The organism is Streptomyces sp. NPDC101151 (genome assembly GCF_044768335.1).
Classification (GTDB): Bacteria; Actinomycetota; Actinomycetes; order Streptomycetales; family Streptomycetaceae; genus Streptomyces.
The window spans coordinates 158753-202484 of the sequence record NZ_JBIWPP010000016.1 but is presented as its reverse complement, the minus strand read 5'-3'; the positions used below and the strand labels follow the sequence as shown (position 1 = coordinate 202484).

42 protein-coding genes are annotated in these 43732 nt (G+C 71.1%); 14 read left to right on the top strand and 28 right to left on the bottom strand.

What is annotated here, in order from left to right; translation table 11 throughout:
• Nucleotides 1–569: 569 nt before the first annotated feature.
• Nucleotides 570–1595, top strand: coding sequence for a tryptophan--tRNA ligase (trpS, locus tag ACIRU3_RS27375; RefSeq protein ID WP_404061256.1), 1026 nt, complete (start codon nt 570–572; stop codon nt 1593–1595).
• Between the two features lie 46 nt (nt 1596–1641).
• Here trpS and proC read toward each other — a convergent pair whose 3' ends face one another.
• The 6 genes from proC to ACIRU3_RS27345 form a co-directional block, all read right to left on the bottom strand.
• The gene (proC, locus tag ACIRU3_RS27370; RefSeq protein WP_404061253.1) at nt 1642–2454 is read right to left on the bottom strand and encodes a pyrroline-5-carboxylate reductase; all 813 of its coding nucleotides are present in this window, start codon (nt 2452–2454) and stop codon (nt 1642–1644) included.
• Between the two features lie 84 nt (nt 2455–2538).
• A complete protein-coding gene (locus ACIRU3_RS27365) occupies nt 2539–3321 on the bottom strand; it encodes an ABC transporter permease (protein ID WP_404061250.1) in 783 nt (260 codons plus the stop codon).
• Nucleotides 3318–4112, bottom strand: coding sequence for an ABC transporter ATP-binding protein (locus ACIRU3_RS27360; RefSeq protein ID WP_404061248.1), 795 nt, complete (start codon nt 4110–4112; stop codon nt 3318–3320). The genes ACIRU3_RS27365 and ACIRU3_RS27360 overlap by 4 nt, the downstream gene beginning before the upstream one ends.
• A 127-nt stretch (nt 4113–4239) precedes the next feature.
• Complete coding sequence (locus ACIRU3_RS27355) at nt 4240–5037, bottom strand: class I SAM-dependent methyltransferase (protein ID WP_404061245.1); 798 nt, start codon at nt 5035–5037, stop codon at nt 4240–4242.
• A 343-nt stretch (nt 5038–5380) separates the two neighbouring features.
• Nucleotides 5381–5902 carry an EamA/RhaT family transporter gene (locus ACIRU3_RS27350; protein ID WP_404061242.1) on the bottom strand — a complete coding sequence of 174 codons (522 nt, stop codon included), beginning with the start codon at nt 5900–5902 and terminating at the stop codon, nt 5381–5383.
• A gap of 42 nt (nt 5903–5944) precedes the next feature.
• Complete coding sequence (locus ACIRU3_RS27345; protein WP_404061240.1) at nt 5945–6268, bottom strand: SH3 domain-containing protein; 324 nt, start codon at nt 6266–6268, stop codon at nt 5945–5947.
• A 181-nt stretch (nt 6269–6449) separates the two neighbouring features.
• Here ACIRU3_RS27345 and ACIRU3_RS27340 point away from each other — a divergent pair, with 181 nt between their 5' ends.
• Nucleotides 6450–8609 carry a serine/threonine-protein kinase gene (locus tag ACIRU3_RS27340; protein ID WP_404061237.1) on the top strand — a complete coding sequence of 720 codons (2160 nt, stop codon included), beginning with the start codon at nt 6450–6452 and terminating at the stop codon, nt 8607–8609.
• Nucleotides 8610–8660: 51 nt separating this feature from the next.
• Here the strand turns inward: ACIRU3_RS27340 and ilvD are convergent, their stop codons facing one another.
• The 4 genes from ilvD to ACIRU3_RS27320 form a co-directional block, all read right to left on the bottom strand.
• Nucleotides 8661–10514 (bottom strand): dihydroxy-acid dehydratase, encoded by a 1854-nt coding sequence (ilvD, locus tag ACIRU3_RS27335; RefSeq protein ID WP_404061234.1) that lies wholly within the window; start codon nt 10512–10514, stop codon nt 8661–8663.
• Between the two features lie 125 nt (nt 10515–10639).
• Nucleotides 10640–11245, bottom strand: coding sequence for a TetR family transcriptional regulator (locus ACIRU3_RS27330; protein ID WP_404061231.1), 606 nt, complete (start codon nt 11243–11245; stop codon nt 10640–10642).
• Nucleotides 11242–12069, bottom strand: a complete 828-nt coding sequence (locus ACIRU3_RS27325; RefSeq protein WP_404061228.1) for a sugar phosphate isomerase/epimerase family protein — start codon at nt 12067–12069, stop codon at nt 11242–11244. Before ACIRU3_RS27325 ends, ACIRU3_RS27330 begins: the two co-directional genes overlap by 4 nt.
• 142 nt (nt 12070–12211) lie before the next feature.
• Nucleotides 12212–13144 (bottom strand): Ppx/GppA family phosphatase, encoded by a 933-nt coding sequence (locus ACIRU3_RS27320; RefSeq protein ID WP_404061226.1) that lies wholly within the window; start codon nt 13142–13144, stop codon nt 12212–12214.
• Nucleotides 13145–13215: 71 nt separating this feature from the next.
• On the opposite strand from ACIRU3_RS27320, the gene ACIRU3_RS27315 reads away from it, so the two are divergent.
• A complete protein-coding gene (locus tag ACIRU3_RS27315) occupies nt 13216–14055 on the top strand; it encodes a hypothetical protein (protein ID WP_404061223.1) in 840 nt (279 codons plus the stop codon).
• On the opposite strand, the gene ACIRU3_RS27310 is transcribed toward ACIRU3_RS27315, so the two are convergent.
• Entirely contained in the window at nt 14052–15755 is a 1704-nt protein-coding gene (locus tag ACIRU3_RS27310) for a hypothetical protein (protein WP_404061220.1), read from the bottom strand. The genes ACIRU3_RS27315 and ACIRU3_RS27310 overlap by 4 nt on opposite strands.
• A 197-nt stretch (nt 15756–15952) precedes the next feature.
• Here ACIRU3_RS27310 and radA point away from each other — a divergent pair, with 197 nt between their 5' ends.
• Together radA and disA are read left to right on the top strand one after the other, a co-directional pair.
• Nucleotides 15953–17362 carry a DNA repair protein RadA gene (gene radA / locus ACIRU3_RS27305; RefSeq protein ID WP_404061217.1) on the top strand — a complete coding sequence of 470 codons (1410 nt, stop codon included), beginning with the start codon at nt 15953–15955 and terminating at the stop codon, nt 17360–17362.
• 81 nt (nt 17363–17443) lie between these two features.
• Entirely contained in the window at nt 17444–18568 is a 1125-nt protein-coding gene (gene disA, locus ACIRU3_RS27300; RefSeq protein WP_404061214.1) for a DNA integrity scanning diadenylate cyclase DisA, read from the top strand.
• A 162-nt stretch (nt 18569–18730) separates the two neighbouring features.
• Here the strand turns inward: disA and ACIRU3_RS27295 are convergent, their stop codons facing one another.
• Complete coding sequence (locus tag ACIRU3_RS27295; protein WP_404061210.1) at nt 18731–19534, bottom strand: hypothetical protein; 804 nt, start codon at nt 19532–19534, stop codon at nt 18731–18733.
• A 191-nt stretch (nt 19535–19725) separates the two neighbouring features.
• Between ACIRU3_RS27295 and ACIRU3_RS27290 the strand changes: the two genes are divergently transcribed.
• From ACIRU3_RS27290 to cseC, 5 genes are all read left to right on the top strand, one after another.
• Nucleotides 19726–20601, top strand: coding sequence for an A/G-specific adenine glycosylase (locus tag ACIRU3_RS27290; protein ID WP_404061207.1), 876 nt, complete (start codon nt 19726–19728; stop codon nt 20599–20601).
• A 271-nt stretch (nt 20602–20872) separates the two neighbouring features.
• Nucleotides 20873–21412, top strand: coding sequence for a SigE family RNA polymerase sigma factor (locus ACIRU3_RS27285; protein WP_404061203.1), 540 nt, complete (start codon nt 20873–20875; stop codon nt 21410–21412).
• Nucleotides 21413–21447: 35 nt separating this feature from the next.
• Nucleotides 21448–22053, top strand: a complete 606-nt coding sequence (locus tag ACIRU3_RS27280) for a hypothetical protein (RefSeq protein ID WP_404061200.1) — start codon at nt 21448–21450, stop codon at nt 22051–22053.
• 35 nt (nt 22054–22088) lie between these two features.
• Nucleotides 22089–22793 carry a two-component system response regulator CseB gene (gene cseB / locus ACIRU3_RS27275; RefSeq protein WP_404061197.1) on the top strand — a complete coding sequence of 235 codons (705 nt, stop codon included), beginning with the start codon at nt 22089–22091 and terminating at the stop codon, nt 22791–22793.
• A gap of 11 nt (nt 22794–22804) precedes the next feature.
• Entirely contained in the window at nt 22805–24163 is a 1359-nt protein-coding gene (cseC, locus tag ACIRU3_RS27270) for a two-component system sensor histidine kinase CseC (RefSeq protein WP_404061195.1), read from the top strand.
• A 26-nt stretch (nt 24164–24189) separates the two neighbouring features.
• On the opposite strand, the gene ACIRU3_RS27265 is transcribed toward cseC, so the two are convergent.
• The 4 genes from ACIRU3_RS27265 to ACIRU3_RS27250 all read right to left on the bottom strand — a co-directional run bounded on the left by ACIRU3_RS27265 (nt 24190) and on the right by ACIRU3_RS27250 (nt 27718).
• Nucleotides 24190–25062, bottom strand: coding sequence for a class I SAM-dependent methyltransferase (locus tag ACIRU3_RS27265; protein WP_404061192.1), 873 nt, complete (start codon nt 25060–25062; stop codon nt 24190–24192).
• Between the two features lie 22 nt (nt 25063–25084).
• Nucleotides 25085–25519: a VOC family protein gene (locus ACIRU3_RS27260; RefSeq protein WP_404061189.1), complete on the bottom strand. Its 435-nt coding sequence runs from the start codon at nt 25517–25519 to the stop codon at nt 25085–25087.
• Nucleotides 25516–25983, bottom strand: a complete 468-nt coding sequence (locus tag ACIRU3_RS27255; protein ID WP_404061287.1) for a helix-turn-helix transcriptional regulator — start codon at nt 25981–25983, stop codon at nt 25516–25518. The genes ACIRU3_RS27260 and ACIRU3_RS27255 overlap by 4 nt, the downstream gene beginning before the upstream one ends.
• Nucleotides 25984–26125: 142 nt before the next feature.
• On the bottom strand, nt 26126–27718 hold the full coding sequence (locus tag ACIRU3_RS27250; protein WP_404061186.1) for an MDR family MFS transporter: 1593 nt from the start codon (nt 27716–27718) through the stop codon (nt 26126–26128).
• Nucleotides 27719–27842: 124 nt separating this feature from the next.
• Between ACIRU3_RS27250 and ACIRU3_RS27245 the strand changes: the two genes are divergently transcribed.
• Complete coding sequence (locus ACIRU3_RS27245; protein ID WP_404061184.1) at nt 27843–28436, top strand: TetR/AcrR family transcriptional regulator; 594 nt, start codon at nt 27843–27845, stop codon at nt 28434–28436.
• 7 nt (nt 28437–28443) lie between these two features.
• Here the strand turns inward: ACIRU3_RS27245 and ACIRU3_RS27240 are convergent, their stop codons facing one another.
• Entirely contained in the window at nt 28444–28995 is a 552-nt protein-coding gene (locus ACIRU3_RS27240) for a M23 family metallopeptidase (protein ID WP_404061182.1), read from the bottom strand.
• Between the two features lie 579 nt (nt 28996–29574).
• On the opposite strand from ACIRU3_RS27240, the gene ACIRU3_RS27235 reads away from it, so the two are divergent.
• Nucleotides 29575–30201 carry an HAD family acid phosphatase gene (locus tag ACIRU3_RS27235; RefSeq protein ID WP_404061180.1) on the top strand — a complete coding sequence of 209 codons (627 nt, stop codon included), beginning with the start codon at nt 29575–29577 and terminating at the stop codon, nt 30199–30201.
• 93 nt (nt 30202–30294) lie between these two features.
• Here ACIRU3_RS27235 and ACIRU3_RS27230 read toward each other — a convergent pair whose 3' ends face one another.
• Nucleotides 30295–32820 (bottom strand): ATP-dependent Clp protease ATP-binding subunit, encoded by a 2526-nt coding sequence (locus ACIRU3_RS27230; protein WP_404061177.1) that lies wholly within the window; start codon nt 32818–32820, stop codon nt 30295–30297.
• A 430-nt stretch (nt 32821–33250) separates the two neighbouring features.
• On the opposite strand from ACIRU3_RS27230, the gene ACIRU3_RS27225 reads away from it, so the two are divergent.
• Nucleotides 33251–33919, top strand: coding sequence for an SCO3374 family protein (locus ACIRU3_RS27225; protein WP_404061174.1), 669 nt, complete (start codon nt 33251–33253; stop codon nt 33917–33919).
• Here the strand turns inward: ACIRU3_RS27225 and ACIRU3_RS27220 are convergent.
• The 10 genes from ACIRU3_RS27220 to ACIRU3_RS27175 form a co-directional block, all read right to left on the bottom strand.
• The gene (locus ACIRU3_RS27220; RefSeq protein ID WP_030872805.1) at nt 33898–34233 is read right to left on the bottom strand and encodes an Lsr2 family protein; all 336 of its coding nucleotides are present in this window, start codon (nt 34231–34233) and stop codon (nt 33898–33900) included. The genes ACIRU3_RS27225 and ACIRU3_RS27220 overlap by 22 nt on opposite strands.
• Nucleotides 34234–34434: 201 nt before the next feature.
• On the bottom strand, nt 34435–34968 hold the full coding sequence (locus tag ACIRU3_RS27215) for an amino-acid N-acetyltransferase (RefSeq protein ID WP_404061171.1): 534 nt from the start codon (nt 34966–34968) through the stop codon (nt 34435–34437).
• Between the two features lie 9 nt (nt 34969–34977).
• On the bottom strand, nt 34978–35397 hold the full coding sequence (locus tag ACIRU3_RS27210; protein ID WP_404061284.1) for a BlaI/MecI/CopY family transcriptional regulator: 420 nt from the start codon (nt 35395–35397) through the stop codon (nt 34978–34980).
• Nucleotides 35398–35574: 177 nt separating this feature from the next.
• Nucleotides 35575–35754, bottom strand: coding sequence for a hypothetical protein (locus ACIRU3_RS27205; protein ID WP_404061168.1), 180 nt, complete (start codon nt 35752–35754; stop codon nt 35575–35577).
• 58 nt (nt 35755–35812) lie between these two features.
• Nucleotides 35813–36484, bottom strand: coding sequence for a hypothetical protein (locus ACIRU3_RS27200; RefSeq protein WP_404061281.1), 672 nt, complete (start codon nt 36482–36484; stop codon nt 35813–35815).
• A 169-nt stretch (nt 36485–36653) separates the two neighbouring features.
• On the bottom strand, nt 36654–37451 hold the full coding sequence (locus ACIRU3_RS27195; RefSeq protein WP_359064397.1) for a type III pantothenate kinase: 798 nt from the start codon (nt 37449–37451) through the stop codon (nt 36654–36656).
• 5 nt (nt 37452–37456) lie between these two features.
• On the bottom strand, nt 37457–38434 hold the full coding sequence (gene nadC, locus ACIRU3_RS27190; protein WP_404061165.1) for a carboxylating nicotinate-nucleotide diphosphorylase: 978 nt from the start codon (nt 38432–38434) through the stop codon (nt 37457–37459).
• Nucleotides 38431–40158 (bottom strand): L-aspartate oxidase, encoded by a 1728-nt coding sequence (locus ACIRU3_RS27185; protein ID WP_404061162.1) that lies wholly within the window; start codon nt 40156–40158, stop codon nt 38431–38433. The genes nadC and ACIRU3_RS27185 overlap by 4 nt, the downstream gene beginning before the upstream one ends.
• Nucleotides 40155–41156: a pantoate--beta-alanine ligase gene (panC, locus tag ACIRU3_RS27180; protein WP_404061159.1), complete on the bottom strand. Its 1002-nt coding sequence runs from the start codon at nt 41154–41156 to the stop codon at nt 40155–40157. The genes ACIRU3_RS27185 and panC overlap by 4 nt, the downstream gene beginning before the upstream one ends.
• On the bottom strand, nt 41156–42100 hold the full coding sequence (locus tag ACIRU3_RS27175; protein WP_404061156.1) for a Rossmann-like and DUF2520 domain-containing protein: 945 nt from the start codon (nt 42098–42100) through the stop codon (nt 41156–41158). The genes panC and ACIRU3_RS27175 overlap by 1 nt, the downstream gene beginning before the upstream one ends.
• A 172-nt stretch (nt 42101–42272) precedes the next feature.
• Between ACIRU3_RS27175 and ACIRU3_RS27170 the strand changes: the two genes are divergently transcribed.
• On the top strand, nt 42273–43445 hold the full coding sequence (locus tag ACIRU3_RS27170) for a threonine aldolase family protein (RefSeq protein ID WP_404061153.1): 1173 nt from the start codon (nt 42273–42275) through the stop codon (nt 43443–43445).
• The last annotated feature ends 287 nt before the right edge of the window (nt 43446–43732 follow it).

Genomic DNA, 43732 nt, shown 5'->3' with positions numbered 1-43732 from the left:
CAGATCTTTTCTCGATCCGATTTCCTCGGTGCTTTCCAGGTTCCCGCTCTCGCGTTTCCCTTTCCGGCGGTTCCGACTCTATCAGATCCTTTCGGCGTCTGATTCCCAGTCAGCGGGTTTGTCTTCCCGGCCGTTGGGCCGTTCCGACGAGTGAGACTTTAGCGGATTCCCGGCTCCCGAGCTAATCGGGGGCCGCGTCCTTTCGAACACGGATTCCTCATTTCGCGAATACGCACACCAAAGCAGCCGACACCGAAGCGTCGAAGCTTGACTGGTACTTGCGGAATGGCTGTCCGGGGACCGACCGGAGTCGGCGCTCACGTCGGACAACTCGGAGAACAGTACGTAACGCGCCGGGGTGTGTCAACTTGCCTCCCTGAGACCCTTCGGCGGCGTACTCTGGCCCCATGACTACGCGTACGTGTACCCAGCAGTGGTGGCTCGCCTGACGGCGGCCGATACACGTATGCACTCAACGGCCGCCGCCTCGGCGGCCGTTCTCGTTTCTCCTCCAGGACTCCGGGGGCCGGCCGGCCGGGACGGCGGTCTCGACCAGGAGTGGAGTAGAGATGACGCGGGTCTTCAGCGGGGTCAAGCCGACCGGACACCTGACCCTGGGGAACTACCTGGGAGCCATGCGGCGCTGGGCCGAGGTGGACCAGCACCGGTCGGACGCCTTGTTCTGCATCGTCGATCTGCACGCGCTGACCGTGGACCACGATCCGGCGCGGGTGCGCAGGCTCAGTCGCCAGGCGGCGACTCTGCTGCTGGCGTCCGGGCTCGACCCGGAGCTGTGCACCGTGTTCGTGCAGAGCCACGTCGACGAGCACACGCGGCTGTCGTACCTGCTGGAGTGCGTGGCGACGGACGGTGAGATGCGGCGGATGATCCAGTACAAGGAGAAGTCCGCGCGGGAGCGTGAGCGCGGCGGGAGCGTGCGGCTGTCGCTGCTGACGTACCCGGTGCTGATGGCGGCGGACATCCTGGCGTACGGGACGGACGAGGTGCCGGTCGGGGACGACCAGACGCAGCACGTGGAGCTGACGCGGGATCTGGCGGTGCGGTTCAACCAGCGGTACGGGCATACGTTCGTGGTGCCCAAAGCCACCCATCCGGAGGTGGCCGCTCGGGTGATGAACCTGCAGGACCCGACGGCGAAGATGGGGAAGTCGGACGAGTCGGGGCCGGGCATCGTCTATCTGCTGGACGAGCCCGACGTGGTGCGCAGGAAAGTCATGCGGGCCGTGACCGACAGCGGGCGCGAAGTGGAGTACGACCGGGAGGGGCGGCCGGGGGTCGCGAATCTGCTGGAGATCCTCGCGGCGTGCACAGACGGGAACCCGGAAGCACTGGCCGGTGTATATGAGTCGTACGGTGCCTTGAAGAAGGACACCGCGGAGGCGGTGGTGGAGGTTCTCAGGCCCGTGCAGGCCAGGCACAGGGAGTTGTGCGCGGATCCCGCCTATGTGGAGGGGGTGCTGCGGGACGGTGCGGAGAAGGCTCGGGCGATGGCCCGGCCGACCGTCGATACCGCTCACAGGGCGATCGGGTTGCTGCCGCCCGTGCCGGAACCCGCGCTGAGCGTCGCTCGCTGACCGTGGGGCGGCGGGGTGCCCCGCCGCCTTCGCGGAGTTGCGGGCGTCAGTCCTTCTTGCCGGAGGCGAGTTCGCGGCTGCGGTCGCGGGCGGCCTCCAGCGCGGCGATGAGGGCCGCGCGAACGCCGTGGTTCTCCAGCTCGCGGATGGCGTTGATCGTCGTACCGGCCGGGGAGGTGACGTTCTCGCGGAGCTTGACGGGGTGCTCGCCGCTGTCGCGGAGCATCACGGCGGCGCCGATGGCGGACTGCACGATGAGGTCGTGGGCCTTGTCGCGGGGCAGGCCGAGCAGGATGCCGGCGTCGGTCATGGCTTCGACCAGGTAGAAGAAGTAGGCCGGGCCGGATCCGGACAGGGCGGTGCAGGCGTCCTGCTGGCTCTCGGGGACGCGGAGGGTCTTGCCGACGGCGCCGAAGATCTCCTCGGCGGTGGCGACGTGGTCGACGGTGGCGTGACTGCCGGCGGAGATGACGGACATGGCCTCGTCGACGAGGGCGGGGGTGTTCGTCATGACGCGTACGACCGGGGTGCCCGCGGCGAGGCGCGACTCGAAGAAGGAGGTGGGGATGCCGGCGGCTCCGCTGATGACCAGGCGGTCGGCGGGGATGTGCGGGGCGAGTTCGTCCAGGAGGGCGCCCATGTCCTGCGGCTTTACCGTGAGGATCAGGGTGTCGGCGGTCTTGGCGGCCTCGGCGTTGTCGACCGGGGAGACTCCGTAGCGGGTGCGGAGTTCCTCGGCGCGCTCGGGGCGGCGGGCGGTGACCAGGAGGTCGGCGGGGGCCCAGCCGGCCCGGATCATTCCGCTGAGCAGGGCTTCGCCGATCTTGCCGGTGCCGAGGACTGCGACTTTCTGGCTCATGTCGTTCATCCTCGCACCGGCGGTGAGATGTGCGGGGCGGTTGTCCGGTTGGCGGACGTCCGGCCGGGTGTGGGCGCCTCCGGCTCACGCCGTCCGGCGTCGCAAGGTGGCCGCGCCCAGTGCGAGGACCAGCAGTGCGCACCCCGCCACGATCAGGACGTCGCGCACGAAGGTCGCCGTCATGTCGGTGTGGTGGAGGACCTCGTTCATGCCGTCGACGGCGTACGACATCGGAAGGACGTCGGAGATGGCCTCCAGGGCGGGGTGCATGGCGGAGCGGGCGGTGAACAGGCCACAGAGGAGGAGCTGGGGAAAGATCACTGCGGGCATGAACTGGACCGCCTGGAATTCCGAGGCCGCGAAGGCCGAGACGAAGAGACCGAGGGCCGTGCCGAGCAGGGCGTCGAGGAGGGCGACGAGCAGGAGCAGCCAGGGCGAGCCGGTGACGTCCAGCCCGAGGAACCAGACGGCGAGTCCGGTGGCGAGGGCCGACTGGACGATGGCGAGGGCGCCGAAGGCGAGGGCGTAGCCGGCGATGAGGTCGGCCTTGCCCAGGGGCATGGCGAGCAGGCGTTCGAGGGTGCCCGAGGTTCGTTCGCGCAGGGTGGCGATGGAGGTGACCAGGAACATCGTGATCAGCGGGAAGATGCCGAGCAGGGAGGCGCCGATGTTGTCGAAGGTGCGCGGGCTGGCGTCGAAGACGTAGCGCAGCAGGATCAGCATCAGACAGGGGATGAGGATCAGCAGCGCGATGGTCCGCGGGTCGTGGCGGAGCTGGCGCAGGACGCGGGCCGCGGTGGCGGTGGTGCGGGCGGCGCTCAGGGTGCTGGTGGGCGCGGCGGGGGTTGCGGGCGTGGTCGTGCTCATCGGGTCGTCTCCTTGGTGCGGTCCGCGGCGGCCGCTTCGTCCACGAGGCGGAGGAAGGCGGCCTCGACGGTGTCGGTGCCGGTGCGGGTGCGCAGGGCGTCCGGGGTGTCGTCGGCGAGGATCCGGCCCTCGCGCATGAGGAGGAGGCGGTGGCAGCGCTCGGCCTCGTCCATGACGTGGGAGGAGACGAGGAGGGTGGCACCGCGGGCGGCGAGGTCGTGGAAGAGGTTCCACAGGTCCCGGCGCAGGACGGGGTCGAGGCCGACCGTCGGCTCGTCCAGGACCAGGAGTTCGGGGGTGCCGAGGAGGGCGACGGCGAGGGAGACGCGGCTGCGCTGGCCGCCGGAGAGGTTGCCGGCGAGGACGTCGGCATGGCTGGCGAGGTCGACCTCGGCGAGGACGCGTTCGACGTCCTGGCGGCGTTCGGCGGAGGTGCGGCGGGGGTCGAGGATCGCGGCGAAGTAGTCGAGGTTCTGGCGGATGGTCAGGTCGTCGTAGACGGAGGGGGCCTGGGTGACGTAGCCGATGCGGCTGCGCAGGGTGGGGTGGCCGGCCGGGCGGCCGAGGACTTCGAGGGTGCCGGTGACCTTGGCCTGGGTGCCGACGACCGACCTCATCAGGGTCGACTTGCCGCATCCGGAGGGGCCGAGCAGGCCGGTGATCTGGCCGCGGGGGACGGTGAAACCGAGGTGGTGGAGGACGGTGCGGGGGCCGCGGACGACGGTGAGGTCGTCGGCGTGGACGGCGTCCGGTGCCGTGGGGTGGGGTGGGTCGGTCGCATAATTCATCATGTGATGAATAATCTTGGCGACGGCCGGTGGCGTCAAGAGGTGGAGGTCGGTGTGCCGCACACGAAAGCGGCGGCCCGGACAGGAACCGGGCCGCCGCCGCTGCTGTTGCCGCTGGGAGGATGTGGGGTCAGGGCTTGGTCGCGACGAGCAGGAGCACGTCGTAGGTCTCCTCGACGATGCCGTCCGGGAAGACCTTCAGCACATGGCCGCGCTCTTCCTGCAGGAACGCGTTCCTGCGCTCCTCGGGAGTGACCAGGAAGCCCGAGTGGCTGCCGATGTTGGCGAGGTGGGTGTCGATCGGGATGCGCCGGCTCCAGCGGACCTCGCGGCGGGTGAAGCGGAGGCGGCCGCTGGGGTCGGCGAGGTCGGTGCGGTCACCGGCCCTGCGCTTCTCGGCGGCGGTGTCGATGCCGAAGAAGCGGTAGATGCGGTCGGCCGCGTCGGCGATCCACTCGACGTCGAGCGCGTCGGCGTTCCACCACAGCGCCAGCGCACCGCCCGGCCGCAGCACCCGCAGCGCCTCCGGCACCGAGTGCGCCGGGTCCGTCCAGTGCCAGGCCTGGGCGTAGGTGAGGAAGTCGGCCTGGGCGTCGGCGACGGGGAGGGCGTTGCCGTTGCCCCGCACGATCGGGATGTGCGGCAGTGCGCGGCGGAACTCGGCGGCCATGCCCGCCCCGGGTTCGACCGCGAGGATGTCGGCGCCGCGGGTGTCCAGCAGGGTGGTGGCGATCCCGGTCCCGGCGCCGACGTCCACAACCCGGGCACCGGAGAGCGGCCGCCCGGCCAGTTCCTCGACGGTGTCGAAGAGAGCGGGCGGGTAGGAGGGACGGTTCGCGGCGTACTGGGCCGCGGCGGCGTTGAAGGAGTGGGCGCGCAGGGCGTGTGACGGCGCGGTCGGCTCCGGGGAGGCTGAGGTCGTGGTCATGCGGCCATGGTGCGCGGGGCGGGGCGGGAGGGAACAGCGGGTTTATCGGCAAAGGCGGTGCATTTCGGCCAGGCGCACGGAAATACGGCCTGGGGCGCGGGGCCTGGGGCGCGGGCCTGGTACGCGGGGCAGTGGACGCCGGGGGGCGGGCGCCGGGGGCGGGCGCCGAACGCGGTGGCGGTCCTGCTCTACCGCCGTATCGCCACGCCGTCCCGCGGCGCCCCTCCCGCGGCGCCGCTCCCGCCGGGCAGTCCCCACGGGCGCTCCCGCCAGACGCTCCCCTCGGTCAGTCCCCTCGGTCAGTCCCCTCGGGCGTCCCGTTACCAGTTGCCGGCGATGCCGGTCACCGGCGCCGCTTCTTCTTCGACGGGTTGCCCGTGCGCCGGGAGGACCGGCGCTCGTACTCCTCGCGGGCCGTCTCGTATTCCTCGCGGTGCAGCTTCTCGCCCGGGGCTTCGGTGAGGGAGCGGACGAAGCAGGCGAGAAGGGAGCCGACGAATCCGATGGCCAGCAGGCCGCGCAGGGAGGCCTGGCGATGGGGGTCGTGGCGCTTGCGGAAGCCGTCCCAGGTGTTGCGGAAGGCGAGCGCACTGCAGATCGCGAACATCGCGACGACCAGCACGGTCACGAAGGCGCCGGTGCCGGCGATCCGGATGCCCTCGTAGGCGAAGTTCAGGATCAGGCAGGAGGCGGCGGCCGCGGCGAGGGAGCCGACGGCCACGCCGGCTCGGCGGGCCGCGTACCCGTTGTCGTGGTTCACCCAGGAGGTGCCGAAGAACCGGAGGGGCTCGGGGCGGGGGCCGCCCTGGGCCGCGTCGCCTGCGGAGCCCGCCGGGGTGTCCGGGGTGCCGTTTTCGTCGCTCACGGGACGATTATGGCTCCGGACGTGGGCGGGCTCCGGGCGGGGTCAGCCGCAGCGGGCGGCGACGTAGCCGTCGGTGCCCGTCTGCACGTAGGCGTCAGAGACGTACTCGCCGTTGCTGATGTTGTCCCAGATCTTCGAGGTGCCGTACGGGCCGGTGATGGCGGTGCCGGGTGACTGGCAGTAGATGTGGACCTTGGCGCCTTCGGGCAGGACGCGGACGAGGTTGTAGTTGGTGCCGGGTCCGCTGCGGACGTTCAGGCGTACGCCCGGGGCGACCGAGTAGTAACGCAGGGACTCCGTCGTGACCGCGGCCGTCGCGGTCGCCGCACCGCTGTTGTCTTCTTCTTCGACGCGCTCGACAGACATCGAGTGCCTCCCCCCGTTGTCCCCATGGCTGTCATGGGGACACGTTGATTCCCTTGAAACGAATTGCGAAACACCCGTGCGCAACTCGCACGCAGACGCTAGCAAGCCGCCTCTGTCTCGTACGAGTCATCGACTAGGCTCCGTGCGTCGCGCGCGCGGACGAACAGCACGGGGGTGGTCCATGACGCCACAGCGCAACACCGGAGCGGGCGCGGAAGCGGAACTTCCTGAGTACGCCGGCCACTATCACCTGGAGTCACGTCTGGGCTCCGGCGGCATGGGCGTGGTCCATCTGGCCCGGAGCACCTCCGGATTGAAGCTCGCGGTGAAGGTCGTACACGCCGAGTTCGCCCGGGACCGTGAGTTCAGGGGGCGTTTCCGGCAGGAGGTGGCGGCCGCGCGGAGGGTGAGCGGTGCCTTCACCGCGCCTGTCGTGGACGCCGACCCGGAGGCCGAACGGCCCTGGATGGCCACACTGTTCATTCCGGGTCCGACTCTCTCCGAGCATGTGAAGGGGAACGGCGCGATGCCGGCGGCGCAGTTGCGCCGGCTCATGGCCGGGCTCGCCGAGGCACTGCGCGACATCCATCGGGTGGGGGTCGTGCACCGGGATCTCAAGCCGAGCAACGTGCTGCTCGCCGAGGACGGGCCGAAGGTCATCGACTTCGGTATCTCCCGGCCGAAGGACAGCGAACTGCGCACGGAGACGGGGAAATTGATCGGCACGCCGCCGTTCATGGCACCCGAGCAGTTCCGGCGGCCGCGCGAGGTGGGACCGGCGGCGGACATCTTCGCCCTCGGGTCGGTGCTGGTGCATGCGGCGACCGGAAGGGGGCCGTTCGACTCCGACAGTCCGTACGTCGTCGCGTATCAGGTGGTGCACGACGAGCCGGATCTGACCGGGGTGCCGGAGAGTCTGGCGCCGCTGGTCCTTCGCTGCCTCGCGAAGGAGCCCGAGGACCGGCCGACTCCAGATGAGTTGATGCAGGAGCTCCGGTCGGTGGCCGCCTCGTACGACACGCAGGCGTTCATACCGGCGCAGCGGACGGGTGAGGACGAGCGGAGGCCGAAGGCGAGCGCCGAGCCGGCCGGAGAGCGGGCCGGAGAGCGGGCCGCCCTGGAGCAGGCCGGAGAGCCGGCCGCCGTGGAGGAGGCCGGAAGACGCCGGCGCCGGGGGAAGCGGGTGGCGGCCGTGGGCGCCGCGGCGCTCGGTCTGGCCGTGCTCGCCGCCCTGACCTTGGTACAGCTGTTCGGCGATACCCCGCACACGTCGCAGGGCGGGAACCCGCGGACGGTGTCGACGGCCTCCGGCGCCTGGGCTGCCGAACCGGTCGGGGCGGGCAAGGGGATGCCGCAATGCTCCTACGGGGCGGGGAAGTTGCTGTGCTCCCAGCCCGGTGTGGTGTTCGCCGTGGCGCCCGCCGACGGCACCCTGTTGTGGCGGCACCGGATCGCCACGCAGACCACGAGCGAACCGCCCGTGGTGTCCGCCGGTCTCGTGCAGCCGTACACGGGCGGCGGGTCACGTCTGGTGGCTCTCGCCCCCGCCTCGGGCAAGGAGGTCTGGGAGCGGCGGCTGCCCCCGGACACGACGGTCCACTACACAGGCGGCATGGCCCTGCTCACCCGTGCCGACGGGACGGTCACCGGCGTGGACGCGGCGACCGGGGACACGAAGTGGCAGCACGGGTTCGCCGGCCAGGGCGCGCCGACGTTCCTCTCGTTCCCGGGAGACTCGTCGGCCTACGCGGCCCGTACGTCCGCCGACGGCTCGAACACGCGGGTGACCGCGGTGGATCCGCGCACGGGCCGGGTGCGCTGGGATGTCCCGCTCACCGGAGCGCTGCGGCCGTTCGGTGCCGGGAACGGCTCGGTGTTCTTCCTGTCCGTCGACAGCGTCTACGGACATACCGAGGAGGTCGTCCGCTATACCCCCGCCTCGAAGGCGACGCGCCGAGTGACCTTGCCCGTCGCCCTCGACGACGCTCAGGCAACCGTACGGGGCCCCCTCGTCTACCTCCTGGGCACCGGTGGTTCCCTGCTCGCTGTCGACATGGACGCGCACAGGCAGCTGTGGCGCCTGGAGACCTCCGTGAGCCGTGGCTCGGCGCCTGTCACCGACGGCAAGAGGGTGTACTTCAGCGCCGGCGACGGGCGGCTCCTCGCCGCCGATGCGGCCGAGGGGCGGCTCGTCGGGCAGACCGCGGCCCGGCTCGGCACCCACTCGGCCCAGGTCGTGGGAGCACCGCCCGCGCCGGTCGTCGTCGGCGACCGCATCTGTGCCACCGCCCCCGACGGCACGGTCTTCGCCCTCGACGGCCGCCGCCCATCGGCCTGGTGACATGCGAAAGGGGCCGCCCCGGCAAGGAGGCGGCCCCTTCCCGTGGACCGGTCAGCCCAGCCTGGTCACGTCCCGGACCGCGCCCTTGTCCGCGCTGGTCGCCATCGCCGCGTAGGCGCGGAGGGCGGCCGAGACCTTGCGCTCGCGGTTCTTCGGGGCGAACACGCCGTCCAGGGCCTGCTCGCGCCGCGCCAGCTCCGCCTCGTCGACCAGCAGCTCGATCGTGCGGTTCGGGATGTCGATGCGGATGCGGTCGCCGTCCTGGACCAGGGCGATCGTGCCTCCGGAGGCCGCCTCGGGGGAGGCATGGCCGATGGAGAGACCGGACGTGCCGCCGGAGAAGCGGCCGTCGGTGATCAGGGCGCAGCTCTTGCCCAGGCCACGGCCCTTCAGGTACGAGGTCGGGTAGAGCATCTCCTGCATGCCGGGGCCGCCCTTGGGGCCCTCGTAGCGGATGACGACGACGTCGCCGTCCTTGACCTCCTGGGTGAGGATCCGCTGGACGGCCGCCTCCTGGGACTCACAGACCACGGCCGGGCCCTCGAAGGTCCAGATCGACTCGTCGACGCCCGCGGTCTTCACCACGCAGCCGTCCACGGCCAGGTTGCCCCTGAGGACCGCGAGGCCGCCGTCCTTGGAGTACGCGTGCTCGGCGCTGCGGATGCAGCCGTTCTCCGCGTCGTCGTCCAGGTCCTCCCAGCGCTCGGACTGGGAGAAGGCCTCGGCGGAGCGGGCGCAGCCGGGGGCCGCGTGCCACAGTTCCACGGCCTCGGGGGACGGGGAGCCGCCGCGGACGTCCCAGGTCTTCAGCCAGTCGGCGAGGGTCGGGCTGTGGACCGCGTGGACGTCCTCGTTCAGCAGGCCGGCGCGGTGCAGTTCGCCGAGGAGGGCGGGGATGCCGCCCGCGCGGTGCACGTCCTCCATGTAGTACGTGCGGTTCTTCGCGACGTTGGGCGCGACCTTGGCGAGGCAGGGGACGCGGCGGGAGACGGCGTCGATCTGCTCCAGGCCGAACGGGACGCCCGCCTCCTGGGCGGCGGCCAGCAGGTGCAGGATCGTGTTCGTGGAGCCGCCCATCGCGATGTCCAGGGCCATGGCGTTCTCGAAGGCCTGGAAAGTGGCGATGTTGAGCGGCAGGACCGTGTCGTCGTCCTGCTCGTAGTAGCGGCGGGTGAGGTCCATGACCGTGCGGCCCGCGTCCTCGTAGAGCCGGCGGCGGGCCGTGTGGGTGGCGAGGACCGAGCCGTTGCCGGGGAGGGAGAGGCCGATGGCCTCGGTCAGGCAGTTCATCGAGTTGGCGGTGAACATGCCGGAACAGCTGCCGCAGGTCGGGCAGGCGTTCTCCTCGATCCGCAGGATGTCCTCGTCGGAGATCTTGTCGTTGACCGCGTCGGAGATCGCGTCGACCAGGTCGAGGGTGCGGACCGTGCCGTCGACCAGCGTGGCACGGCCGGACTCCATCGGGCCGCCGGAGACGAAGACCGTCGGGATGTTCAGGCGCAGGGCCGCCAGCAGCATGCCCGGGGTGATCTTGTCGCAGTTGGAGATGCAGACCAGGGCGTCGGCGCAGTGGGCCTCGACCATGTACTCCACCGAGTCCGCGATCAGATCGCGGGAGGGGAGGCTGTACAGCATGCCGCCGTGGCCCATGGCGATGCCGTCGTCGACCGCGATCGTGTTGAACTCGCGCGGGATGCCACCGGCCTCCTTGATCGCCTCGCTGACGATCCGGCCGACCGGCTGCAGGTGGGTGTGGCCCGGCACGAACTCCGTGAAGGAGTTGGCGACGGCGATGACCGGCTTCCGGCCGATGTCCGCACCGGGTACACCGGAGGCGCGCATAAGGGCGCGGGCGCCCGCCATGTTGCGGCCGTGGGTGACTGTGCGGGACCTCAGCTCGGGCATCGCCGCTCGCTCCTTCGAAGACCTTCTGCCAGAGAGTTCTGACTCCCTACGAGCGTACGCCGCCACTCCAAGGACTGGACAAGGCTGTCCGGAATACGGGACGCGTATTTCACGAACCGCAGCTGTCAGGGCTGCGTCAGATGCCCCTGCACCACCGGCGCCACCCGCGCGATGATCTGCTCCAGATCCGCCGAGGCCAGCGGCTCCAGCTTGATCACGTAGCGCATCATCGCCGTGCCCACGATCTGCGCGGCCGCCAGTTCGGCCCGCAGCTCCGCGTCCGGCAGGTCCACCTGGGCCGCGACGCGGCGCAGCAGCTGGGAGGCGACGAGGCGGCGGAAGACGGCGGCGGCGGTCTCGTTGTTCACGGCGGACCGGAGGATCGCGAGAAGGGGCGCACGGGTCGTGGGGTTCTCCCAGACGCCGAGGACGAAACGGGTCAGCCGCTCCCCCACCCCCTCCAGCGGACCCTCGGCCACCGCGTTCGGCGCGTCGAGCGCGGGGGCGAAGGCGACCTCGATGGCCGCCTCGAAGACCTGTTCCTTGGTGCCGAAGTAGTGGTGGACCAGCGCGGAGTCGACCCCGGCGGCCTTGGCGATACCGCGTACGGACGTCTTTTCGTACCCGCGTTCGGAGAACTCCTCGCGGGCCGCGGTGAGGATGCGGTCGCGGGTGTCCGCGGACTCGGCGCGCGGCGGCCGTCCCCTGCGGCGCGCGGTCGCTCCGGTCATCGTCGGGGCACCTTCACGGCCGAGGCCAGGTGCTGGCGGGTGAAGGCCAGGGCCTCGGCGAGGTCGGCCTCGCGTTCGGCGCTCGACATCGCCCGCCGGGTGTTGACCTCGATGACGACATGGCCGTCGAAGCCGGTGAGCGCGAGGCGCTCCAGCAGCTCGGCGCAGGGCTGGGTGCCGCGGCCGGGGACCAGGTGCTCGTCCTTGGCCGAGCCACGGCCGTCGGCGAGGTGCACATGGCCGAGGCGGTCGCCCATGCGGTCGATCATGTCCAGCGCGTCCGTGCGGGCGGTCGCCGTGTGGCTGAGATCGATCGTGAAGTGCCGGTAGTCGTCCTTGGTGACGTCCCAGTCGGGGGCGTACGCCAGCATCTCGCGGTCGCGGTAGCGCCACGGGTACATGTTCTCGACGGCGAACCGCACGTCGGTCTCGTGCGCCATCCGCCAGATCCCGGAGACGAAGTCGCGGGCGTACTGCCGCTGCCAGCGGAAGGGCGGGTGTACGACGACGGTGTCGGCGCCCAGCTTCTCGGCGGCCGCCCTGGCCCGCTGGAGCTTGACCCAGGGGTCCGTGGACCAGACCCGCTGGGTGATCAGCAGACAGGGGGCGTGGACGGCCAGGATCGGGACGCCGTGGTAGTCGGACAGACGGCGCAGGGCCTCGATGTCCTGGCTGACCGGGTCGGTCCACACCATGACCTCGACGCCGTCGTACCCGAGGCGCGCGGCGACCTCGAAGGCCGTCGCCGTCGACTCCGGGTAGACGGAGGCCGTGGACAGCGCGATCTTCGCGAGTGCGTCCCTGACTTCAACCACGTCCGTCACCTTACGGGGTGGGGCAGTGCGGGTGCGGGGTGCCTATTCGCCGTTGTGACGTTCGCCATTCGGGCGGGTGCGGGTGCGTCGTGGCCGATCGCGCCCGCGCGGCAGAGCCGCACATCGATACGGCCCGCACCCCTTCAGGTACTCAGTCGCTTCCCATGTGATCGAGGCGCCGCAGGATCACGCCCTCGCGCAGAGCCCAGGGGCAGACCTCCAGGCTTTCCACTCCGAAAAGATCCATCGCGCCCTCGGCCACCAGCGCGCCCGCCAGAAGCTGGCCCGCGCGGCCCTCCGAGACACCGGGGAGTTCGGAGCGCTGTTCCGCCGACATCCCGGACAGGCGGGGGACCCAGGCCTCCAGGGACTCGCGCTTGAGCTCGCGCTGGGCGTAGAGGCCGTCGGCGCTGCGGGCCGCACCGGCTATGCGGGCCAGCTGCTTGAAGGTCTTGGAGGTGGCGACCACGTGGTCGGGAGCTCCGAAGCGGCTGAATTCTCCGACGGTCCTGGCGATCTGTGCGCGTACATGGCGGCGCAGGGAGCGGACGGCCTCGGGGTCGGGCGGGTCGCCGGGCAGCCAGCCGGCGGTGAGGCGGCCGGCGCCGAGCGGCAGGGAGACGGCGGTGTCCGGCTCCTCGTCGATGCCGTAGGCGATCTCAAGGGAGCCGCCGCCGATGTCCAGGACCAGCAGTTTTCCGGCGGACCAGCCGTACCAGCGGCGGACGGCGAGGAAGGTGAGCCGGGCCTCCTCCGCACCGGTGAGGACCTGGAGTCGTACGCCGGTCTGCTCCTCCACGCGTGCGAGGACGTCGTCGGCGTTGGTGGCCTCACGGACGGCGGAGGTCGCGAACGGCAGGAGGTCCTCCACGCCCTTGTCCTCGGCGGCCTGGAGCGCCTCCCGCACGACGGCGATCAGTTTGTCGACGCCGTCGTCACCGATGGCACCGCTGTCGTCGAGCAGCTGGGCGAGCCGAAGTTCGGCCTTGTGCGAATGCGCGGGCAGCGGGCGCGCGCCGGGGTGAGCGTCCACCACCAGCAGATGCACCGTGTTCGAACCCACGTCCAGGACACCGAGTCTCATGTACGGAACGCTACTGCCAGAACCCCTGTCCTCGGTCCCCGGAGCGGCCCCGGGCCACTTACCCTGGACGCGTGCCCAAGACGAAAAAGGCGAAGGACGACAAGGGAGCCAAGTCTTCCAAGTCCGGCAAGACACCCAGGAAGGCCCCGAAGGCGAGCGACGAGCAGGGGCTCGACTTCGCACGCGCATGGGTGGAGTTTCCGGATCCGGCGGACGACGAGCAGGTCTTCCGCTGCGATCTGACATGGCTGACCTCTCGCTGGAACTGCATCTTCGGCAGCGGCTGCCAGGGCATCCAGGCGGGCCGCGCGGACGACGGGTGCTGCTCGCTGGGCGCCCACTTCTCCGACGAGGACGACGAGAAGCGGGTCGCCGAGCATGTGGCGAGGCTCACCCCGGAGATCTGGCAGCACCACGACGAGGGCGTGCGGGACGGCTGGATCTCCGAGGACGACGAGGGTTCCCGGCAGACCCGGCCCTTCCAGGGCTCGTGCATCTTCCAGAACCGTCCCGGCTTCGCCGGCGGCGCGGGCTGCTCGCTGCACATCCTGGCTCTGAAGGAGGGCCGGGAGCCGCTGGAGACCAAGCCGGACGTGTGCTGGCAGCTGCCGATCCGGCGGACGTACGACTGGATCGACCGGCCCGACGACACGCGCGTGCTGCAGGTGTCGATCGGTGAGTACGACCGCCGGGGCTGGGGTCCGGGCGGCCATGACCTGCACTGGTGGTGCACGTCGGCGACCTCGGCGCACGGCGCGGGCGATCCGGTGTACGTCTCCTACCGGGCCGAGCTGACCGAGCTGATGGGCAAGGAGGGCTACGACCGCCTGGCCGAGCTGTGCGAGCAGCGGCTGGCCTCGCAGCTCCCGCTGGTGGCACCGCATCCGGCGGATCCCGAGGTGACCCGCTAGGGCCTGTCCGACGGGCTCGGACTGCCGTCGTCGCTCGGCGACGGGGACGGGCTCGGCGGATCGGACGGGGTCGGATCGCCGGGACCGGGACCCGGATCGGTCGGGGACGGGGTTTCGCTGGAGGGCGGGTCCGTGGGGGTCGAGGGCGAGGGGGTCGGGTCGGGGCTGGTGGGTGTCGAGGGCGGGGTCGGGGGGCCGCTCGGGGCGGTGCCGTAGCCGTCGATGGAGACCACGGCGCCGGACGGTGAGACCGCCACCTGTGCGTGCCAGTGGCCGGACGGCTCGCGCAGATGATCGACGTACACCTTGATCGTCAACGTCTCGCCGGGGGCGAGGGTTCCGGCGGACTGGCTGAGGTAGAGCCAGTCCACCGAGGTGGCCGCGGACCAGCGGACCGGGCCGGAACCGGAGGCGCTGAGGATGACGAGCGTGGTGTCGCCGTCGTTGCCGGCGCTGACCGTGAGCCGTCCCCCGCCCTTCCTGTCTCCTCCGGAGACGCTGATGACCTCCACCGAGACGTCGGACGTGCCGTCCTCGGCGTCCTCGGCGTCCTTGCCGGGGGTGCCGGTGGGTTTCACTCTGGCGTTCCCGGCGTTCTCGTAGCCGCCTACGGGGTCGCTGCCGAGCGCGTCGGGGCTCTGCGCCTCGCGCGCGGTGGCCGCACGGCCGTCCGCGTCGGTGGCCGGCGTGCCCCGGTAGGCGGCCCACAGGGCGAGCACGGGGGCCGCGACGACGGTGGCGACGACGGTCGTGGTGACGGCACGCGCGCGCAGGCGGTCACGGCGGGCCGCACGGTCCTTGGGGTCCATCGGGAAGCCGCGCCGGTCGAAGCGGGGTACGGCGGCGCCCCGCGCGCGCGGATGGTGCGCGAGAGCGATGTGCAGGGCCGCGCGGGGGGCCTCCAGGACGGGCAGCTCGGCCGGGGTGATGGTGGCGCCGGGCCAGCGGCCGGCCGTCGCGCGCTCGGCGGTACGGCGGCAGCGCGGGCAGTCGTCGACGTGCCGGACCAGCTCGCGGCGCAGGGCCGCGCTGAGGACGAGCTGGCTGTCTCCGGTGAGATGGGCCACGCTCGGACAGCCGCCGGTCTCGACCACGGCGAGCGCGGCGCGGGTGCGCTCCACCTCGCAGGCCGCGGAGGCCAGCAGCTCGCGCGCGGTGGCGGGCTCCATGCCGAGCACGGCGGCGACCTCGTGGGCGGCGAGGTGGTGGCGGACGGCCAGTTCGAGGGCCTCGCGCTGCTCGGGGGTGGTACCGGCCGCCTCCGGCCAGGCGAGCAGGGCGAGTTCGCGGCGCCGCTGCTCCTGGACCTCGGGGGAGACGGGCTGATCGGGCACCTGTTCCGCGGCTGCGGGACGGCCCGCCGCATGGGTGGCCTGACGTTTCTGCTTGGCCTCGGCGAGCCCGCGCAGGCACGCCCAGCGGGCCAGCGCGTACAGCCAGGCCCTGCGGTCCGCCGCGGCCTCCGGGACACGCTGTCCGCGCCGCTCGGCCAGCGCCAGGACGTCCCCGAGGGCGGCGGTGGCCGCGCCGTGGTCGCACAGCACCGACAGGCAGTAGGTGAACAGACCGTCCAGGTACGGCTCGTAGCGCGCCGGCGGCCGCTGGGCGAGCGTGCGCGCTGCCGCTCGGTCACGCGCCTCGCGGTGCGCACGGTGCGCTCCGGGGCTGCGGGTCGTGGTCTCCGGACTGCTGCTCATCACCCGTGCGACCGTAGGCGGCGGTGGAGTGCCCCTTCTTGCACCTTGAGCACTTTTAATCCGTACGGGTGAAACGATCCCTCATAAGGGGACAGGACCCCCTTGTCCCATGGCTCGAACCCGACAGGTGGTGGCCGATACCGGTCCACCCATATGCGCCCCGAGGGGGCGTTGTCAGTGCCGCGGGCTACGGTTTCCGCATGGCTGCCCGTACCAAGACCACCAAGGACCGACCGTCCTACCGCTGCACCGAGTGCGGCTGGCAGACGGCCAAGTGGCTCGGCCGCTGCCCCGAGTGCCAGGCCTGGGGCACGATCGACGAGTACGGCACGCCCGCGGTCCGTACGACGGCACCGGGCCGCGTCACGACGTCCGCGGTGCCCATCGGCCAGGTCGACGGCCGCCAGGCCGCCGCCCGCTCGACCAGCGTGCCGGAGCTGGACCGGGTGCTCGGCGGGGGTCTGGTGCCCGGCGCGGTCGTGCTGCTCGCGGGCGAGCCCGGCGTCGGCAAGTCCACCCTGCTGCTGGACGTGGCGGCCAAGTCCGCGAGCGCGGAGCACCCGACCCTCTATGTGACCGGCGAGGAGTCGGCGAGCCAGGTGCGGATGCGCGCCGACCGCATCGGCGCTCTGGACGACCACCTGTATCTGGCCGCCGAGACCGATCTGGCGGCCGTCCTCGGCCACTTGGACGCGGTCAAGCCGTCCCTGCTGATCCTGGACTCGGTGCAGACGGTGGCCTCCCCGGAGATCGACGGCGCGCCCGGCGGCATGGCCCAGGTCCGCGAGGTGGCCGGTGCCCTGATCCGCGCCTCCAAGGAGCGCGGGATGTCCACGCTGCTGGTGGGCCACGTCACCAAGGACGGCGCGATCGCCGGCCCCCGGCTGCTGGAGCACCTGGTGGACGTCGTCCTGCACTTCGAGGGCGACCGGCACGCGCGCCTGCGCCTGGTGCGCGGCGTGAAGAACCGCTACGGCGCCACGGACGAGGTCGGCTGCTTCGAACTGCACGACGAGGGCATTACGGGCCTTGCGGACCCGAGCGGACTTTTCCTGACCCGTCGTGACGAACCGGTCCCCGGCACCTGCCTGACGGTCACCCTGGAGGGCCGCCGCCCGCTGGTGGCGGAGGTGCAGGCGCTGACCGTGGACTCCCAGATCCCCTCCCCGCGCCGGACCACCTCCGGCCTGGAGACCTCCCGGGTGTCGATGATGCTCGCGGTGCTGGAGCAGCGCGGCCGGATCAGCGCGCTCGGCAAGCGGGACATCTACTCGGCGACCGTGGGCGGCGTGAAGCTGTCGGAGCCCGCCGCCGACCTCGCGATCGCCCTCGCCCTCGCCTCGGCAGCCAGCGACACCCCCCTCCCCAAGAACCTCGTCGCGATCGGCGAGGTGGGCCTGGCGGGCGAGGTGAGACGGGTCACGGGCGTGCAGCGCAGGCTCGCCGAGGCGCACCGGCTGGGCTTCACGCACGCGCTCGTGCCGGGCGATCCGGGCAAGGTCCCGGCCGGTATGAAGGTCCTGGAAGTCGCCGACATGGGGGACGCCCTCAGGGTCCTGCCGCGCTCCCGTCGCCGAGAGGCCCCACGGGAGTCGGAGGACCGCCGGTAGACTTTGCCCAGGTCTCGCCCGTCCGTACGAACAGAGTGCGCGAAACGGGAGCGCCCCAGAACCTGCGACCGGAGGAGTGCAGTGGCAGCCAACGACCGGGCGGCAGCTCCCGGAAAGTCCGGTGGGAGTTCCGGTGCCGAGGGCCTGATGCGTGCCGCGCTGAGCGCGGTGGCTCCGGGCACGGCCCTGCGGGACGGCCTCGAGCGGGTTCTCCGCGGCAACACCGGCGGGCTCATCGTGCTCGGCTCCGACAAGACCGTCGAGACGATGTGCACGGGCGGGTTCGTCCTGGACGTCGAGTTCACGGCCACGCGCCTGCGTGAGCTGTGCAAGCTCGACGGCGGCATCGTGGTCTCCTCCGACCTGTCGAAGATCCTGCGGGCCGGCGTGCAACTGGTGCCGGATCCGACGATCCCGACGGAGGAGACGGGTACGCGTCACCGGACGGCGGACCGGGTCTCGAAGCAGGTCGGCTTCCCCGTGGTGTCGGTCTCCCAGTCCATGCGGCTGATCGCCCTGTACGTCGACGGGCAGCGGCGCGTGCTGGAGGATTCGGCGGCGATCCTGTCCCGGGCGAACCAGGCGCTGGCCACCCTGGAGCGGTACAAGCTCCGGCTGGACGAGGTCGCGGGCACGCTGTCGGCGCTGGAGATCGAGGACCTGGTGACGGTCCGGGACGTGTCGGCGGTCGCCCAGCGTCTGGAGATGGTCCGGCGCATCGCCACCGAAATCGCTGAATACGTGGTCGAACTGGGCACGGACGGTCGCCTTCTGGCACTCCAGCTGGAGGAGCTGATCGCCGGCGTGGAGCCCGACCGCGAGCTGGTCGTCCGGGACTACGTCCCCGAGCCCACGGCGAAGCGCTCCCGCACGGTCGAGGAGGCGCTCGCCGAGCTGGACGCCCTCACCCACGCGGAACTGCTGGAGCTGGGCACGGTGGCTCGGGCGCTGGGCTACACGGGCTCGCCCGAGACCCTCGACTCGGCGGTCTCCCCGCGCGGCTTCCGCCTGCTGGCCAAGGTGCCGCGCCTCCCCGGCGCCATCATCGACCGCCTGGTGGAGCACTTCGGCGGCCTCCAGAAGCTGCTCGCCGCCAGCGTGGACGACCTGCAGACGGTGGACGGAGTCGGAGAGGCCCGCGCACGGAGCGTCCGCGAGGGCCTGTCGCGGCTGGCCGAGTCGTCGATCCTGGAGCGGTACGTCTGATCCGGGGGCTGCCGGGCCCGACGTGACGGCGGGCCCCGCGGCCCCGGGACCGGTCGCGCGGTTCCCCGCGCTCCTGGGGCGTCGCAGCGCCGTCGGCCGCAAGGCACCGTACGCACCTGGGGCCGGCCTCGCCGTGCCCCGGCCGTCAGCAGCAGACTCTCGCTAGTCCGCCGACAGCACGAACGACGTCTGGCCCTTCGCGAAGCCCGGCGCCCGGGCCTCCAGCAGGTACGTCCCGGGCTTGGCCGACCCCGTCGGAGGAGTCGCGCACTGCGGAGCGCTCGGCTTGCGGTCCCACTTCACGGTGTAGGTGATGCTCTGTCCCGCGGGCACCCGGAACACCAGGCTCGCGGCACCCTTCGGGCAGTCGGCCGAAGACCAGTAGTCGTCACTGCCGTCCGCCGGCGTGATCGTCAACACCGCGCTCTTCGGCCCGAGATCGACCTTGCAGTCACCGGACGACGTGTTCTTCACCATGAGTTCGAAGGTGGGCGTCTGGTCCGGCGAGTACGAGTTGTGCCGGCTGCGCAGGCTCAACGTGACCGCCCCGGCCGTGCAGTTGGACAGCGACGAGGACGCCGGCAGTGTGTCGCCCGTACCGACGCTTCCGCCGCCGGCCCCCGAGCCGCCGCCGGAACCCGTGGCACCGGAGCCGCCCTTTCCGTCCGAACCTGAACCGTCGCCCGACCCCGGCCCGCTGCCGCCGGTGTCCCCGCCGCCCGACTCGTCGCGTCCGCCCGGATGTTGGCTGATGGCGGAGCCGGACGGGGACGGCCCCGGCGTGATGGTGGACGCGGGGTTCTTGCCGCCGGACGCGTCGGTGTCCTTCTTTCCGCCCCCGCCGCCGGCCGTGACGATCCAGGTGACCAGCAGCGCCAACAGGGCTGCCACAGACACCAGTACGACCCTCCGTCGCCAGTAGATGGAGGAGGGAAGCGGCCCGACCGGATTGCGCAGAGATCCCACGGCGCAAACTGTACGAGAGATCGGCGCGCTTGCTTGCGCCACCCCGCCGCCCCGGCCCCAACTTTTCCGGATCATCATCCCGGCAACTGTCGCGGGAAAAAGGGTCCTTCACTCAACGCGATCCGACGCAACGCTCCGCAATCGCGCCGTCGTCAGCATGCCCGGCCGACCCGTGGCAGGATCGGAAGGCCATGACTGAGACGCTGCACACCCCCGTGATCTCCTGGTTCGACTCCCACGCCCGCGACCTCCCCTGGCGCCGCCCGGAGGCGGGCCCGTGGGGCGTGATGGTCAGCGAGTTCATGCTCCAGCAGACCCCGGTGAGCCGGGTCCTGCCCGTCTACGAGCAGTGGCTCGCCCGCTGGCCGCGCCCCGCCGACCTCGCCGCGGACGCTCCCGGAGAAGCGGTGCGCGCCTGGGGCCGGCTCGGCTACCCGCGCCGGGCCCTGCGTCTGCACGGCGCCGCGCTCGCCATAACGGAGCGGCACGGCGGGGACGTACCGACGGATCACACCCAGCTGCTGGCACTGCCCGGCATCGGCGAGTACACGGCCGCGGCGGTGGCCTCCTTCGCGTACGGGCAGCGGCACCCGGTGCTGGACACGAACGTGCGCCGGGTCTTCGCGCGGGCGGTGACCGGGGTCCAGTACCCGCCGAACGCCACCACGGCCGCCGAACGCCGTCTGGCCCGCGAGCTGCTGCCCGAGGACGAGCGGACGGCCGCGCGCTGGGCCGCCGCCTCCATGGAGCTGGGCGCGCTGGTGTGCACGGCGAAGAACGAGGGCTGCCACCGCTGCCCGATCGCCGCGCAGTGCGCCTGGCGGCTGGCGGGCAAGCCGGAGCACGACGGACCGCCGCGCCGCGGGCAGACGTACGCCGGCACGGACCGCCAGGTGCGCGGCAAGCTGCTCGCCGTGCTGCGGGAGGCGCGTGTACCGGTGCCGCAGGCGGCGCTGGACCGGGTGTGGCACGAGCCGGTGCAGCGCGCCCGCGCGCTCGACGGGCTCGTCACGGACGGTCTGGTGGAGCCGCTGCAGGGCGGCCTGTACCGGCTGCCGCTGACCTGACACACAGCCAAGTCACAGCCCGAGGGCTTTCGTTACGGCCCATCTGCCGCACAAAGCGCCCTATAACTGGACATAAGAGTCGCCGCCCCTACCCCGGACCTACTTCCGTTACACAACCGACGGACAGCCGATTGCTAGCCGCAGGCTGCTCCGCACAGCCCCGTGACAACAGCTCCGTAACTTCTTGTTCGTGCCCGGCAGACCACGGGACAGCAGGACAGCGGGACTTCAGGCGCGAGCCGGAGTAAACGGGGAACGGAGGCGGTTGATCATGGCGCACGGCGAGGTGCTCGAGTTCGAGGAGTACGTCCGCACTCGGCAGGACGCGCTGCTGCGCAGCGCCCGCCGGCTGGTCCCGGACCCGATCGACGCACAGGACCTGCTGCAGACCGCGCTGGTGCGCACGTACGGCCGCTGGGAGGGCATCGCCGACAAGCGGCTCGCGGACGCCTATCTGCGCCGGGTGATGATCAACACCCGTACCGAGTGGTGGCGGGCACGCAAGCTGGAGGAGGTCCCCACCGAGCAGCTGCCGGAGGCGTCCGTGGACGACTCCACCGAGCAGCACGCCGACCGGGCTCTGCTCATGGACATCATGAAGGTTCTCGCTCCGAAGCAGCGCAGCGTCGTCGTGCTGCGACACTGGGAGCAGATGTCCACGGAGGAGACGGCCGCCGCCCTCGGCATGTCGGCCGGTACGGTCAAGAGCACGCTGCACCGGGCGCTCGCCCGGCTCCGCGAGGAGCTGGAGGCGCGCGATCTGGACGCACGCGCGCTGGAGCGTGAGGAGCGGGAGCGTTGCGCGGCCTGACCGGGGCCGGGCCCAGCCGGGCCCGAAGCAGTTCAATGGCGGTGATCGCGGCGGCGGCCGCAATCGCCGCCCTCGCCCTTTTCGTCGCCGCCTGCGGCACCGGAGGCACGGGCGCCCGGGACGAGGGCCCGGCGCACGCTTCCGCGGTGGCGGGCGCCGTCGCCTCCCCTGCTCCCAGCCCCTCCGACTCCTATCGGCGCGTGGACGCTGTCGCACTGCTGAAGCAGGACCCCGCGGTCGCGGCCTCGGTCAAACGTGACCTGAAGCCGTGCAACGGCGACGACTACCCCGTCGACGTCTCCTACGGCGACCTGACCGGCGGCCCGGTGGACGACGTCGTCGTCAATGTGCTGACCTGTGCCGACGCGGTGGGCATCGGCTCGTACGTGTACCGGGACGAGAACGGCACGTACACGAACGTCTTCAAGACCGAGGAATCCCCGGTCTACGCGGAGATCGAGCAGGGCGTCCTGACGGTGACCAAGCAGTTCTACCGGAAGGGCGACCCGATCGTGAGCCCGTCCGGCGAGGACGTGACCCCCTACCGGTGGAAGGCGGGGAACTTCGTCCCGGGAAAGGCCGTCCGCAGGCTCTACAGCAACTCCGCGGGCGAGGGCACCTCGGCCGCGCCGGACAACTGACCGACCACTAGCACACGAGGACTGAGAGCACCGGGATGGCAGACCAGACCCACGTTCTGTTCGTCGAGGACGACGACGTCATCCGCGAGGCCACCCAGCTCGCCCTGGAGCGGGACGGCTTCGCGGTCACCGCCATGCCCGACGGCCTGTCGGGCCTGGACGCGTTCCGGACGAACCGGCCGGACATCGCGCTGCTCGACGTGATGGTGCCCGGTCTCGACGGGGTCAGCCTGTGCCGCCGTATCCGCGACGAGTCGACCGTGCCGGTGATCATGCTGTCGGCGCGCGCCGACTCCATCGACGTCGTGCTCGGTCTGGAGGCGGGTGCCGACGACTACGTCACCAAGCCGTTCGACGGTGCCGTCCTGGTCGCCCGGATCCGCGCCGTGCTGCGCCGCTTCGGGCACGCCGCCGGGGCCGCGCACGCCGAGGATTCCCTCGCCCAGGTCAACGGCGGCCCGCTGACCTTCGGCGACCTGGAGATCGACACCGAGGGCATGGAGGTGCGCCGGTCCGGGCAGCCGGTGGCGCTGACCCCGACCGAGATGCGGCTGTTGCTGGAGTTCTCCACCGCGCCCGGCACCGTGCTCTCCCGCGACAAGCTGCTGGAGCGGGTGTGGGACTACGGCTGGGGCGGTGACACCCGGGTCGTGGACGTCCATGTGCAGCGGCTGCGCCAGAAGATCGGCCAGGACCGGATCGAGACGGTCCGCGGCTTCGGCTACAAGTTGAAGGCCTGAGCGGGGCGGTCATGCGGGGGTTCATTCGACGGCCGATGCGGCGGGTGGAGCGCGCGGGTCTGAAGACCGGGCTCAGATGGAAGCTCAGCGCGGCGATCGCCCTGGTCGCGGGACTGGTGGCGATAGCGCTCAGCCTGGTCGTGCACAACGCTGCCCGGGTTTCGATGCTGGACAACGCGCGCGATCTGGCCAACGAGCGCGTTCAGCTCGCCCAGGGCTACTACGAGCGGTACCGGCGGTCGAACTTCCCCGATATCAAGATCGACGACCCCGGGCTGCCGCCTGCCCTGCGCGAGAAGGTCGAGGAGGGCCGCCGGGCCAGCGACGTCTCGGACCACGGCGGAGGACCGCCGGACATCTGGGCGGCCGTTCCGGCCAAGGACGGCCATGTGCTGTCCCTGCACAGCCGCTTCCCTGACCGCTCCACGAACGTGCTGAAGGATCTCGACCAGGCTCTGGTCATCGGTTCCATCGCGGTCGTGTTCGGCGGCAGCGCACTCGGTGTGCTGATCGGTGGTCAGCTCTCCCGGCGGCTGCGCAAGGCGGCGGCAGCGGCGGGCCAGGTCGCCAACGGCGAGACGAACGTACGGGTGCGGGAGGCCATCGGCGGGGTCGTACGGGACGAGACCGACGATCTCGCGCGCGCGGTGGACGCCATGGCGGACGCGCTGCGGCAGCGCCTGGAGGCCGAGCGGCGGGTCACCGCCGACATCGCGCACGAGCTGCGCACCCCGGTGACCGGCCTGCTGACCGCGGCCGAACTGCTGCCGCCCGGCCGCCCCACCGAACTCGTCCTGGACCGGGCGAAGGCGATGCGCACCCTGGTCGAGGACGTCCTGGAGGTGGCCCGGCTGGACAGCGCCTCCGAGCGGGCCGAGCTGCAGGACATCGTGCTGGGCGAGTTCGTGGCCCGGCGCGTGGCCGCCAAGGACCCGGAGATCGTCGTACGGGTGGTGCACGAGTCGGAGGTCACCACCGACCCGCGCCGTCTGGAGCGGGTGCTGCTGAACCTGATCACCAACGCCGCCCGGCACGGCAGGCCGCCGATCGAAGTCACCGTCGAGGGCCGGGTCATCCGCGTCCGCGACCATGGTCCCGGCTTCCCCGAGGCACTGCTCGCCGAGGGGCCCAGCCGTTTCCGCACCGGCAGCATGGATCGCGCCGGCGTGGGCCACGGCCTGGGCCTGACCATCGCGGCCGGCCAGGCCCGGGTGCTGGGCGCCCGCCTGACCTTCCGCAACGTCCGGCCCGTCGGCGCCCCCGCCCACATCCCGGCGGAGGGCGCGGTGGCCGTCCTCTGGCTCCCGGAACACGCACCCACCAACACCGGCAGCTATCCGATGCTGCCGGTGTCCGGGGGCACCGGCTGAGGCGGGAGCCCTCGGAGGCGACGTCCTCAAGCGGTCGCCACGAGCAGCTCCTCCCCGCGTGACGGCCGAAGGCCGTCCGCCCTGCCGGCGAAGTACCGCTCGGTCAGTTCCTCGGCCGTCACATGGCGGACCTCGCTGAATCCGGCCTCGCGGGCCAGGGCCAGTATCTGCGGCGGTGTGAAGAAGCTGAGGAAGGGTGTCCCGGCGGCACGGGCGCCGTCCACGGCCGCCCGCAGCTGCGCACGCTGCTCCGGCTCGACGTCCTCGGGCGGCCGCAGGAAGGTCGTGACCAGCGTGGAGCCCGCGGCGAGCGTGGCGACCAGCCGGAACGTGGCCTCGACCGCTTCCCTGGTGAGGTACATCGTGACACCGGTGGAGGCCACCACCGCCGGCCGGCCGGGATCCAGGCCGGCCGTGACCAGCTGCCCCCACCAGTCCCCCTCGAAGTCGACCGGCACCAGCCGCAGCCACTCGGGGACGTCGTACCCGAGCTCGGCCAGCCGCTGTCTCTTCCAGGCCTGCGGTCCCGGCCGGTCGGCCTCGAACACCCGGAGCGTGGAGGCGACCTCGGGCCGGCGCTGGGCGAAGGTGTCCAGTCCGGCCCCCAGCAGGACGTACTGGTCGACGCCCCGCTCGGCCCGGTCCACGACGAGGTCCTCCACGAAGCGGGCGCGGGCCGCGATGGACGCGCGGGTGCGCCGCGTGGCCTCCGCGTCCATGTCCGGGCGGGCGCGCCAGCCCTGGTCCGGGGGCGCCAGCCGGAGCCCGATCTCGTCCTCGATCACATGCGGCGGCGGATCGACCTGGACGTGCAGGGCCCGCCACAGGGCCACCCGCACGGCCGTGTGGTCCGCCGCGGCCGGCTGCCCGTGCGTCTGCCCGTGCGTCTGCTCATGCATACCGTTCCTCCCCGTCGGCCGGTCAGCGGAAGTCCTTCGAGAAGTCCAGCTCCTCGCTGCGCTCGGTCAGGGAGTACCAGTTGCCGTTGTCGTCCCGGAAGATCGCCTCGATGCCGTACGGCCGCTCCTGCGGCTCCTGGAGGAATTCCACGCCGCGTGCCCTGAAGGTCTCGTAGTCCGCGCGGCAGTCGTCCGTACGGAAGGCCCCGGCCCCCAGTACCCCCTTGGCGACCAGCTTCTTCAGCGCCTCGGCGGACTCGGGGTCGAGTCCCGGGCCGTCCAGGCTCATCAGGGCCAGCTCCACGCCGGGCTGGTCCTTGGCTCCGACGGTGACCCAGCGCATGTCACCCATCGCGAGGTCGCTGCACACCTCGAGGCCCAGCTTCTCGGTGAAGAAGGCCTTGGTCCGCTGCTGGTCGAAGGTCCATACGGTGGTGATGCCCAGGCCCTTGATCATGGCTCCGCTCTCCTGTCGGCAGGCTGCTGTTCCTGCTCGTCACCGTAGGCAGGGGCGGGCTCGGCACGCTTCCTCAAAGTTGCGGTGTTGAAGCCGCCGGCCCAGAGCATGGCGTAGCAGCCGGGTATGAGGGAGGCCCCGCGGCCGACGTGCTTCGCGCGGTACTCGCTCGGGGTGAGGCCGGTGCGGGCCTTGAAGCCGGCCGAGAAGGTGCCGAGGCTGCTGAAGCCGACGAGGGTGCAGATCTCGGTCACCGTGAGGTTGGCGCCGCGCAGCATCTCCTCGGCCCGCTCGATCCTGCGGTGGATCAGATACTGCCCGGGCGTCTCGCCGTACGCGTCCTTGAAGGCGCGCAGGAAGTGATACCGCGAGTACCCGGCATGTGCGGCCACCGCGTCCAGATCCAGCGCAGGGTCGGCCCAGTCACGGTCCATGGCGTCCTTGGCCAGACGCAACCGGCGCATCTTGTCCATGCAGACGATGCTGACACGCGGCACTGACAACAGGCGGGCACGGCGAAGGCCCCCCGGCACCGACAACGGCCGGGCACGGCGAAGGCCCCCCGGGGCGGACACCGGCCGGGGGGCCTTCACCTCCAAGTCGTGCTCAGACGGCTTCGATCATCTGCACCGGAGCAGCGTCCGCGCTCTCCGCGGAGGGCTTCTGCGGGCCGCCCTTGAGCGGCACCTCCTTGACGAACAGCGAGGCGATCAGCACGGGCACCGCGATCGCCGCGCCCAGCAGGAACGCCGAGTGCGTACCGGCGGACACCGCGTGCTGATAGGCCTCCCGCGCCGCCGCCGGCAGCTTCGCCAGGCTCGCCGCGTCCAGCTGGGCCGACTGCTCGGTGGCCTTGGAGCCCAGCGCACCGGCGCGCTCGGTCATGACGTCCTGGACCCGGTGGTTGAACAGCGCGCCCATGATGGCCACACCGAAGGAGGAGCCGAGCGTACGGAACAGGGTGGTGGACGAGGATGCCACGCCCATGTCCTTCATCTGCACGCTGTTCTGCGCCACCAGCATGGTGATCTGCATCAGACAGCCCATGCCCGCACCGACCACGGCCATGTAGATGCCGGAGGTCAGCCGCGTGGTGCCGGTGTCCATCAGCGACAGCAGGTAGAGGCCGACGATCATCAGCGCTCCGCCGACGATCGGGAAGACCTTGTAGCGGCCGCTGTTGGTGGTGACCCGCCCGGCGACCATCGAGGTCACGAGCATCGCGCCGAGCATCGGCAGGAGCAGCAGGCCCGAGTTGGTCGCGGAGGCGCCCTGTACCGACTGCTGGTACAGCGGCAGGAAGAGCGTGGCCCCGAACATCACGAACCCGGTGATGAAGCCGATGATGGACATCAGGGTGAAGTTGCGGCTGCGGAAGATGTGCAGCGGCAGCACCGGCTCGGTGGCCCTGGTCTGCCAGAACACGAACCCGACCAGCGCGGCCACGCCGATGCCGATCAGCTCCATGATCCGCGCGGACGTCCAGGCGTACTCGCTGCCGCCCCAGGTGGTGACCAGCACGATGGAGGTGATGCCGACGGTCAGCAGGACGACGCCGAGGTAGTCGATGCCCGCCTTGGCCCGCTTCTTCGGCAGGTGCAGCACGGCGGTGACCAGCGCCAGCGCCACGGCGCCGAGCGGCAGGTTGATGTAGAAGGCCCAGCGCCAGCCCCAGTTGTCGGTGATGGTGCCGCCGACCAGCGGGCCGCCGATCATCGCCAGCGCCATGACGCCGGCCATCATGCCCTGGTACTTGCCGCGCTCCCGCGGCGGTATGAGATCGCCGATGATCGCCATGACGCCGACCATCAGACCGCCGGCGCCGAGGCCCTGAACGGCCCGGAACCCGATCAGCTGACCCATGTCCTGGGCCATGCCGCTCAGCGCGGAGCCGATCAGGAAGATCACTATCGAGCTGAGGAAGGCGCCCTTGCGCCCGTACATGTCCCCGAGCTTGCCCCAGACCGGGGTCGAGGCCGCGGTCGCCAGGGTGTACCCGGTCACGACCCACGACAGATGCTGCAGACCGCCCAGCTCGCCCACGATCGTCGGCATAGCCGTACCCACGATCATGTTGTCGAGCATCGCGAGCATCATCGCGATCATGAGCGCGAGCAGGACCACGCGCACGCTCTTCGGCTGTTTCTCCGGCTGGTCGGGTGTCCCCTGGCCCGTCACGGCCGCCTCCGTGTCCGCCATTTCTCCCACTCCCCCTGGCGACTCCTACTTACTTGCCGCCCGGCTAGTTCAGTACACTGGGAAGGTAGACCTGTCACTAGCCGGTCGTCAAGTAAGTTTCCGCGGCAGCGCGAGGAGTACGAGGATGGGCGACACCATGGACGGCACCAAGCAGCAGCGCCGCGGCAACACCCGCCAGCGCATCCAGGACGTCGCGCTCGAGCTCTTCGCCGAGCAGGGCTACGAGAAGACCTCCCTGCGCGAGATCGCCGAGCGTCTCGACGTCACGAAGGCGGCTCTGTACTACCACTTCAAGACGAAGGAGGAGATCATCGTCAGCCTCTTCGAGGACCTGACGAAACCGATCGAGGACCTGATCGAGTGGGGCCGGAACCAGCCGCACACCCTGGACACCAAGCAGGAGATCGTACGGCGCTACAGCCAGGCCCTGGCCGGCGCCGAGCCGCTCTTCCGGTTCATGCAGGAGAACCAGGCGACGGTACGGGAACTGCGCATCGGCGAGTCCTTCAAGGACCGGATGCGCGGCCTCAGGGACATCATCATCGACCCCGATTCGCCCCTGGTCGACCAGGTCCGCTGCATCAGCGCGCTCTTCACGCTGCACGCCGGGATGTTCGTGATGCAGGACCTGGAAGGCGACTCCGAGAAGAAGCGCGAGGCCGTTCTCGAAGTCGCCGTGGACCTCGTCACTCAGGCGCACGAGGGCGCCCGCAGGTAAGGCCTGCTCAGACCTTGACACCCTTGGAGTGCAGGAAGGCGACCGGGTTGACCGCGGAGCCGTAGTTCGGGGTCGTGCGGATCTCGAAGTGCAGGTGCGGGCCGGTGGAGTTGCCCGTGCTGCCCGAGAGGGCGATGTGCTGGCCGGTCTTGACTATCTGACCGATCTTGACGTCGACCCGGGACAGGTGCGCGTACTGCGAGTAGGTGCCGTTGCCGTGCTTGATGACGACGGCGTTGCCGTAGGCGGGACCGTCACCGGCGCCGTTGGGGCCGGCCTTGACGACGGTGCCGCCGTGCGCGGCCATGACCTCGGTGCCGGTCGGCACGGCGAAGTCCTGTCCGCTGTGCTTGGCGACCCAGTGACCGCCGGCCTGCGCGAAGCTGGCCGAGAGCGTGTACTTCTTCACCGGGTCGACCCAGGAGCCGGCCGACGGGGCGGCGGCGCTCGCGACCCCGGCCCCCAGCACGGCCGTGACACCGGCTCCGACGGCCAGGACGGCCACGCGGCTGCGGAGCGAGGACGTACGGGAAGAGCGGGGCGTGAAGCGCTGGAACATTCGTAACCTCGTGGGCTCGGAGACAGAACGGCCACCCGGCGCACAGTCATTCGCCGGTGGGGCCATTCATTGGTAACCCGACACCCCATCTCGCCACAAAGGCCCGTTCTACGGCATCTCGTAGTAGAGAGCGACAAATTCGGTCACTTCTTGACATGTCTTACGCATGCCGCCACCCGGGTGAACTGGCCATCTCGCGCCCGCCGTTCCGAGAATGCCCATTTTGCCCCATTAAGTACGACACTATCCTGCCTAGTACCGGACATTTCGCCTGTGCGCCATGTCACCGGGGAGCCGGACCCCGGGGCGGTGAATGTGACCTGGCCCTCTTGGAATCAACTGGGGAAATGTGACCCAGGCCTCTCGCTTCCATCCGGACAAATGTGACCCAAGTCCGGAAATCCGCCGGAAAAGTGACCCAGGTCTCCGCACATCCCCCGGAGAAAAGTGACGCAGACCTCTAGGCACCTACCCATCGGTAACCCTACGGTTCCTTTCGCGCCACCCTCACCAAAGATCATGCCCCTGACATTCACCGTTCAGGCCGTGCAGCGTACGGACGTGAGAGGACCCCCACCGATGACCACACGCCCCTGGGTGCGCCGGGCAGCCGCCACCGCTGTCTCCGTGACCGCGCTCGCCGCGCTGGCCGCTCCGGCCGAGGCCGCGGACGCGACCACGAGCAGCGCCTCCGCCACCGCGACCGCCGCCGAGGTCGACTACGCCACCTGGCAGAAGGACTGCCAGTCGGTCATGGGCCAGGCCCTGCCGTACCTGAAGGCCCGCATCGCCGCGGCCAAGCCCGGTGAGAAGCAGGCGATCGTCTTCGACATCGACAACACCACGCTGGAGACCGACTTCGGCTTCAGCTACCCGCAGCCGGCCAACAAGCCGGTGCTGAACGTCGCCGAGTACGCGCAGCAGCACGGCGTCTCCCTGTTCTTCGTCACCGCCCGCCCGGGCATCATCTACTGGCCCACCGAGTACAACCTCGAGCACGACGGCTACGACGTCTCCGGTCTCTACGTCCGCGGCTTCTTCGACCTGTTCAAGGACGTCGCCGCCTACAAGACCGCGCAGCGCGTCGGCATCGAGAACCAGGGCTACACGATCATCGCGAACATCGGCAACAGCGCCACCGACCTGTCGGGCGGCCACGCCGAGAAGACGTTCAAACTGCCGGACTACAACGGACAGTTGTCGTAGGTCCTCCGGGTTTCCGCGCCTCGCCGCCGGCGAGCGCGCATGCGAAAGGGGCCGGTGCTCGAAGCACCGGCCCCTTTCGTCCGTCCGTGACGCCTACGCGTCCTTGCTCAGGTTCGGCCCGGCACCGCCGGCCGCCTGCTCGATCGGCGGGACGTCCGGCAGCGCGGACTTCTCCTCGCCGCGGAAGGTGAAGGTCCGGGTCTCGCCCTCGCCCTCGGTGTCCACGACCACGATGTGACCGGGCCGCAGCTCACCGAAGAGGATCTTCTCCGAGAGCGTGTCCTCGATCTCGCGCTGGATCGTGCGACGCAGCGGACGCGCGCCCAGCACCGGGTCGTAACCCTTCTTGGCCAGCAGCTCCTTGGCGGACTGGGAGAGCTCGATGCCCATGTCCCGGTCCTTCAGGCGCTCGTCCACCTTGCCGATCATCAGGTCGACGATCCGCAGGATGTCCTCCTGCGTCAGCTGCGGGAAGACGACCACGTCGTCGACGCGGTTGAGGAACTCGGGGCGGAAGTGCTGCTTGAGCTCGTCCGACACCTTGTTCTTCATGCGCTCGTAGTTGGTCTTCGAGTCGCCCGAGGCCGCGAAGCCCAGGTTGAAGCCCTTGGAGATGTCCCGGGTGCCGAGGTTGGTCGTCATGATGATGACCGTGTTCTTGAAGTCCACGACCCGGCCCTGGGAGTCGGTCAGGCGACCGTCCTCCAGGATCTGCAGCAGCGAGTTGAAGATGTCCGGGTGGGCCTTCTCCACCTCGTCGAAGAGGACGACGGAGAACGGCTTGCGGCGGACCTTCTCGGTCAGCTGGCCGCCCTCTTCGTAGCCCACGTATCCGGGGGGCGAACCGAAGAGACGCGACACCGTGTGCTTCTCGCTGAACTCCGACATGTCGAGGGAGATCAGCGCGTCCTCGTCACCGAAGAGGAACTCGGCGAGCGCCTTGGACAGCTCGGTCTTACCGACACCGGAGGGGCCGGCGAAGATGAACGAGCCACCGGGACGCTTCGGGTCCTTCAGACCCGCGCGCGTACGACGGATCGCCTTCGACAGCGCCTTGACGGCGTCGACCTGGCCGATGACCCGCTTGTGGAGCTCGTCCTCCATGCGCAGCAGTCGCGAGGACTCCTCCTCGGTCAGCTTGAAGACCGGGATGCCGGTGGCCGTGGCGAGGACCTCGGCGATCAGCTCGCCGTCGACCTCGGCGACGACGTCCATGTCGCCGGCCTTCCACTCCTTCTCCCGCTTGGCCTTGGCGGCCAGGAGCTGCTTCTCCTTGTCGCGCAGGGAGGCGGCCTTCTCGAAGTCCTGCGAGTCGATCGCGGACTCCTTGTCCCGGCGGACGGCGGCGATCTTCTCGTCGAACTCGCGCAGGTCCGGCGGAGCGGTCATCCGGCGGATGCGCATCCGGGAACCGGCCTCGTCGATCAGGTCGATCGCCTTGTCCGGCAGGAAGCGGTCCGAGATGTAGCGGTCGGCCAGGGTGGCGGCCTGGACCAGGGCCTCGTCCGTGATGGAGACGCGGTGGTGGGCCTCGTACCGGTCGCGCAGACCCTTGAGGATCTCGATCGTGTGCGGCAGGGACGGCTCGGCGACCTGGATGGGCTGGAAGCGGCGCTCCAGGGCCGCGTCCTTCTCCAGGTGCTTGCGGTACTCGTCCAGCGTGGTCGCACCGATGGTCTGCAGCTCACCACGGGCCAGCATCGGCTTCAGGATGGAGGCGGCGTCGATGGCGCCCTCGGCGGCACCCGCACCGACCAGCGTGTGCAGCTCGTCGATGAACAGGATGATGTCGCCGCGGGTGCGGATCTCCTTGAGCACCTTCTTCAGGCGCTCCTCGAAGTCACCGCGGTACCGGGAGCCGGCGACCAGGGCGCCGAGGTCCAGCGTGTAGAGGTGCTTGTCCTTGAGCGTCTCGGGCACCTCGCCCTTGACGATGGCCTGCGCGAGGCCCTCGACGACGGCGGTCTTGCCGACGCCGGGCTCACCGATCAGGACCGGGTTGTTCTTGGTACGGCGGGACAGCACCTGCATGACCCGCTCGATCTCCTTCTCGCGCCCGATGACCGGGTCGAGCTTGGACTCACGAGCGGCCTGGGTGAGGTTCCGGCCGAACTGGTCCAGGACGAGGGAGGTCGAGGGCGTGCCCTCGGCCGGCCCGCCGGCGGCGGCGGTCTCCTTGCCCTGGTAGCCGGAGAGCAGCTGGATGACCTGCTGCCGCACCCGGTTGAGGTCTGCGCCCAGCTTGACCAGGACCTGGGCGGCGACGCCCTCGCCCTCACGGATCAGGCCGAGCAGGATGTGTTCCGTGCCGATGTAGTTGTGGCCCAGCTGAAGGGCCTCGCGGAGCGACAGCTCCAGGACCTTCTTGGCACGGGGGGTGAAGGGGATGTGGCCGGACGGGGCCTGCTGGCCCTGGCCGATGATCTCCTCCACCTGCTGGCGGACCGCCTCAAGCGAAATGCCGAGGCTCTCCAGGGCCTTAGCGGCGACACCTTCACCCTCGTGGATGAGACCCAGGAGGATGTGCTCGGTGCCGATGTAGTTGTGGTTGAGCATCCGGGCTTCTTCCTGAGCCAGGACGACAACCCGCCGCGCGCGGTCGGTGAACCTCTCGAACATCGTTAATCGCTCCTCAGAGCGGTCAGGCAGTGGGGGGAACTTCCCCGCCCTGTCCTTCCGCAGCTTAGTCCCGCAAGCGGGGACCGCTCATTCCAACTGCCGACACCGTCCTTGGCCTCCTGACCCCGAACGCCGACATCTGCTCCAACCCGATGGTGCGAGACGATGTTCCCGCAGGCCAGGCAGTTACCCCACTCGCCACTACGCCGATGGCGAACGTGAGACGGCCCTTTCTGCGCGTCGCCCCCTCCCACTAGGCATGTCTTACCCGCAGGGACTGACACTCCATGCCGCGCGCGCCGGTTCCCTCCGCTATGGGCGAACAACCTTGCGCCTCTACGGACCCCCACGCGCCCCCCTCTTGGGCACTCTGCGCATTCGCCAGAACACCCAGCGTAACTCGTGGCCCGCTTTGGCTGTTGCACTTGGCATGGCTGGCTCGGTCCCTACGACCTCCACTGTCCCCCTTCCTCGCCGTCCGTTCGACCCGAAGGCTTCCGACCTTGCGGACGGCCCGGAAGTCCGGGCCCGGCACTGGTACGAGAACGATCTGGGCTGGCCGACAGTGCCCGGGCGACCGCTGCGGTTGGTCACGGGCGTGCGGTTCGACGTCCTGGACGTGCCGGCCGAGGCGGGCACAGCGGCCCTCAGACATCTCGTACCGGGCTCTCCGGTGGCCCTGCGAGGCGACAGGATGCGGCTGCTGGTGGCCGCGGGCAGCACGGAGGAGCTTCCGGAGCTGCTGGACTGGCTGGAATGGGGAGCGCTGGCGCTGGACCTGCGGCCACTGGGCGCGGGCGGCCTGATGGCGGCACCCATGGCGCCCGGGCGGGCTTGCGGCGGGACTCGGCCGCTTCACGGCGACCGCATTCCCGCCGATTCCCTGCAGGGGGCCGCCGTATGGCTGCGGCCCCCCGGTCCCGGGTGCGAGGTCGAGGCCTCGCTGCCGGCATTGCCGGCCATGGGGGGCCTGGGCGGCGCCCCCGATCTCGTGCGACTGGTGGACACGGTGGCAGCACAGTGCCACCGGGTCCGGCTGCGGCGCGCGAACACCCGGCCGCCCGCCTGTCGGCGAAATCAGCCGTTGGCCTTCTCGTAGGCCTCGCGAATGGACGCGGGAACACGGCCGCGGTCGTTGACCTCGTAACCGTTCTCCTTCGCCCAGGCGCGGATCGCCGCCGTGTCCTGGCTGCCACCGGAAGCGGCACGTGCCTTTCCACGCCCGCCCGAAGCACGGCCTCCGGTACGACGACCACCCTTCACATAGGGGTCGAGAAGGCCACGCAGCTTGTCCGCATTGGCCGTGGTGAGATCGATCTCGTACGTCTTGCCGTCCAACGCGAACGTCACGGTCTCGTCCGCCTCGCCGCCGTCGAGGTCGTCGACAAGAAGGACCTGAACCTTCTGTGCCACCGGATTTCCTTTCATCGATAACGTGAGGGCCAGGGTGTCCGGCGCCCGCCGTTTCGCCGCCCCTGTTATATGCAGTACTGCACTACGTCGGAAAGCAAACCGCTTTTGCCGGAAAAACACAAACCCCTGGGAGAGACCCAGGAGCCCACCCCCGTCCGGAAACATGCGCGTTTCGGACATAGGACACCTGGGCAATGACGATCACAGATGCAGAAGCATCCGGCTGTTGCCCAAGGTGTTCGGTTTCACTCGTTCGAGACCGAGGAACTCGGCGACGCCCTCGTCATAGGAACGCAACAGCTCCGCGTACACATCGGTGTCGACCGGCGTCTCCCCGATCTCCACGAACCCGTGCTTCCCGAAGAAGTCCACTTCGAAGGTCAGACAGAAAACGCGCCGAACACCGAGCCAGCGCGCGGTCTCCAGCAGCTTCTCCAGCAACTGATGGCCGACCCCGGCGCCCTTGAGGCCGGGCTTCACCGCGAGAGTGCGGACTTCCGCGAGGTCTTCCCACATGACGTGCAGCGCGCCGCAGCCGACCACCTCAGCGTTGTCGTCGCGTTCCGCGACCCAGAACTCCTGGATGTCCTCGTAAAGCGTGACCGTGGCTTTGTCGAGCAGGATGCGGTCACGGGCGTAGTCATCGAGGAGGCGGCGCACGGTCGGGACATCGCTCGTCCGGGCCCGCCGGACGGTGAGGGCTTTCGCGGAGACTGCGGGACGCTCTGCTGACATGAGCGGACGCTATCGCCCGGTGGCCTCCCCGGGCGCGCCGGGGTTCTCCTCTTGCGGGGCTTGCGGGGCTTCGTGGGTTTCCGGGCCCTGGACGATGCGTACGGCGTCCCTGAGGGCCTGGCGCTGTTCCTCGCTCATCATCCCGAAGAAGGCGACGAGAGCGGCGGCCGGGTTGTCGCTCTGCGACCATGCGTCGTTCATCAGGGCGGCTGCGTACGCGGCCCGTGTCGAGACGGCCTCATATCGATAGGCGCGCCCTTCGGCCTCTCGGCGCACCCAGCCCTTCTGATGGAGATTGTCCAAAACGGTCATCACGGTGGTGTACGCGATGGACCGTTCCTGCTGCAGGTCTTCCAGGACTTCTCGAACGGTCACCGGGCGGTTCCACTTCCACACCCGCGTCATGACCGCGTCTTCGAGTTCTCCCAATGGGCGAGGCACAGCTCAGAACAATAGTGGGAGATCTCGCCAATGGCGTGCCGGACGTGCACTTAGGCTACAAAAGCGAACAAAAAGGGCGCACGGTTCGGAAAGACCGGGGCGCGAGGAGTCTCGTACGCCCGGACAGGCGCGGTGGTGCCGACGGGCCCGTCGCCGGGCCCGGGCTCACGCGTCGCCGCCCGCCGGGACCTTGCGCACGCCCTCCGCGCGCGCGAGGGCCGCGTCCACGGCCGCGTCCTCCTTGGCCTTGGCGGCCCCGCCCTGGGTCTTCACGATCACCCGGACCAAACCGATGAAGAACACGGCCATGACGACCGGGGGCACGAGCGCGGAGACGTAGTCCATGAGTCCAGATTAGCCACGGGGGACGGGGCGAAAGGGGCGGGGTGGGCGAACCGGTCGCTCAGCCGGCGGCGAGCTGCCTCGACTCGGCCGGCTCGGCCGGGTTCGCGGGCGGCACGGGCGGCTTGCGGCGGGGGAAGACCTCGCCCGGCGTGGGGATGGGGCGCTTGGGGGTGGCCGGTTCGGTGGCCGGGCGCTCGGCGGGGCGTCCGGGAGGACTCTGGCCGGGCTTCTGAGCGGGCTTCTGAGCGGGTTTCTCCGGCTCCTGGGCCTGGACCTCCGGAATCCCGCCCGCGCCGCCCGGAAGGGCCAGCAGGCGCGTCCTGGAGGGCGGCACGGCGGGGGCGGGGACCTTGCGTGCGCCCTGCGCGAAGCGGGCACGTACATCCCGCTCGGCGAGCGCCTGGCAGCGGTCCAGCAGGGCGGCCGCCGTGGAGTTGCCGCGCAGCGCCCGGAGTGCGGCGAGGTCGTCCGGCGTCGGCCGGTGCCCTGCGCCCAGCGCCTCTTCCAGAAGCGCGAGATAGCCGGCGGCGGTGCCCGGCAGGGCGGCGCGGTACCGGCCGAGGTCGGCCACCAGGAAGGCGCGCAGCCGGGCTCCCTCGCACATCGCCTCGTCGAGGGACTCGGCGAGGAGGTAGCAGTCCTTGACGTCCTCGGCGGACGCTCGGCCGGGGTGGAGGGCGAGGGCGAGCGCGCGACGGAGCACACGCAGCTCCTCCGCGCCGAACGCCATGCCGCCGCGGGATCCGTATGGCGTGGGCATGCGGCGACGCTATCGCTAATCGGACAAAAGTGACGAATCGTAAAGAGATTCCGCCGCGTGTCGCTGCCAGGTTTCCCTCGACCGGGGCCACCCGCGCGCGTGAAGCGCGAGACCGGCGCCCTGCGCGGGCGCCGGTCCCTCACATGCGGGACACGTTCCGCTCGTACACCAGCCGCAGGCCGATCAGGGTCAGCCACGGCTGGTGCTCGTCGATCACCGAGGACTCGCCCAGCACCACCGGCGCGAGGCCGCCCGTGGCGATCACCGTGACGTCGTCGGGGTCGTCGGCCAGCTCCCGGGCCATCCGGTTCACCACTCCGTCGACCTGCCCGGCGAAGCCGTACACGACGCCCGACTGCATGGCCTCCACGGTGTTCTTGCCGATCACGTTCCGGGGCCGGGCCACCTCGATCTTCCGCAGCTGTGCGGCCCTGATCCCGAGGGCCTCGACCGAGATCTCGATGCCGGGGGCGATCACCCCGCCGACGTACTCCCCGCGTGCGGAGAGTGCGTCGAACGTGGTCGCCGTGCCGAAGTCGACGACGATCGCCGGGCCGCCGTACAGCTCGTTCGCCGCGACCGCGTTGATGATGCGGTCGGCGCCGACCTCCTTGGGGTTGTCGAACTGGATCGGCACGCCCGTCTTCACGCCCGGCTCCACCAGCACCGCGGGCACGTCGCCGTAGTACCGCCGGGTGACCTCGCGCAGCTCGTGCAGCACGGACGGCACGGTCGCGCAGATCGCGATGCCGTCGATGCCGTCGCCCAGCTCCTCGCCGAGCAGCGGGTGCATGCCCATCAGGCCCTGGAGCAGCACCGCCAGCTCGTCGGCCGTGCGGCGCGCGTCCGTGGAGATGCGCCAGTGCTCGACGATGTCCTCGCCGTCGAACAGGCCGAGCACGGTGTGCGTGTTACCGACGTCGATCGTGAGCAGCATGGCCGTTACTCCGCCTCGCGCAGGTCCAGGCCGATGTCAAGGATCGGCGAGGAGTGGGTGAGCGCGCCGACGGCCAGGAAGTCCACGCCGGTGTCGGCGTACGCGCGCGCGGTGTCGAGCGTGATCCGCCCCGAGGCCTCCAGCAGTGCCCGCCCGCCGACGATCCCGACCGCCTCCGCGCACTCCCCGGGCGTGAAGTTGTCCAGCAGGATCAGGTCGGCGCCCGCGTCGACGACCTCGCGCAGCTGGTGCAGGGTGTCGACCTCGACCTCGATCGGCACCTCCGGGAAGGCCTCCCGTACGGCCTTGAAGGCCTGCGCGACGCCGCCGGCGGCAACCACGTGGTTGTCCTTGACCAGGGCCGCGTCCGAGAGCGACATGCGGTGGTTGACGCCCCCGCCGCAGCGCACCGCGAACTTCTCCAGCGAGCGCAGCCCCGGCGTGGTCTTGCGAGTGTCGCGCACGCGTGCCTTGGTGCCCTCCAGCACGTCCGACCACGCACGCGTTGCGGTCGCGATGCCGGACAGGCGGCACAGGAGGTTGAGGGCGCTGCGCTCGGCGGTGAGCAGGTCACGCGTACGCGTGGTGACCGACAGCAGCTTCTGCCCGGCCTCGACGCGGTCACCGTCCTCGACGTGCCGCTCGACCTCGAACTCGTCCGTGCAGACCACCGAGAGCATGGCCTCGGCGACCCGGAGGCCGGCCACCACGCCTGCCTCGCGCGCGGTGAAGTCACCGGTGGCGACGGCGTCCTCGGAGATGGTCGAAACGGTCGTCACGTCCACGCCGCCGTCCAGGTCCTCCTGGATGGCGACGTTGGCGATGTCCTCGACCTCGATGGGGTCGAGACCGGCGGTGGCCAGCAGCTCGGCGAGGGCGGGGTCGAGCCCGCTCTCCAGGTACTCCTCGTCACCCTCGGCGCCGCAGGCGCAGCCGTCGCCGCAGCCGCCGTTCGGGGCGAGGGGAAGGTCGTCGGTGCTCACTTGTTCTGCTCCTGAGGGCGCTGGTGGTGCCGGGTCGGGGGGAAGTCTGCGGTGTCCGTGGTGTGTACGGCCAGCGACCGGTCCGGATTGAGCCGTACGACGATGTGGCGCCGCCACTGCGTGTCGTCGCGCTCGGCGCGGTCCTCGCGCCAGTGGCAGCCGCGGGTCTCCTCGCGCAGCCGGGCGGCGGCGACCAGGACGCGGGCGACGCACAGGAGGTTCGTGGCCTCCCAGGTGTCGACGCCCGGTTCGGCGGTCTTGCCGTTCTCCGCCAGGGCAGCGCGGGCCTCGCTGTGCAGCCGCTGGAGGTGGTCCGCCGCCTTCTCCAGAGAATCCGCCGAACGGAGCACGCCCGCACCCTCGGTCGTGATCCGCTGGACGGCGAACCGGGCCTCGGGGGCGAGCAGCGGGTATGCGGGCTTCTCGGGGTGCGGGACCGGTTCGGGCACGCGCGCGTGGAGACCGTTCCCGGCGTGGGCCGCCGCGATGTCGTCGGCGATCCGCTCGGCGTACACGAGGCCTTCGAGAAGCGAGTTGGAGGCGAGCCGGTTGGCGCCGTGCACACCGGTGCAGGCGACCTCGCCGCACGCGTACAGGCCGGGGACCGTCGTACGGCCCCGCGCGTCGGTGCGGACACCTCCGGAGGCGTGGTGGGCGGCGGGGGCGATCGGGATGGGCTCGGTGACCGGGTCGATGCCGTTGGCGCGGCAGGCGGCCAGGATGGTCGGGAAGCGGTGCTCCCACATGTCGGCGCCGAAGTGCCGGGCGTCGAGGTACATGTGCTCGGCGTCCTGCTCCTGCATCCGCCGCATGATGCCCTTCGCGACGATGTCGCGGGGCGCCAGCTCGGCCAGCTCGTGCTGCCCCACCATGAAGCGCACGCCGTCCCCGTCGACCAGGTGGGCGCCCTCGCCCCGCACCGCCTCGGAGACGAGCGGCTGCTGGCCCTCGGCGTCGGCGCCCAGGAAGAGCACGGTCGGGTGGAACTGCACGAACTCGAGGTCGCTGACCTCCGCGCCCGCGCGCAGCGCGAGCGCCACGCCGTCGCCGGTCGACACGGACGGGTTGGTGGTCGCGGAGAACACCTGGCCCATGCCGCCGGTCGCGAGGACGACCGCGGGGGCGTGCACGGCGCCCACGCCGTCGTGCTGGCCCTCGCCCATCACGTGCAGGGTGACGCCCGCGGTGCGGCCGTCGGCATCCGTGAGCAGGTCCAGGACCAGCGCGTTCTCGATCATGCGCACCCCGCGCGCGCGTGCGGCCTCCACCAGCGCCCGGGAGATCTCCGCTCCGGTCGCGTCCCCGCCGGCATGCACGATACGGCGCCGGTGGTGACCTCCCTCGCGGGTGAGCTGGATGCCGCCCCCGTCGTCGGTGTCGAAGTGGGCGCCGGTGGAGATCAGCCGCCGTACGGCGTCGGGACCCTCGGTGACGAGGATCCGTACCGCCTCCTCGTCGCACAGGCCCGCGCCCGCCACGAGGGTGTCGTCGAGGTGCTGCTCGGGGGTGTCGCCGTCGCCGAGGGCGGCGGCGATGCCGCCCTGCGCCCAGCGCGTGGAGCCGTCGTCCAGGCTGGCCTTGGTGACGACGACCGTCGTCAGGCCGGCGGCCTCACAGCGCAGGGCGGCGGTCAGGCCGGCCACACCGGAGCCGACGACGATCACGTCCGCGGAGATGGACCACCCGGGGGCGGGCGCGTGCAGTCGTATGCCTGTGCTGGTCACGAGGCGGCTCCGAGGGATCCGAAGGTGAGCGGAAGGTTGTCGATCAGCCGGGTGGCGCCGACGCGGGCGGCCACGGCGAGGACGGCCTCGCCGGTGAAGCCCTCGCCGATCTCGGCGAAGTCGGACGGGTCCACCAGGGCGAGGTAGTCCAGCCGGAGCGGCGGGTCGAGCCGGGCGGCCTCGTCCAGAGCGGTCCGCGCGGCCGCCCGGACGGCCGCCGGGCCGCCGGGCGCGGCCGTGGCCACGGCGTGCGCGTCGGCCGCCGCGCGTGACTCCCCTATGGCGCTCAGCGCCTCGGCACGCGCGTGGGTGGCGGGCACTTCACGTGCACGCGCGCGCAGCGCCTCCTGCGCGGCGTGCCGGTCGCGGCCGGCGAACAGGGCGCGGGACAGGGCGAGGGCGGTGCGGCGCTCGTCGGGCGAGAGGTAGCGGTTGCGGCTGGAGAGCGCGAGCCCGTCCTCCTCGCGCACGGTCGGTACGGCGACGATCTCGACGCCGAAGTTCAGATCCCGCACCATGCGCCGGATCAGGGCCAGCTGCTGGGCGTCCTTCTGCCCGAACAGGGCCAGGTCGGGGCGGGTGAGGTGCAGCAGCTTGGCGACGACGGTGAGCACGCCGTCGAAGTGCCCGGGCCGTGCGGCGCCCTCCAGGCGTTCGCCCATGGGGCCCGCGGAGATGCGCACCTGCGGTTCGCCGCCCGGGTACACCTCGTCCACGGCGGGCGCGAACACGGCGTCGGCGCCCGCCTGTTCGGCGAGCTTCAGGTCGGCATCGAGGGTGCGCGGGTAGCGGTCCAGGTCCTCGCCCGCGCCGAACTGGAGCGGGTTGACGAAGACGGTGACGACGACCTCGCCGCCCGGGCCGGCGATCTCGCGGGCGGTGCGGATCAGCGTGGCGTGGCCCTCGTGCAGGGCACCCATGGTCATCACGACGGCGCGGCGGCCGTGGCGCACGCGCGCGTGCAGCTCTTCGGCGGTGCTCAGCAGGGCGGTGGTCATCAGGCGCTCCCCTCGGTGCCGTTCGTGCCGTTGGTGCCGCTGGATCCCTCGGCCAGCACGCCGAGCAGGTCCTCGGCGAGTTCCGGCTTCAGCAGGCCGTGGGCGAGGGCCCGGTCGGCGGTCGCGCGGGCCATCGCCAGATAGCCCGCGACGGTCTGCGGGGCGTGCCTGCGCAGCTCGGTGACGTGCGCGGCCACCGTGCCGGCGTCCCCGCGTGCGACCGGGCCGGTGAGCGCCGCGTCGCCGGAGCGCAGCGCGTTGTCCAGGGCGGCGCCGAGCAGCGGGCCGAGCATCCGGTCGGGAGCCGCCACGCCGGCCGTGCGCAGCAGCTCCATGGACTGGGCGACCAGGGTCACCAGGTGGTTGGCGCCGAGGGCGAGGGCCGCGTGGTAGAGCGGGCGGTTCTCCTCGCTGATCCACTCGGGCTCGCCGCCCATCTCGATGACCAGGGCCTCGGCGGCCAGGCGCAGCTCCTCGGGCGCGGTGACGCCGAAGGAGCAGCCCGCAAGGCGCTGGACGTCCACCGGGGTGCCGGTGAAGGTCATCGCCGGGTGCAGCGCCAGCGGCAGCGCGCCCGCGCGCCGGGCGGGGTCGAGGACCTTCGCGCCGTACCGCCCGGAGGTGTGCACGAGCAGTTGTCCGGGTCGTACGGCGCCGGTCTCGGCGAGGCCGGTGACCAGGCCGGGCAGGGCGTCGTCGGGGACGGTGAGCAGGACGAGGTCGGCACACTGGAGGACCTCGGCGGGCGGCACCAGCGGCACGTCGGGAAGCATCGTCTCGGCGCGCCTGCGGGAGGCGTCGGAGACTCCGGACACGGCCACCGGGCGGTGCCCGGCGAGCTGGAGGGACGCGGCCAGTGCGGGGCCCACGCGTCCGGCGCCGACGACGCCTACGGTGAGCCGCGCGGGGCGGTCCTTGAGGTCTGGCTGGTGGACTGTACTCACGCGACGGTGGCCTTCCCGTTCCAGTCCGCTCTGGGTACCGGACGATTTCTCGTCATGTTAACGCTATCGGGTCGGACGGCGGCCGGTTGTCCACAGGCTGTGGGTTACCCCACGCCCTGCCCGCGGGGAAATTCCGCTGCCGCACGGAGGCGGGCGGGGCATCATCCACGGCATGAGTGATACGGCTGAACAGGGCGAAGAGCGGTCGGCGGCGGAGCAGCTGCGGACGCGGCGCAGGGCCGCCCAACGGGAAGCACGGCTGGTCCTGTCGCGCGCGGGCTGGCGGGGCACGATCCGCGAACGGCTCACGCAGCTCCAGGAGGCGGCCCCGGAGGTGTACGACCTGGACGAGCCGGCGGACGTCTACGGCGACCGGATCGTGGCCGCCCTGGAGGAGCGGGTCGCGGCACTGCTCGGCACGGAGGCCGCCGCGTTCTTCCCGACGGGCACGATGGCGCAGCAGGTGGCCCTGCGCTGCTGGGCGGGCCGCACCGGCAACCCCACGGTGGCCCTGCACGCCCTGGCCCACCCCGAAGTGCATGAACGGGGCGCGTTCAGCCAGGTCAGCGGCCTGCGCCCGGTCCGGCTGACCGACGAGCCCCGGCTGCCCAGGGCCGACGAGATACGCGACTTCCCGGAGCCCTTCGGGGCGCTGATGCTGGAACTGCCCCTCAGGGACGCCGGTTTCGTGCTGCCCACCTGGGAGGAGCTGACCGAGGTCGTTCGGGCGGCCCGGGAGCGCGACGCGGTGGTGCACTTCGACGGCGCGCGCCTGTGGGAGTCCACCGTCCATTTCGAGCGCCCCCTGGACGAGATCGCGGGCCTGGCGGACAGCGTCTACGTGTCGTTCTACAAGTCCCTCGACGGCTTCGGCGGCGCAGCCCTGGCCGGCCCCAGGACGCTGGTCGAGGAGGCGAGGACCTGGCGGCACCGCTACGGCGGCATGATCTTCCAGCAGTTCCCCACCGCGCTGTCGGCGCTCATCGGCCTGGAGCGGGAGCTGCCGCGGCTGCCCGACTACGTGCACCACGCGCGCGTGGTCGCCACCGCGCTGCGCGAGGGGTTCGCCGAGGCCGGGCTGCCATGGGCGCGCGTGCACCCCGGGGTGCCGCACACCCAGGAGTTCCAGGTCTGGCTGCCGTACGCCCCCGAGGTGCTCGCGGAGGCGGCGGTGCGGCAGGCCGAGGAGACCTCGGTGATGCTCTTCGCGAACGGCTGGGACGGCCCTGCGCCCGGCCTTTCGTACACGGAGGTCGGCGTCCGCTCCGCCGGCCTCGAGTGGACGGCCGCCGACGTCCGGGCGGCCGCCGCGGACTTCGCGAGCAGGATGCCCGGGAGGGCCTAGTGCCGCGGCAGGCAGCGTTCGCCCGTCGAGGAGCGGCGTCCGGTGCGTGCTCCGGGGGTCCCCCCGGCCGGAGGCCGGGGGGAGTGCCGGCCCGTGCCGGCCGGAAGCCCTCGTACCGGACGTACTCGGGCTTTCGGCCGGTACGGCGAGTGGGGGTACCCCCGCTGGGGGAACGTGCCGGGCGTCGCGACGGGGCGAACGCCGCCTGCCGCGGCACTAGAGAGCGCGCAGGCGCAACCAGCGGGTCAGTGCCAGGCGGAGCCGCCCGTGCGCGGGGCGCTCGGCGT

Coding starts and splice junctions, on each gene's coding strand:
- trpS (WP_404061256.1), top strand. CDS start 570: ATGACGCGGGTCTTCAGCGGGGTCAAGCCGACCGGACACCTGACCCTG.
- proC (WP_404061253.1), bottom strand. CDS start 2,454: ATGAGCCAGAAAGTCGCAGTCCTCGGCACCGGCAAGATCGGCGAAGCC.
- ACIRU3_RS27365 (WP_404061250.1), bottom strand. CDS start 3,321: ATGAGCACGACCACGCCCGCAACCCCCGCCGCGCCCACCAGCACCCTG.
- ACIRU3_RS27360 (WP_404061248.1), bottom strand. CDS start 4,112: ATGATGAATTATGCGACCGACCCACCCCACCCCACGGCACCGGACGCC.
- ACIRU3_RS27355 (WP_404061245.1), bottom strand. CDS start 5,037: ATGACCACGACCTCAGCCTCCCCGGAGCCGACCGCGCCGTCACACGCC.
- ACIRU3_RS27345 (WP_404061240.1), bottom strand. CDS start 6,268: ATGTCTGTCGAGCGCGTCGAAGAAGAAGACAACAGCGGTGCGGCGACC.
- ACIRU3_RS27340 (WP_404061237.1), top strand. CDS start 6,450: ATGACGCCACAGCGCAACACCGGAGCGGGCGCGGAAGCGGAACTTCCT.
- ilvD (WP_404061234.1), bottom strand. CDS start 10,514: ATGCCCGAGCTGAGGTCCCGCACAGTCACCCACGGCCGCAACATGGCG.
- ACIRU3_RS27330 (WP_404061231.1), bottom strand. CDS start 11,245: ATGACCGGAGCGACCGCGCGCCGCAGGGGACGGCCGCCGCGCGCCGAG.
- ACIRU3_RS27320 (WP_404061226.1), bottom strand. CDS start 13,144: ATGAGACTCGGTGTCCTGGACGTGGGTTCGAACACGGTGCATCTGCTG.
- radA (WP_404061217.1), top strand. CDS start 15,953: ATGGCTGCCCGTACCAAGACCACCAAGGACCGACCGTCCTACCGCTGC.
- ACIRU3_RS27290 (WP_404061207.1), top strand. CDS start 19,726: ATGACTGAGACGCTGCACACCCCCGTGATCTCCTGGTTCGACTCCCAC.
- ACIRU3_RS27285 (WP_404061203.1), top strand. CDS start 20,873: ATGGCGCACGGCGAGGTGCTCGAGTTCGAGGAGTACGTCCGCACTCGG.
- ACIRU3_RS27280 (WP_404061200.1), top strand. CDS start 21,448: ATGGCGGTGATCGCGGCGGCGGCCGCAATCGCCGCCCTCGCCCTTTTC.
- cseB (WP_404061197.1), top strand. CDS start 22,089: ATGGCAGACCAGACCCACGTTCTGTTCGTCGAGGACGACGACGTCATC.
- cseC (WP_404061195.1), top strand. CDS start 22,805: ATGCGGGGGTTCATTCGACGGCCGATGCGGCGGGTGGAGCGCGCGGGT.
- ACIRU3_RS27265 (WP_404061192.1), bottom strand. CDS start 25,062: ATGCATGAGCAGACGCACGGGCAGACGCACGGGCAGCCGGCCGCGGCG.
- ACIRU3_RS27260 (WP_404061189.1), bottom strand. CDS start 25,519: ATGATCAAGGGCCTGGGCATCACCACCGTATGGACCTTCGACCAGCAG.
- ACIRU3_RS27255 (WP_404061287.1), bottom strand. CDS start 25,983: ATGCGCCGGTTGCGTCTGGCCAAGGACGCCATGGACCGTGACTGGGCC.
- ACIRU3_RS27250 (WP_404061186.1), bottom strand. CDS start 27,718: ATGGCGGACACGGAGGCGGCCGTGACGGGCCAGGGGACACCCGACCAG.
- ACIRU3_RS27245 (WP_404061184.1), top strand. CDS start 27,843: ATGGGCGACACCATGGACGGCACCAAGCAGCAGCGCCGCGGCAACACC.
- ACIRU3_RS27240 (WP_404061182.1), bottom strand. CDS start 28,995: ATGTTCCAGCGCTTCACGCCCCGCTCTTCCCGTACGTCCTCGCTCCGC.
- ACIRU3_RS27235 (WP_404061180.1), top strand. CDS start 29,575: ATGACCACACGCCCCTGGGTGCGCCGGGCAGCCGCCACCGCTGTCTCC.
- ACIRU3_RS27230 (WP_404061177.1), bottom strand. CDS start 32,820: ATGTTCGAGAGGTTCACCGACCGCGCGCGGCGGGTTGTCGTCCTGGCT.
- ACIRU3_RS27225 (WP_404061174.1), top strand. CDS start 33,251: ATGGCTGGCTCGGTCCCTACGACCTCCACTGTCCCCCTTCCTCGCCGT.
- ACIRU3_RS27215 (WP_404061171.1), bottom strand. CDS start 34,968: ATGTCAGCAGAGCGTCCCGCAGTCTCCGCGAAAGCCCTCACCGTCCGG.
- ACIRU3_RS27205 (WP_404061168.1), bottom strand. CDS start 35,754: ATGGACTACGTCTCCGCGCTCGTGCCCCCGGTCGTCATGGCCGTGTTC.
- ACIRU3_RS27200 (WP_404061281.1), bottom strand. CDS start 36,484: ATGGCGTTCGGCGCGGAGGAGCTGCGTGTGCTCCGTCGCGCGCTCGCC.
- ACIRU3_RS27195 (WP_359064397.1), bottom strand. CDS start 37,451: ATGCTGCTCACGATCGACGTCGGTAACACGCACACCGTGCTCGGCCTG.
- panC (WP_404061159.1), bottom strand. CDS start 41,156: ATGACCACCGCCCTGCTGAGCACCGCCGAAGAGCTGCACGCGCGCGTG.
- ACIRU3_RS27170 (WP_404061153.1), top strand. CDS start 42,273: ATGAGTGATACGGCTGAACAGGGCGAAGAGCGGTCGGCGGCGGAGCAG.